The following is a 57671-nucleotide window of genomic DNA, read 5'->3' as shown; positions in this document are numbered from 1 at the left end:
ATTCTGAGTTTGTGGCGAGATTTTTGTTTAGTGGTGGAGAGCTTAGAAGGCTTAAATTTTCAGGGATTGCGTATCATCTTTATCACGCTGAAAACAGCAGAAAAATGCTAGAATCAAACCACCAAATTTACCTAAACACCATCAAAGAAAAGAGAGTCAAATGGCGATAAAAGTATTGCTAACAATAGGCGATATCACTATAAAAGGCGGTGCTGAAAGAGTTGTAACTAATCTAGCAAATGCTTATGCGGCCTCTGGGCTAGATGTGGAGATTTTAAGCTTTTATAAAGGCGGAATAAATGAAGCTTTTGAGCTTGATAGTAGAGTGAAATTAAGATATTTACACGATAAATCTTTTGACGATAAGCGTAAAAATTTCTTCTATAAAATCTTTTATAAATTTATTGAGAGCTATATCTTAAAGCGTGATTTTAAAGATAAGGATTTTGTGATTTTCAATAACTCACCGCATTTTCCGCTATTTAAAAATAAAAATACAAAACATCTAAAAATCATCCACATAAATTCAAAAGGACGCTACCTGGCTAGATATAACTATTTTGATTCTATAGTACTTATAGCCTCTAAAGAGATTGGCTTTTGGCAAAGCCATCATAAAAATATATTTTTAATCCCAAATTTCATCCCAAATATCCCAAATTTAAATACCAATTACTCTCAAAAAGTTGTGCTCTCAATGGGGCGCATAGAAAAAACCAATCAAAAGGGCTTTTTGCGCTTAATCGATATATGGAAATTAATCCAAGATAGTGGGGAATTTAATGATTGGAAGCTACACATTGTAGGCGATGGCGATCTAAAAGAGCAGATAAAAACCAAGATAGAAAATCTAAATTTATCTAACTCTATAATCTTAAAACCATTTACTAAAGATGTAGAGAGTGAGTATCTAAGTGCTAGCATATATGCTATGGCAAGCCACTTTGAAGGACTTCCTATGGTGCTTATAGAGGCTCAGTCTTATGCCTTGCCAACAATTGCCTTTGATATCGCCACAGGCCCAAGCGATATAATAGAAGATGAAAAAAGCGGATTTTTGATAGAAGATAATAATCTAGATGAATATGCTAATAAACTAAAAATATTAATGCAAGATGAGAATCTAAGAGCCAAAATGGGCGAAAAAAGCAAAGAGATAGTCAAAAATAAATTTAGCAAAGAGGTGGTAATGAAGCAGTGGATGAAGCTGTTTAAGGGATTAAAAAAATAACCTAGAGTTAGCAACTCTTCTACTAGTGATATATTATACTAAAAGTTGATTTATAATAATTAAGAAAACAAACTACACAAAAACTTGAATTTATAAAAATTTAAATCTCAAATTTAGTAAATTTTATTAGCATATTAGCTTTTTTAAGATAAAATACCAGCATTTGCATAACCAAAAAACAAGGAAAATAATGGACGAAAATAAGAAAAAAAGCCTTGATTTAGCCCTTAAACAGATTGATAAAGCCTTTGGTAAAGGTACTGTTCTTAGGCTTGGCGATAAGGAAATTGAGCCAATTGATGCTATTGGAACTGGATCAATCGGACTTGATATTGCACTTGGCATAGGTGGTATTCCTCGTGGTAGAATCATCGAAATTTACGGTCCTGAAAGTAGCGGTAAGACAACTCTGACTCTTCATCTAATTGCTGAATGTCAAAAAAATGGTGGAGTTTGTGCCTTTGTCGATGCAGAACACGCATTAGATGTTAAATATGCTAAAAATCTAGGCATAGATACTGATAATCTTTACATCTCTCAGCCAGATTTTGGTGAACAAGCGCTTGATATTGTTGAGACTCTAGCTAGAAGTGGTGCAGTAGATCTAATCATAGTAGATAGTGTCGCAGCTCTAACACCAAAAAGCGAAATAGAAGGCGATATGGGAGACCAGCATGTAGGACTTCAAGCAAGACTAATGAGTCAAGCCCTAAGAAAACTTACTGGTGTCGTCCATAAAATGGGAACCACAGTTGTCTTTATCAACCAAATTCGTATGAAAATCGGCGCTATGGGATATGGTACTCCAGAGACTACAACAGGTGGTAATGCACTTAAATTCTACGCTTCAGTCCGCTTAGATGTAAGAAAAGTCGCCACATTAAAACAAAGTGAAGAGCCAATTGGAAATAGAGTTAAGGTTAAAGTGGTTAAAAATAAGGTTGCTCCACCATTTAGAGTGACTGAATTTGATATAATGTTTGGCGAAGGAATTAGTAAAGAAGGTGAAATTATAGATTATGGTGTAAAACTTGATATAATCGATAAAAGCGGCGCCTGGTTTAGCTATGAAAGCACAAAACTAGGTCAAGGTAGAGAGAATGCAAAAGCGTTTTTAAAAGAGAATTTAAATATAGCTGATGAGATAACAGCTAAAATCCGTGAAAATATAGGTGATAGCATGATGAGTAGCGGTGATGATGAGAATGAAAGTGAGGAAGAGTAATGCCAGTAATTAAAGATGTAAGAGCAATTGAAGTTTTAGATAGTCGTGGAAATCCAACAATCAAAGCATTTGTAACGCTATGTGATGGTAGTACCGGTTCAGCAATCGTCCCAAGCGGTGCAAGCACAGGTAAAAGAGAGGCTTTAGAACTTAGAGATGGTGGTGATGCATTTGGTGGTAAAGGCGTTTTAAAAGCTATTAAAAATGTAAATTCAATGATAGCTGAAGAGTTATGTGGTAAAGATGCTTTAAATCAAAAAGCAATTGATGATGCGTTAATTGCCCTAGATGGTACTGAAAATTTTAGCAAAATCGGTGCTAACGCAGCTCTTGGTGTATCTATGGCAGTAGCTAGAGCAGCAGCAAATTCACGCAAACTTCCATTATATAGATATCTTGGTGGAGCAAATGCTACTATTTTACCAGTTCCGATGTTTAATATTATAAACGGTGGGGCGCATGCTAATAATAGCGTTGATTTTCAAGAGTTTATGATTATGCCATTTGGTTTTGATAAATTTAGCGATGCGCTTCGTGCTGCAGCTGAAATTTATCAAACACTTAAAAAACTACTAAATGATGCTGGACATAGTACTGCAGTAGGTGATGAGGGTGGATTTGCTCCAAATTTAAAAGATAATGAAGAACCACTTGAACTAATTATGCAAGCTATTATAAAAGCTGGATATAAACCAAACGAGCAGATTAAACTAGCTTTAGATGTTGCTGCTAGCGAACTTTATGATGGTAAGGTTTATAAACTTGAAGGCAAGGAATTTACAAGTGAACAAATGGTAGATAAATACGCCGCATTATGTGAAAAATATCCAATCTTCTCAATCGAAGATGGCCTAAGCGAAGATGACTGGGCTGGCTGGAAAATCCTAACTGATAAACTAGGTAGCAAGGTTCAATTAGTAGGCGATGATCTATTTGTAACAAATGAAAAAATCCTAAAAGAGGGAATTCAAAAAGGTATCGCAAACGCTGTATTAATCAAGCCAAATCAAATAGGCACAGTAAGCCAAACTATGCAAACAGTAAGACTAGCACAAAGAAATGGCTATCGCTGTATTATGAGTCATAGAAGTGGTGAAAGCGAAGATAGTTTTATTGCTGATTTTGCAGTAGCCTTAAATACTGGCGAAATTAAAACTGGCGCAACTAGTAGAAGCGAAAGAAATGCTAAATACAATCGCTTACTAGAAATCGAGTGCGAAACTAGCGAATATCTAGGCGATAAAATTTGAACCCTATCCTAGCTGAGCTAGAGAGTAAAAAATCTAGCTCCATCAGAAAAATTATCGCATATTCACTGCTAATATTTGTTACTATACTATTTGCAATATATGTAGGGAATGTATTCTTTGGGAGTCGCTCAGCTAGTGTTTTATATGATTTAAAAGAGCAAAAATCTGCCCTAAGTAACGAGGTAAAAAAATACCAAGAGTTAAATTCAGCTCTACAAAAAGAGTATTTCGAGCTAATCGGACTCGATCCAGATAGTTACAAGTGAGTAAAAAATGAAAAAGATTATTTTAATATCAAGCTGCGTTTTAGCACTCGTAGCTAGAGAAAATCCATTTACCCCAGATGATATTAATGTTACTACACTAGATTCAACTAATATTAGTGAAAACCCGCCAAAATTAAATAGAGTTGTAGCTAAATTTCCAAGCGATGCTAGAGAGATTGTCACAGCAACATTTAGTTATAAATCAGTAGATGGTAGCATAAAACAAAAAAGTATTGATATTAATGCTAGTTTTGATTGGCACGATGATATAATTATCTTATCTCAGCCACCAGTAAGTAGCGAGACTACTCCATCTTTAGATGTCTCAGTAACTACCACAAATGAACAGACTAAACAAGCAGTAGCCAAACAAGCTACACCAAAACCGCTTAGTGTCCTACCAAAAATAGAACCACCGCTAAAAAGTATAGCATTTATGGATTTTATCAAATTTGATATATTTGCTTCTAAAATTGAAATAATCACAAAAGATCAGATGTTTAGAGACTTTATCATTAATAAACCTGATAAAATAGTTATGGATTTTAAAAGAGGTAGCGAGTTTTCAACTCAAAGTATAAAGGTTCAAAAAGGCCCACTAAAAAAAGCTACAATCGGGGCTCATAAGGATTATTATAGAGTGGTTTTATCCCTAGATGGTAACTATCACTACGCTATCCGACAAAGCGGCAATGGATATACGCTAACACTTAGATAATCTAGCCCCTTTGGGGCATTTGAGTATGCGGTAAACTAAATTCAGATCTAATTTGAGATTTAAATTCTTTAATTATAACTTACTCAAAGGAGCAGTATGGGGATTATTAATATAGAAAAATTTCTAGCTAAATATCTAAAAGACGAAGAGATAGTAATTAAATCTTTAATATCAATCTTACAACATAGCAATGAAAACTACTACCTAATACCAAAAGCTAAATTTCAAAATGCCAATATAATTTACGAAATTGATATTTTACTTATTCACCCAATGCTTGGAATTTATATAATAGAGGTTAAAAACTGGAAATCTTTAGACAATATTGATAAGAATAATTCGCCATTTAATCAAGCTAGTAAATACAAAAATATAATTCTTTCTGTGCTTAATGAAAACTTTAATCATACACCAATTAATGTAGAGATGCGTGCGATTTTTCCAAATATCAGCAAAAGTGATGCTAAAGAAAATTTGAAATCTACAGCTAGTGAGTTAGCAGTTTCTAGGCTATTTTCTAAATCATGAAATACTTCTATTCATCATTTATTTTAACAATCTTAGGTCTAGTAGCAGCATATTTTTTAGGTGGATTTGTTGCTGTTTATATCTGTATTTTACTAATTATTCTTGAAGTTAGCTTAAGCTTTGATAATGCTGTGGTAAATGCTAGAATTTTACGTCATATGTCTCAAGTATGGCAAAGGCGATTTATCATCTATGGAATTCCTATTGCTGTCTTTGGAATGAGATTTTTATTTCCAATTCTTATTGTATCAATTGCTTCTGATATGGGGATGCTACAGACGCTAAATTTAGCACTAAATAATCCAGATGAGTATCATCACGCTCTACATAGTAATAAAAATCAAATTTATATCTTTGGTAGCGGATTTTTACTAATGGTATTTTTATCATTCTTTTTTGAAGAAAAAGAGACAAAATGGATTAGACTTTTAGAGGATAATCATTTAATTAAAACCCTTTCAAAATCTCAAAATATAACTCTTTTTATTGCTATTTTAGCTGGAATAATCCTAATTATGCTAACCCAAAATTCTACCTATGCCATCGCATATTTTAGTGCTATAGTGCTGCATTTAGGGCTAGGAATGTTTGATGAGATATTTAGTACAAGTGGAATTAAAAGCGGGATAATGGGTTTTTTATATCTTGAAGTTTTAGATGCTAGCTTTAGCTTTGATGGGGTTATTGGAGCTTTTGCAATGAGTCAAGATATTTTTATTATTATGATTGGGCTTGGTATTGGAGCTATGTTTGTAAGAAGTCTAACTATCTATATGGTTCGTAAAAAGATACTTGAGAGTTTTATCTATCTTGAACATGGCGCTCACTATGCGATTTTAGCTCTAGCAGTGATAATGTTTATTAAAATTTTTTACGAAGTTAGTGAGATTATAACTGGCACAGCTAGTATGCTATTTATCGCCTTAGCACTTATTCACTCAGTGTTGAAAAGGAGAAATATTGACTAAAATTTGCGGTGTTGATGAAGCTGGTAGAGGCGCTTTAGCTGGTGAGCTAGTTGTATGTGGATGTGCTTTTAATAGCGATTTAAGTAAGTTAAATTTAACCGATTCTAAAAAGCTAACCCCTAAAAAAAGAGAACAAATATATACAAGATTAATCCAACAATGTGAATTTGTAACCATATATTTTAACAATAAAATTATAGATGAAATCGGCCTTAGCAATTGTCTAAGACGAGCTTTAAGGGTGATTAAATTTCACTTTAGAGAACATCAAATCATCTATGATGGAAACTGTAATTATGGTATTGATGGGATTGAGACAATTATTAAAGCTGATGCTAAAATTCCACAAGTTAGCGCTGCTAGTATAATTGCTAAAGTTAGTAGAGATTTGCAAATGTGCCGTTTTGATAGCTTTTATCCATACTTTGGCTACTCAAAACATAAAGGCTATGGAGTTAAAGCTCATATAGAAGCACTACAAAAATATGGCCCAAATGAATTAACTAGACAAAGTTTTAAACCAAAAGCACTTGAGGCTTCGCTATTTGGGGATGAAATTTGAATATTTTAGAAAATTTATATCAAAACCCGCCAAAATCAAGAGAGTTTTTAGAGCGAAAAATACGCATAGAAGGCTCTAAAATTCTACTAAAAGGAGCCAATGGAAGTGGCAAAAGCTCATTAATTTTAAATCATTTAAGTAAATTTGATAATTTTTTATATATAGACTTAGATGATATAAGAAGTTTTGGTATAGAACTTAATAACTTAAATGAGTTTATCAAGGCCAAAAATATCAAAGCCTTAGCAATTGACAATCTAAAATCCAAAATAGAACTGCCTATTTGTGATAATATTATCATCTCTACTGATCTAAATTCTTTGCATATAGATGGATTAAATCAACTTGAAATACTCGGACTGGATTATGAAGAGTTTATACTATTTTATCGTAAAAATTATGAAGCTAGAACGCTTTTTAGCCACTTTTTGATTCGTGGGAATTTGGCTTTTAGTCCATTTTTAAGCGAATTTGAAACTACGGCATTTTTGCAAAAGCATATAAAAGCATCAAAAGGAGATCTAAATAGTAAGATATTAGCAAATATCGCAAATTTTATACATCAACCGTTAAATTCATTTAAGATTTACAAAACTCTAAAAACTCATATGAAACTTAGCAAAGACAAACTTTATAAAAATATAACCGATTTAGAAGATCAAAATCTTATAAAAACTATTTCAAATATCAACGATAATATCGCTTTAAAACGGGTATATTTTAGCAATTTTGCTCTAAAATCAGCTCTAAGTCTACACAAAGATCCCAAAGCAACAATAGCAAACATGGTATTTTGCGAACTTTTAAAGCTAAAAAAAGAGATAAAGTATAGCAATCAAATTGATTTTATCATTCCTGATATGAGTTATGGGATTTTGATTTTGCCATTTTTGCCATCTGAACTTGCAATATTAAAAGCTAAAAAACTAAGCAATCATTGTAATGATCTAGGTTTAAAAAAAGTAGATATAATCTCAAATTCACAAAGTCAAATAGCTAAATTTGAAAAAATCACATATAATGTAATGCCATTTTGGCAGTGGGCTGTAGGGCTTAATTAGTTTCACGCTTAATGTAATGTTTGATACTTTAGAAAAAGAAACAATAAAAATCACAGCAGAAAAAACAAAAATAGAAAATAAACTAAAAGACAAAATCAAAAAGAGCCATTTTATTTAGATATATCATTTGCAATATAATATAAACTAATTAACTATGTGAATAAATTTTAACTTCATTTAAAAAAAACTCATAAACTTGTTGTTGAAAATGTGCATCTATCTCATCACTATTAACCATCAAACGACGCAAATGCGCAAAATCAATCTTTTTGACATATCTTTTTATCATTTTTAATTCATAATCTATATCTTTTAGTAATATATCTAAATTCAATTTAGAGCCTTGAGTGGCCTTTTCTACATACTCTTTAACCGTTTGGACTAGGATGTGGATTCGCTTTTTATCATCACCATATATATCTTTTGCTATCTCTTCAACCTCTTGATAATCACTATCTAAAATACTATTTTTAGCAATTAACATAGCGGTAAAAATCTTGGCTCTAAACTCTAGTGATCGATAATGCGGAACAAAAAGCTCACGAAAAATAGATAAAAAATGTAATTTATAACTCATCATAATCCTATTTTAAGTAAAATATAGATATAATTTCATCCGCCTTTCCTTAGACCTGTGCAATGCTTTTAAAAAGCACCGCTTCAGGATGGGAACATAGCAGAGCACTTTTTATAGGTGTGTGCCGCAGTCATCTGGGGAGAGGTTTTCTATATCTAAATCTTTCATAAAATCTCTACAAATTTTATCAAAATCCACCCCTTCAATCTTTGGGCTTTTTTTGAATTTAGCTCTTATGTTTTGAAATCCTCTTACTAAATCCTTGCTTTTAACACCATAGCTTATAGAGAGTCCAGCCTCGACAAAAGCAGCTAATCTATCACAATATTTCAAAGCCTTGCCATCAATACTATTATACTCATCATCATTGACATTACTCATACTTCCGTGATATGGTTGTGGAGTTGTGCGACAAATTCTATTTTCAAATTCATCTTTTTTAAAGACTCCATCATCGCTTCTAACACCCAAAATATAGCTAAATTCATCTCTAAAACTTTGTGGGATATATGGCAAAATTTTATCTTCGATTAATCTCATCTCATAATCGCTAATTATCTCATTTAACCCATCAATACCATATTTAACAGGGCTTATAATATCACGAGTTAGGCTCTCAGGCAGATCATGAAATAAAGCACAATAAAAGTTATTTTCTAATCGTTTTGAATTTGCTCCAACTTTGATTGAATAAAAATAGCCAAATATCGCTACAACTAGCATATGACCTAAAACTGCTGTTTCTGGAATGCGGTTCGTCTGCGCCCAACGCTTTTGAAATCTTAATCTTCCACTTAGATCGACTATGCGAGCTAATTTTTGGTTCATAGCGATCTTTCTAACGCCGATTAATTCATAATAATCTTCTAGCTCTTCATCTACTTTTTGCTTTAATTCATCGATATCATTTAAAAATTTACTAGTTTGATATACAATGCTAAATTCCCACTTAGTAGCTAGATAACTAGCGGCTTTTAAAATCAATCTCTCTTTTTTGTGGCCTTTATCTTCTAAATAACTCTTAAATCTATCTAAAAATTTACCATCTTCGATATCTTCTATTAATGGTTCTAAATTTGTCAAAACCCAGTTATTTATCTCACTAGCTTTGGTTTTTTGGATATGGTGAAAGACATCTGGGCGAATATCAGTTACCACAACTCTACTTAAAAACTCAAAAACCCCACCTTCTATTATATAACGCATATCTACATCATTTTCAAGCTTTGCGATGAAATATGCTATTATAAATTTATGAGCTTGTTTATCTAGCTCTGATAGCTCAACCATCTTAGGATAGTCATTCCACCTTGATATATTGGCTGCTTTGAAAATATGTTCAATAAGTTTTGGATTTATCATTAGTTAAATTTCCTAGTATTTTCAAATACTATAGAGCTTGTATCGTATTTTTGCTCTTTTATCATATTGCTATCAACTTCTATAATCGTATGGACATTGCCCCTTGGATTAAAATCACCAACAACTCTTAGATATTTTGGTTTTAGCTTATTATCTAGAGTATCGTAAATTTCATTTATACTAGATTCATGACTTATATGGCGATTTAAAAAGCTATTAATATATAATTTTAGAGCCTTTAACTCTACTACAAATTTATCAGGGACATAGGTTAGATAAATTGTAGCAAAATCGGGATAGCCACTCCTTGGACAAAAGCAAGCAAACTCTGGTAGAGTGATTTTGATCGCATAATCTTTATTAGCACTATTTGGCCATATCTCAAAATCTTTATCTATATCAAATTCAGCTATAATCTTTTCACCATATTTTAAATTTTCCATATCTATCCTTAAACATCTAAGTGCTTAACATCTTTAGCGTGAGCTTGGATATACTCTCTTCTTGGCTCAACCTCATCACCCATAAATAGCTCAAATACATCACTAGCGCTTTGCATATCTTTGACATCTATCTTTAACAAACGGCGATTTTCTGGATTCATGGTAGTTTCCCATAATTGATCTGGATTCATCTCACCTAGACCTTTATAACGCTGGATATAAGCACCTTTTTTAGCATTTTTTTCTATATTTTCTAATACTTCCAATGGATCGCCATTAAGGTCAATATCACGCTCTCTCATCTTAGAATATATATGGACAGCCTCAATATATAAAGGATTAACAAATAAAGTATCATTGATAATCAACTCTTCAAGGCCATTTGGAGTTTGGACATAAATTCTAATCTCATCTTCATTGACATATGAATTTAAGATATTATAATTTTGAGTTTCAAGCTCTGTTTTTATAATCTCAAATAACTCTTTAAAATCTTTGCCGATGATATCTGGATTTTCTATCATATATCTAATTGCACTTAATAGATTAAAACGCTTTTTAAGCTCATTTAAAACACTTCTATAAGCGCTAATTAACTTTAAATAATCGATCAAATCATTATTGCCGATACCTTCAAAATCTTCATTTTCAATTCCTGTTTCTATTAAGAATTCATTTAAGGCTTTTTCATCTTTTAGATAAATTTCTTTTTTGCCTTTTTTGTATCTATAAAGTGGCGGCTGGGCTAAATAGACATTTCCATTTTCTATAATTGGCGTAAGAAATCTAAAGAAAAATGTAAGAAGTAGAGTCTGGATATGGCTTCCATCGACATCAGCATCTGTCATAATAATGATTTTATGATATCTTAATTTACTAGCATCAAACTCATCCCCAATACCACAACCAAATGCGGTTATCATATTTTTTATCTCTTCGGATTTTAAAATTTTATCAAGTCTGCTCTTTTCTACATTTAAAATTTTACCACGAAGCGGTAAAATAGCTTGAAATACTCTATCTCTGCCTTGCTTTGCTGAACCACCAGCAGAATCACCCTCAACAAGATAAATTTCACTCTCGCTTGGGTCTTTGCTTTGGCAATCGGCTAATTTACCAGGCAGTGTCCCAACGCTATTTAAATTATCTTTTTTGCGTGTTAAATCTCTAGCTTTTTTGGCTGCTTCTCTACCACGAGCTGCTAAAAGAGCTTTATTCATGATAGCTTTTGCTTCGTTTGGATTTTCTTCAAAATATTTACAAAGCACTTCAAAAGTTATCTTTTGGACTATTGGTTTGACATAGCTTGAGCCGAGTTTGCCTTTGGTTTGGCCCTCAAATTGTGGTTCTGGGACTTTGACACTTACAACAGCTATAAGTCCCTCTCTTATATCATCTCCAGTGATTTTGGTATCTTTTTCACGAGCATTAGCGTTTGCTGTTATATAATTTGTAATAGCTCTAGTAAGCCCTGCTCTAAATCCAGCTTCGTGAGTCCCACCATCAGGGGTTTTGATATTATTTACAAAGCTTAGTAAATTCTCACTATATGTCTCATTATAAAGTAGAGCAAAATCGACTATAACATCTTCTTCGCCACCGCTAAAGCTCACAGCTTTGCTTACTGGGTTGCTTTTATTCATATCAGTTACAAAGCTCTCAAGCCCACCTTCAAAGTGATAACTCTCTTTAAATCCATCTCTTTGGTCTTTGAAATTTATAGTGATTTTAGGATTTAAATAGGCTAACTCTTTAAATCTTTTAGTTAAAATTTCTCTATCAAATTTAGTTATTTCAAAGATAGTATCATCAGGCCAAAACTCTATGCTAGTTCCAGTTTTATTAGTAGTTTTGATAACTTCTAAATCACTTTGTGGTATGCCTTCGGCAAATTCTTGGCGATGAAGTTTTCCATCTCTTTTTATATTCAAAACCAATTTTTTAGATAATGCATTAACAACAGAAACACCAACCCCATGAAGTCCGCCTGATACTTTATATGTATCTTTATCGAATTTACCACCCGCATGAAGCACTGTTAAAACCACAGTCGCAGCTGAAATATTCTCAGTTGGATGGATATCTACTGGAATTCCTCTACCATTATCTGTAATTATGGCTGAACCTTCATTTGTAAGCTCAATATCGATAGTATCGCAATATCCTGCCATTGACTCATCTATGGAGTTATCTACTACTTCATAGATCATATGGTGAAGGCCATTTATATTTGTATCACCTATATACATTCCAGGGCGTGTTCTTACAGCTTCAAGACCTTTTAAAACCTTGATACTTCCAGCGGCGTATTTTTTTTGTTCTAAATTTTCCATTTTAATCCTTAAATATTTATAGGCATTATAACTGTTTTTAACTCTTCAGAGCTAAGCACAAATGGAAGTCCTACATCATTATATGATAAGGTAAATTCACTATCTTCAATGCTTGATAAGAAATCAAGAATAAATCTATTTTTCACACCTAATATAATGTTGTCTTCTATATCAAAATTTTGCTCAATTACTGTTTTTGCTTCGCTATTATCGTTATTTATACTCTCAAATGTTATGTTTTCTTTATTTATTGTGATTTTTATAATTTCAGATAGCATTGAGATTGTTTTGATACCTTCTATCATCTTTTCACGATTTAAATTTATATTGATTTTACTCTCTTTTGGGATTACTCTTTCATAGTCTGGATAGCGACCATTTATCAGTTTTGTAAAGAATTCAAAATTTTGGCTAATTGCTATAAATATATTTTCATCATAGTAAATTTCTATATTTTCATAGAATATTTTTTGGATTTCTACTATAGCTTTTTTAGGGATTATTATGCTAAATGGTTCGCTTTGTGAGTCTATATTAAGGGTATAAACGCTAAGTCTTTTGGTGTCAGTACCAACTAAATTTATATTATTGTTTTTTATATCGATTAAAGCACCTGTTAATTCTATTTTTGAATTTGTATTTTCTATTGAATTTGTGATTTTTTTAAGGCTTTTGCTTAGGTTAGCTGCGTTTATATTAAATCTTTTTTTATTTTCTATTGTTGGGAAATCTGGGAAATCATCGGCTTTTTGCATAGGTAGGCGATATTTTGAGTTATTTTGTTTTATATATAGGTGGTTTTGGATTGTTTCTAAGATAACTTCACCATCTTTAAGGCTTTTTATGATATCAAGAAGTTTTTTACCATTTGCAGTGGCTATTCCATCTTCAATTATATTTACATTTGAGGCTTTATAACTTAGACCAATTTCATTATCTGTAGCTTTAATTGTTAGAATTGAATCTTTTGCATTTATGAATATGTGAGATGTTATTGAACTAAGATCTTTTTTATCAAGATAAGGGTTTGTATTTATGATAATTGATTCTAAAATATTCTTTTTGATTAAAACTTTCATTTTTTGCCTTTATTTTTTAAATTTATTTTTTCTTTTTAGTTGGTTTGTTGATTTTGTGAATAACTACACAAAACACCGCAAAATCGGGTAAATTTTATTGAAAAACTTTTAAGGGAATTTTCACACATATTCACTATTCCTTTGATAATATTTTATTTTTTAACTCTTCTAATTTAGCTTTAAAATAGCTATCGTTTTCCATTAGATTATTAATTTTTTTAATATTGTGACTAACTGCGCTATGATCTTTTAATCCAAAGTGTGATGCAAGCTGAGGCATAGAGTTTGGAGTGAGAGTTTTGGCTAGATATATACAAATTCTACGAGCTTCTACGATATTTTTAGTACGATTTTTACTTTTTATGTCACTTGGTTTAATATTCATTTCATGTGCTACATCTTTTATTATATTTTCTAGACTTATAGCTTCTTTTTTCTCTTTTATCTGATCTTTTATCACATTTTTGGCAAATTCAAGTGTGATATCTTGACGCATAATATTTGCAAAAGCGTTAATATTTATAATTGCGCTTTCGATTTCTCTAATATTATCACCCATATTTGAAGCGATATACTCTATTATATCATCACTTAGTTCTATTTTATCAAATTCACATTTTGTTTTAATAATTCTGATTTTAGTATCAAGTTCAGGCGGCGTAATATCAGCCATTAATCCCCATTCAAATCGACTTTTTAGACGCTCTTCAAAATCTTTTAACATTTTTGGAGGTTTGTCTGAGGTCATTACTATTTGACCTTTTTTAGCGTGAATTTCATTAAAGGTGTGAAAAAATTCTTCTTGTGTTTTTTCTGATTTGTGAAAAAACTGCACATCATCAATTAGTAAAACATCACAATTACGATATTTTTCTTTAAATTTATTCATAGTTCGGTTTTCTAGATTTCGTATAAAATCACTAGTGAATTGCTCACTTGTAATACAAATAACCGTTTTGCCATGTTCTAAGCACTCATTACCAATTGATTGTAAAAGATGGGTTTTACCAAGGCCGGTTGAACCATAGATAAATAGCGGATTATATGCTTTTCCTGGATTGCTTGCAACTTGTTTTGAACTAATAAATGCAAATTGATTGGAATCACCAACAACGAAGTTATCAAATGTATAGCTAGGATTTAATAGTGAACTTTGACTTCTAATTTCTTTTACATTTACATCTTTTGATTTTATACTTAAATTTGCCTTTTGGGTTGTGATTAAAACCTCAGGCTTTATACCTGTGTGAACTTCGTAGATATTAGCTAGTTTGTTAGCATATTTTGTTTGGATAAATCTAGCTATAAGCTCATTAGGAGCGATAAAAATAACTCTTTGAGAATTTGAACCCTTTTCGCTAAATTTAATCCGTAAAATGTAATTATCCATCTCGCTTTTGGAGATCTCTTGACCCAAAATTTCAAGCGCTTTTGTGCCTAGCAATATTTTCCCTTTAAATTTATTGGCTAATATTTTACTAAAAATTTAATTAAAAATGACTTATTATGATATTATTATAAATTAAATTCACTAAAGATGTGAATAATGTGAATAACTTAAAAGGATATATGTGAAAATCTTAGGAATAGACCCTGGTACTCGCAATTGCGGCTATGCGATAATTCAGAAATTTGGCAATAGAAAATCACTGGTTGAGGCTGGACTTATTAAAATAAAACAAGACGATTTACAATTTCAAATTACTCAGCTTTGTGAAGGTTTAGATCTAATATTTAAAGCACATAAAATTGATGCAGTAGCAATCGAAGATATATTTTTTGCTTATAATCCAAAAACAGTTTTAAAGCTTGCACAATTTCGTGGAGCTTTAATGCTTAAAATTTTGCAAATTCATGGTGAATTTAGTGAATATACTCCGCTTCAAATCAAAAAAGCTGTAACAGGCAAAGGAAAAGCGACAAAAGAACAGGTTTCATTTATGGTAAAAAAGATGCTAGGAATAACTAAAGAGATAAAGCCACTTGATATTACAGATGCAATAGCAATAGCTTTAACTCATAGTTTTAATATAAAATCTTAGTAATTATAGCGTTTTATATCGGCTTGAAGTTGATCAATAGCTTTACTTTTAGTTATAAGTTTATACCCAGCCCAAATAAGCAAAAATAGCCACAATCCAATATAGCTAGTAAGAAGTGTGACAAAATCTCTACTTTATATTAAGGCTTCATAATTTTGCCCAATTATTACAATTATACACATTATAAGTGCTAAAATTGGCTCAAGTTTGAGCAAATTTGGATCTGTAAAAGGTAAAAGCGTACCAATGATAAAAATAACAAATATATAAAATAGCAAAATTCTCAAAAATATTGCATTTATAGCTTTTGGAATACTCCTGTTTGGATCTTTAGCCTCTCCAGCAGTAACTGTAATATCCCAGTTAAACCAGTAATTCCATCCAATAGCAAATCCAAAAGATGAACTAATAAATCTACTTCCATACTCATGAAAACTTCCAGCTACAGGCATATATGTAGCTAATTTTCCTAGACTTTGCATTAATAAATAGATCATAAAGCCTATTAACGCATAAGCTAAAAGCGCTCCACCAGATCCAGCTGTAGCAAAATAGTATTGCCACTAGTAACAAAAAGTCCTGTTCCAATAGCACCGCCAATTACAATCATATTTAAATGGCGTGAGTGCATTGCTCGTTTTAATGTATTTTGATTTGATAAGATAATTCTTATTAAATAGAATTAAAAAGATTCATAGCTAGAATAGATCTTAGCTATGAATTAAATTTATTGACACCCTTCGCACTCTATGCTACGATCAACTGGTTTATTATCCAAGTGGCTTGAGTCTGGGCTTTCGCTTCTTAGATAGTATGTAGATTTCACACCTAAGCTCCAAGCAAGTATATATATATCGCTAAGATATTTTCCACTAGCTTTATCTAAACTCATAAATATATTTAGACTTTGACCTTGATCTATCCATTTTTGGCGGATTGCTCCTGCTTTGATAAGGACTCTTTGGTCTAGCTCATAAGCTGGAGTGTAGTATTGCCAAGTTTCAGGGCTCAAATTTGGGACTACGCAAGGGGTCATACCGCTTAGATTTTGCTCAAACCATTTTCGTTTATATACTGGCTCGATTGTTTGAGTTGTCCCTACTAATATGCTTATACTAGAAGTTGGTGCTATGGCCATTAAATAGCCATTTCTTATACCATCTTTTTTGACTTTTTCTCTTAATTTAGCCCAATCGCAACTACCTTCATCAAATAGACTTCCGCCACGATTGACAAGGGCTTTGGCGTTTGGATTTGCTAGGTCTATTGGGAAGATTCCCTTACTCCAGTTTGAGCCAGGAAAATCTGGATAAACGCCCTTTTCTACGGCTAAATTTGATGAAGCATAAATGGCATTGTAGCTGATATTTTCCATTATTTCATCTATTTTTTCAAGGTGTTCGTAGCTACCCCATTTTATCTGCTTTGTAGCTAGCATTTCAGCCTCTCCCATCACACCTAAGCCTATTGAGCGACTAGCTAAATTTGTGTGTTTAACCTTAGCGTGTGGGTAGAAATTTAGATCTATAACATTATCTAGCATTCTAATGGCTATTGGCGTAACTCTTGCTATATCTTCAGGGGTGTTGATTTTGCTTAAATTTATACTTGCTAGGTTACAAACGGCGGTTTTGCCCTCTTTTAAGCCTTTTTCTACTATAAATACATCTTTGTTATTTAATCTATCTAAAGCGGTAATTTTTTTAGCCTTTTTAGTGTATCCGCCATCAACTGTTACTTCTAGATTTTCATCAAATAGATCATAGCTACCATCTGTGTAAATTACCTTAGTTTGATAATAGTTTGGCTCAGTATTTTGGAAGATTTCAGTGCATAAATTTGAACTTCTAATTATGCCTTTGTGTGAATTTGGATTTAGCTTATTTGCGCTATCTTTAAAGCATAAAAACGGCATACCACTCTCAAAATAGCTTGTAAGAATTTTCTTCCATAACTCTTTGGCTTGGATTACGCTTTTAGCGATATCTTGGTTATTTTCATACTCTAGATATCTTTTTTCAAATTTATCGCCATATAGATCACAAAGATCAGGCGTATCAGCTGGATCAAATAGAGTCCATCTCTCATTATTCTCCACTCTTTTCATAAAAAGATCATTTATCCACAAAGCCGGAAATAATTCATGAGCTCTGCGACGCTCTTCGCCAGAGTTTTTACGAAGATCCAAAAAGTCGCTTACATCCATATGCCAAGGCTCGATATAAACTGCTATTGCGCCTTTTCTAGTGCCTAGCTGATCGACTGCAACTGCGATATCGTTTGTAACTTTTAAAAATGGTATTATCCCACCAGCTGCGTTTTTATGCCCATCAATGCTACCGCCCATAGCACGCACTTTACACCAATCCCAGCCGATACCACCACCAAATTTAGAGAGCAAAGCCATCTCTTTATAACTATCAAAAATTCCTTCGATATTATCAGGAGTACTCCCAACATAGCAGCTTGATAGTTGGTGCCTTGTGGTTCTAGCATTTGAGAGAGTTGGAGTTGCTAGCATTACTTCAAATTTGCTTATGATATCGTAAAATTTTTTTGCCCAACCTTGAGAATCTAGCTCATTTTGAGCCAAAAACATAGCGATCGCCATAAACATCTGCTGAGGTAGCTCTATAGGTTTTCCATTTTTGTCTTTTATAAGATATCTATCATATAGAGTTTTAATCCCAAGATATGTAAATTGCATATCTCGCTCTGGTTTTATATAGTTGTTTAGATCATCAAGATCATATTTTTCTTTTAAACCAAGCAAGATTCTACCCTCTTTTTCACCTTTGATTAGATAATCTTCAAGGCTATTATATCCGCTAAATCCAGTTGCTTTGTGATACAAATCATACAAAAATAGCCTAGCTGCGACAAAGGTCCAATTAGGGCGATCTATATCTATCTTATCAACTGCGGTTTTGATGAGAGTTTGCTGGATCTCTTCAGTTGTGATATTATCACGAAATTGAATTTTCGCATCAACTTCAAGCTCGCTTAAACTGACATTATCTAGTCCGGCTACTGCTTCGCTTGTGTATTTTTTGATTTTAGATATATCTAACTCTTCAGTTCTGCCATTTCTTTTTATAACTTTCATATTATTTTTTTGTGCCTTTATATTAAATTTCAAATACTCTTTTAAATATTCTATCTACATTTTTTGTATAGTAAGTGTAGTCAAAACACTCTTTTATCGCATTTTCATTGAGTTTTTCTCTAAGCTCATTATCATTTAGTAAATTTTGTAAAAATAGACTCTCGCCATTTTCATTAAGAGCTTTTTTGCCCTCTTGTAAGTCAGCCCAAACTTTCATAGCATTTCTTTGGACGATTTTGTATGCGTCTTCTCTGCTTACGCCTTGTTTTGGTAGCTCTAAAAGGACTCTTTGAGAAAAGACCAATCCGCCGGTTAAATTTAAATTTTTCATCATATTTTCTGGATATACAACCAAATTTGCTAGTAGGCCATTTAATCTATTTAGCATAAAATCACTCGTTATAAAGGCATCAGGCAAGATAAATCTCTCTACACTTGAGTGGCTGATATCTCTTTCGTGCCAAAGGGCGACATTTTCCATAGCTGGGATAGCGTAGCTACGAATCATTCTACAAAGACCAGTTACATTTTCACTTAGTACCGGATTTCTCTTGTGTGGCATAGCGCTTGAGCCCTTTTGTCCTGGGCTAAAATACTCCTCAGCTTCATAAACCTCTGTCCTTTGATAGTGTCTTATCGCTACTGCTATCTTCTCACAACTACTAGCTAGTATGGCTAGAGCCGATATCACTTGAGCGTAGCGATCTCTTTGGATTACTTGATTGCTTGCTGGGGCTGGATTTAGGCCTAAGTTTTGACATACTAGCTCTTCTAATTCAAGTGGAGAGTGAGCGAAATTACCCATCGCACCGCTTATCATACCAGTGCTAATAACGCTTTTAGCGTGGTTTAATAGCTCATAGGCTCTTTTGATCTCATCATGCCAAATAGCAAGAACTAAACCAAATGTTATAGGCTCTCCGTGAATTCCATGGCTTCTGCCGACCATTAGAGTGTTTTTATGCTCGTAAGCTCTTTTTTTGATAGTGTCCATTAAAATTTTAATATCATCTAAGATTAACTCCATACTATCTTTTATCTGCAAAGCCACAGCTGTATCGATACAATCACTACTTGTCATACCAAAATGAACAAATCTACTCTCTTCGCCTAAGCTCTCGCTAACACTTGTTAAAAATGCTATAACATCATGTTTTGTAGTTTTTTCTATCTCATCTATGCGAGCAATATCAAATTTAGCATTTTCGCATATTTTTTTACAATCACTATCTGGAATAAATCCTAGCTTATTCCATGCTTTGACTGCTGCTAGCTCAACTCTTAGCCACGCATCATATTTGGCTTGTAAGCTCCATTTATCACTCATAACTTTTCTAGCGTATCTCTCTACCATTTCAGAACCTTTTTTGCTAAATTTTTATATAATTTTAATCTGATATTATATAAAAAATGTTCTAAAAATTAGGTTAATAAATGGCATATGTTAAGATGAAAATTGGTGAATTTATCGGGCAGAAAACTTATCAAATTTTGTTATCAAGTGGCTATACAATGAGCCAAGCTCAAAAGCTTTGCGATAAGGGTAGATTAATTGATAAAAATGGTGTGACATTAGATAAAAATAGTACTGTAAATGGTGAATTATTTTTTATAGATTATGAGTGTAAGCCAGTTGGATTAGAGCCAATTTTTGAATCTGATGAATTTGGAGTTTTTGATAAACCAAGTGGAGTTTTGACCCATCCAAATGGTAGGAATTGTAACTATAGCCTATGTGATGAGATTTGGAGCCTATGGGGAAAAAATGCATCTGTAGCACATAGATTAGATAAAGAGACAAGTGGAGTTATTGTAGTTGGCAAAAGTATAGAAACTACTAAAAAACTTAAGGCGATGTTTGAGAGTAGATGTATTTTTAAAAGCTATTTAGCATTGGTGAGTGGTAAAGTTCAAGAGAGTAAATTTAAGAGATTCATAGCAGCAAATTATATGGATTTTGTAGATAAATTTAGTTTTATTAACGATGAGAATTGGCTTGTGATAGATAGAGCGATGGATATTACAAGAGATTATGATGATATTAAAATTCGAATGCAAATTTGTGATAATGGCAAGCGTGCTATAACACTATTTAGGCCGATTGAATTTGACGAGAAAATAAATGCAACTTTAGTTGAATGTATTCCATTAACTGGACGCCAGCATCAGCTTAGGCTTCACTTGTTTTATGTGAAACATAAAATTTTAGGTGATCCAATTTATGGGCTTGAACGACGTGATATAGAGAGAATTTTAGATGGCAAAATGAGCAAAAACGAGCGTATCCAAAAGAGTGGGGCTAATAGACTTATGCTTCACTCAAATCGGCTCAAATTTAACTATAATGGAACTGAATTTGATATCAGTTCCAAGATGAAATTTGGATTAAGTCCATTTGCGCAAATGGATTAAAAACCTGGGTCAAATGGCAAATTTTGTCTATAGAAATCATCAGTACCTAGACTTCTCATTTGAGCATCTCTTTTGCGATTTCTATTTTCTCTTTCTAGTTCATCAACTCTATCAGATAATCCTTGGTATTCATAACTAGATGAACCATAGGATAAATCATATGCATTAGCAAAGATAGCACTTGCAACTAGGGCGATGAATAGGATAAATTTTTTCATAATTACTCCTTTTTTTGGTCTAAAAAGAGTATTCTACCCCCCCCCCTAACTTAAAATATGATTAAAATTACTATAAAAAATAGTTAAATTTTTAAAGATGAGTTAGGGATAGATCAATTAGTATTAAAATTCATTTATCAGATTTAATCACATAAATCATACCAATTAATCCGATAATCACAACAATTGAGATAAAAATTAATTGTATTATATCAAGCAGTGGCACTATTTTCCCCTTTACTTCGCTCTTTTAATTGTCCGCATGCAGCACTTATATCAAGCCCTTTACTTTGACGAATTGTGCATGTGATGCCACGAGATTGAAGGTAATCTCTGAATTTTTCTACATTTTCTTGCGATGGTCTTTGATATGGGCTACCTTCATGTGGATTGAAAAGGATTAAATTCACCTTTGCTTTAATCCCGTGAAGTAGCTTTACAAGGGCTTTTGCGTCGCTAAGATTGTCATTTATCTTATCCATTATTAGGTATTCGAACATAACTCTTTTTCTCATATCTATAGGGAATTGACGCACAGCATCCATCACACTAGCGATATTATAAGCCTTATTTACCGGCATCAATTTCTCTCTTAATTCATCTGTAACAGCGTGTAAAGATATAGCCAAAAGCACGCCCAAATCCATTTCGCCAAGCTTTTTAATCTGTGTAGCTAATCCACTTGTGCTAATAGTTTGTCGCCTTGCTCCTATAGCTAGACCATCATTATCTTTTAAAATATTTATAGCCTTTGATACATTATCTAGATTATCAAGAGGCTCGCCCATACCCATATATACGATATTTACTCTTCTTTCATAAGGTATGTTATTTTCTCTTTTTATCCATAGAATTTGCCCTACGATCTCTCCAGCAGTTAAATTGCGTATAAAGCCTCCTTTGGCTGTTAAACAAAAGCTACAACCCATCTTACAACCCACTTGAGAGCTGACACAGATAGTGTATCTAGCGTGTTTTTCTACTTTGCCATTTTGATCCAAAATTTCATCTTTCATAGGCAAAAGAACGCTTTCAATTGTTTTGCCATCTTTAAGTTTAAAAAGATATTTTATACTTCCATCGCTGCTAATCTCATTTTTGATCATCTCTAGTGGTTCGATATAAAATTCATTTTTTAATCTTTCTCTAATATCTTTTGGTAGATTGCTCATCTCATCAAATGATCTTGCATTTTTTTTATATATCCACTCGTAAATTTGCTTTGTTCTAAATTTTGGCTGGATAAATTCAGACAGCTCCGCCTGAGTATAATCAAGCAAATTTTTCATATAATTCCTTTTGATTTTAGATATTTTGTAATTATTTCTTTGGCTTGTGGATAATTTTTAATAAAATCATCATGTGCATTTTCATTGCAGTAGTTTGTGGAGCATAGAATGCATTCAAAATCTATTTTGAATAAATTTGCTACACATCGTACACTGTAAGCTTCCATATTTTCAGCTGTGAAACCTAAATTTTTAAATTTTTTTGAAATTTCAGCTGAATTTGTAATGAAGTTTGATGAATTTATTAAAATTGTTTTTTGTGAAACATTAGGCAAATTTATATTGATAGGAGTGTAGCTAAGCCCTATAATTCCACTAATTTCATAGTTAAATGCTAAAGAACTTTGGTAAATTTTAAGCAAATTTTCATTGCCATAAATTCCGCAACTTCCAATAAATATAATCTTTTTTGGTAGTTGTTTTAAATTAAGTAAAATTTTAGTTAAATTTATTGCTGGTTCAACTATTCCAATTCCAATTGTTGTAGCAAATTGAAAACTCTCCATTTCTCCGGCACAAACTATCAAAGTATTGCTATTAAGCTTATTTTGACTCAAATTCTAACCCCAATTCCATTATCTTTTAAAAATTCTTTTAATTTCATAATTTCAATCTCTTTATAATGAAATATGCTAGCTGCAAGCGCTGCATCAGCTCCATTTTGAAAAGCTTGCAAAATGTGCTGCATTGTGCCTGCTCCTCCACTAGCAATGACTGGAATTTGGATTGAGTTTGATATGGCCGATGTTATATTTAAGTCATATCCAGCCTTGGTTCCATCGCTATCCATAGAGGTTAAAAGTATCTCTCCAGCACCTAAATCATAGACTCTTTTAGCCCATTGTATCGCATCTAGTCCGGTATCTTTTCGTCCTCCATGAACAAATACATTATAACTACCATTGCTATTTTTTTTGACATCTATAGCAACTACAATGCATTGAGAACCAAATTTATTAGCAGCTTCATAAATTAAATTTGGATTATCAACAGCTGATGAATTTAGGCTGACCTTATCACAGCCAACATTTAATAGCCTTGATATATCATCTATTTTACGAATTCCACCACCTACAGTAAGAGGGATAAATAGTTGTTTTGCGACCTCTTCTACTACATGAACGATAGTATCTCTACCATCGCTACTAGCAGTAATATCTAAAAAGCATAGCTCATCAGCACCTTCATCATTATATCTTTTGGCTACTTCGATCGGGTCACCAGCATCTTTTAACCCTACAAAATTAACACCTTTGACAACTCTTCCATTATTTACATCTAAGCAAGGTATGATTCTTTTAGCGAAATTTTCCATTTTTAAAACTTTTTATTTTTATTTTACTATAAATTCAGTCAAATTTAGCTAAAATAGCTACCTATGATACGTGCAAAAAAGAAATTTGGTCAGAATTTTTTAACCGATGAGAGCATAAAGCGTCAAATCATCCAAGCGATTCCCAATGATTTAGAAAGGATCGTAGAGATTGGGCCTGGCTTAGGTGATTTAACACAAAAGCTTGTACAACTGAGTGGAAAAATCGAGTGTTTTGAGATAGACAGCGAGCTTTATGAGATTTTGCTAGATAAATTTGCTAGTGAGATCTTGGAGCAAAAACTAAAAATAACTAACGCCGACGCTCTTGAATCCTGGGATGAGATAGCAAGACATGATTATTTTTTAGTAGCGAATTTGCCATACTATGTAGCGACAAATATGATATTAAAAGCACTTAGCGATAGCAGATGCAAGGGGCTTGTTGTTATGATTCAAAAAGAGGTAGCCTTGAAATTTAGCGCACAACCAGGCGATAGCGAGTTTAGTGCTTTGGCTATTTTAGCTGGAGTTAGGGGTGATGTAGAGTTGCTCTTTGATGTGCCTGCAACTGCGTTTAATCCAGAGCCAAAGGTTGTCTCAGCGGTGATTAGAATTATTAAAGATAGAAATTTAGTAGATGATTTTGAGCTTGGTGAATTTGAGCAGTTTTTAAGGTCTGCGTTTGTTGCTCCACGTAAAACTTTACTTAAAAATTTAGCTTGTTTTTGCTCAAAGTCTATTGTAGAGAGCTTTTTGGCTAAACATAATTTACCGCTTACTACTCGTCCTCATGAGCTTTGTGTCGCCTTATATTTAAAACTATTTAAAGAGGCTAAAAATGAACGAAGAGAATACACAAACTCTAGGTGAAAAACCTAGCAAAAAAAGAAGATATCGCAATCATAAAGATAATCTAAAAAAAGAGGCGAAACACGCAGCTAAGGATCAAAATTCGCAAATTAATGAAGCTACCAAAACTGATGAGTCAAAAGAGCAAGCCAAAAAAGCTAAAAAGCGTCGCAAAAATAGCAATCCAACAGTAAAAATCAGTGGCAACGAAGAGTGGCAAAAAGATATGAAAGCCGCCATAGAAGCAAATAAGGCTAGTCATGAGTTGCGTCTTGAACCGCTCAAATACCTAAATTCAACCGAACACAAAATCAATATAACTCCGCTTGGCGGTCTTGGCGAGATCGGCGGAAATATGACTATTTTCGAGACAAATAACGATGCGATTATCATTGATATTGGTATGAGTTTTCCTACTGAGAGTATGCATGGCGTGGATATTTTGGTGCCAGATTTTGACTATGTCAGAAAGATCAAAAACAAAATCAGAGGCATTATTATCACTCACGCACACGAAGATCATATCGGTGCGGTGCCATATTTTTTCAAAGAATTTCAATTCCCGATTTATGCTACGCCACTTCCACTGGGGATGATAAGCAATAAATTTGAAGAGCATGGGCTAAAGTCTTATAGAAGCTACTTTCGCCCGATTGAAAAACGCAAGGTCTATGAGCTTGGGGAATTTGAATTTGAGCTTATACATATCACTCACTCTATAATCGACGCAAGTGCTCTTGCTATCACCACAAAGGCTGGAACTATAATCCACACAGGCGATTTCAAGATCGATCACACCCCAATCGATGGCTATCCAACAGATTTAAATCGCTTAGCATATTATGGCGAAAGGGGCGTTTTGTGCTTATTAAGCGACTCTACAAACAGCTACAAAGATGGAATTACAAAGAGTGAAAGTAGCGTTGGAAAGACCTTTGATTCTATATTTGCTACCGCTAAGGGCAGGGTGATAATGAGTACATTTAGCTCAAATATCCATAGAGTTTATCAAGCTATCGAGCGCGGTATAAAATATGGCCGTAAAGTCTGCGTGATAGGCAGAAGTATGGAGAGAAATCTATGGACGGCTATCGAGCTTGGATATGTGAATTTAGATCGCAAGATTTTTATCGATGCAAATGAAGTTATCAAATATCCAGATAATGAGGTTTTAATAGTCACAACAGGCAGTCAAGGCGAGACAATGAGCGCTCTATATAGGATGGCAACTGATGAGCATAAATATATCAAAATCAAGCCAAGTGATCAAGTAATCATTAGCTCCAAAGCAATTCCTGGCAATGAAACTAGCGTATCAACGATTTTGAATTTTTTATTAAAAAGTGGAGCAAGTGTGGCTCATCAAGATTTTAGCGAAATTCATGTAAGCGGACACGCAGCCCAAGAGGAGCAAAAGCTCATGCTAAGGCTTATTAAACCTAAATTTTTCCTTCCAGTTCATGGCGAGTATAATCACATAGTCAAGCACAAAGAGACAGCGATGAGCTGTGGAATTGATGAGAGAAATATATATTTGATGAGCGATGGAGATCAAGTTGAGGTTTGCCAACGCCATATCAAAAGAGTAAAAACAGTTAAAACTGGTAAGGTATTTATAGATAATCAGATAAACAAACAGATCGCTGATGATGTAGTAATTGATCGTCAAAAGTTAGCTGAGGCTGGAGTTGTTACTATCATTTCACAAATTGATAAAAATGCTAAAACTCTAATTCATAATAGAGTAATTAGCTATGGATTAGTAAGCGAAAGACATGCAAGAAGTCTAAGTAAAGAGCTTGAAGAGATATTGCTGCAATTTTTAACTAATGTCAAAGATGATATGCTAAATGACCAAAGGGCGTTAGAAAATCAAATTCGCCAAGTTATTAGAAAGCATATATTTAGAAAGCTTAAAAAATATCCGACAATTGTACCAGTTGTCTATCTGATGTAACGGAGTTAAAAATGGATATAGCTAAAATTGCAAGTGAAGTTTTAAATTTAGAAGCTGATGAGTTAAGGCGTCAGGCTGGTTTAGTTGGTAGCGAATTTCAAAAAGCTGTAAATTTAATTTATAGCTGCAAAGGCAAGCTAATAGTAACTGGCGTTGGCAAAAGCGGCCATATTGGAGCTAAGATTGCTGCTACTTTAGCAAGTACTGGAACGCCTAGCTTTTTTATCCATCCAACAGAGGCTATGCATGGTGATTTGGGAATGATTGGGAGTGATGATGCAGTTTTGGCTATTAGTTATAGTGGCGAAAGTAGCGAGCTATTAGCTATTCTTCCGCATATTAAAAGAAGAGATATAAAAATCATAGGCATCTCTAAATCAGGTTCAAGCTTAGCCAATTTAAGTGATGTAAATTTAAATATAGATATAGAGCGTGAAGCTTGTCCAATAGGTGCAGCACCTACAGTATCAACTACGCTAACCTTAGCGCTTGGTGATGCGTTAGCTGTTTGCCTTATGAAGCTTAGAGATTTTAAAAGCGAGGATTTTGCAGCATTTCATCCAGGTGGAAGCCTTGGCAAAAGGCTATATCTAAAGGTAAAAGATACTATGAGAAAATCAAATTTACCAATTGCCAAAGATGATATATCGTTAAAATCAGCCATTACAGCAATGAGCGAAGGTAGATTAGGTAGTGTGATTTTAGTAGATAATGATGGCAAGCTTAGTGGAATTTTAAGCGATGGAGATTTAAGAAGAGCATTAGAGCAAGATGGCTTTGATATTAACTCTAAGGCTATAGAATTTGCAACCAAAAATCCAAAAACTCTAGATAATCCAGATATGTTAGCATATGATGCATTTAGATTAATAGAAGAGTATAAGATTCAAATTCTCATAATACAAAAAGATCAAAAACCAATAGGTCTTTTACATATTCATGATTTAACGAGCTTAGGGCTATAAAATGCGTATCAATAAATTTATCTCACACAATACAAACTACTCACGCCGTGAGGCTGATGAGCTTATCAAGGCTGGTAAGGTCAGTATAAATGGGCGAATTATAAGCGACTTATCAACTGATATCAAAGATGGCGATAAGGTAAGAATCGGCTCAAGGCTAGTTAAGCTCAAAAAAGAATTTAGCGTCATAGTCTATAACAAGCCAAAAGGCGAGCTAGTAACCAAAAGAGACGATCGTGGCAGAAGGACGATTTATGATAGTTTGCCACGGGGATTTTCTAAATTTATTAGTATCGGTAGGCTAGATTTTGCTAGTGAGGGGCTTTTGCTTTTGACTGACGCTCCTGCGATTGCTCAGGCTCTTATGGATAGCGATATAGAGCGTGAATACTACCTAAAAATTAAAGGCAATATCACAGAACAAGTGATAAATGCGATGCGTGAAGGCTTTTTCGCTAAGGATGCTACCAAAGGAGCTCATGCTAAAACAAAGCAAATTTCAATGGAATTTAAGCCATTTTTAGCCTATAGAATCATAAGCCAAAGTGGTGGCTACACAAGGCTAAAAGTCATCATAAATGAGGGGCAAAATAGAGAGTTAAGAAGGTTTTTTGGCTATTTTGATTTAGAGGTTATGGATCTAAAGCGAGTTAGCTTTGGTAGGGTTAGCTTAGATCAATTAAGCGAGGGGAAATGGCGGTATTTTACTAATTCTGAATATGATGATTTAAGGGATTTTTTAAAGCAAAATAAAGTGAGATATTGATATGGCAAAATCTATTATAGAGGTGGCAAAGGAGATATTAGAGCGTAAAAAAGAGGCGTTAAATCCAATTAAAATGTATCATATAGCAAATGAAATGGGGCTTACTAAAGAGCTAAATTTAAATGGCAAAACGCCGTGGCAGAGTTTTGGAGCTGCTATTTATATGAATGTTAAAGAAGCAGATAGCATTTTTGAAGTAGTGGCTACAAAACCTATACTTATAAAGCTAAAAAATCAAGTTATAAATTTAGAAGCTCAAATGGAGAAAAATAGCGAGATAAAAGAGCCAAAAACTTCTTATAGCGAAAGGGATTTGCATCCGCTTTTAAGTAGATTTGTCTCTTTTAATGAGAATTTTAAAGTCTATACAAAGACGATTTATCACGAAAGTAGCAAAAAATCCCAAAAAGGCGCAGACAAATGGCTATATCCAGATATAGTTGGTGTGAGTTTTGAGTATAGGGATTATCAAAAAGAGTTAAATAGATTTATAGGAAAATTTGACTCTTTGCCGATTAAAATTTACGCTTTTGAGATGAAAAAGCATCTTAGTGTTGGTAATTTTAGAGAGTATTACTTTCAAGCTGTGAGTAACTCAAGCTGGGCAAATGAGGGCTATCTTGTCGCACTTGATATCGATGAGAGCGATGAGGAGCTTATGGATTTAATCAAGCGCCTTAGCTATTCATTTGGTATAGGTATTGTAAGTTTAAGCTCTCAAAATGTCGATGAGAGTGTGATTTTGGCTAGGGCGAGATTTAGGGAGAGATTAGATTATTCTGTGATGAGTGAGTTAAGCGATAAAAATCCTGATTTTAAAAAATTTCTTGAGAGCGTAGAAGAGTTTAATATAGAAAAAGATTATAGAAGCAAAAGTGAATTTGATGATGTTTTAGATGATGAGAGATTAGAAAGTTATCTAAAAGAGAAGAAAATCAAAGTATAAAAATAAATTTAATAGCAATACGATGTTTCGCAGATGCTAAATAAATTTAAAAGATTTTTAAAATAAGTGGAGCAAAATATCGATGGTTAAATCAATTTTATTTGTATGTCTTGGCAATATTTGTCGCTCGCCTTTGGTTGAAGGTATCGCAAGAAAGGCGCTCAATTTTTTTTAAGTTAAAATTAGGGAATTCTAGAATTCAACTAAAACGACAATAAATAGTCTGTAATTCTAGCTAGAATTATGCTATAATTGCCAAAATGCAAAAAATGTATCGGCAGAAAGGATAATAAATGAATACAAATCTTACAAACTACTTGGAATTCTTAGAAAATTCTAGCAAATTCAAAGCGATGGATAAAGCTGCAAAGGCGCAAATGCTAAGCCAAATAAATGAACTTATTAAGAGCGAGGCTCTTTGGGTGCGAAACTCACACAAAGATGAGATTAAAAGGCGCATTTCAAAGGCTCTTTTTGCTAGGCTTTATAGTGACAAAAAAGATGAAATCATCGCAAAAATCAAAGAAGAGAAAATTGCGATTTTTAGCGTGTTTAGCAAGGAACCAAATCAAAAATACCCAAAAGAGCTAAAAGAGCTTAGAAAGCGTGGAGATATAGAATTTGCCGTGGCTTTTGGTCGTGGCAAGGATGAAAATGGTGAGAATATTTTTGCCACTACTTTTATCGCATTTGCCAAATCAGCAAGCCTGCCTATCTCGCCTATCGCCCAAAGGGTAGTTCGCAAGTATGAGTGCGGTGGCAAGTATATTTGCGGGATAAATAGATTTAAAATTTATGATGCTTTTGATGAGAGTAGCGAGTTTTATGTCATTGCCAAAAAGTGCGATATAATCAATTTTGATAAGCAATGTGAGATAAATTTGGCTTTGCTTAAAGAGCTGATTTATTTGCCTTGGTGGATAAAGGACTTTGCTTTTACTCACGCTAAGGCGCTGTTTTATGAGCGGCTCTGCAATGAGATAATAAGCGCAAATAGGCAAGTAATCGGCTCTGTCACCGGACAAACTGCTCGCTCGCTGTGGAGTGATAACTACGATGTAAGCTCGTATTTTAAAACCCCAGAGCCAAGCAATACCACGCTAAGCGATGTATTTAAAGTGATAGCAGACAAAATGGAAGAAGATAGGAATTTTAAGTGGTTTATACAATGAGAGCTAGAAAAAGATTTCAAATAGTCTGCTAAATTTGTCATGATTTTGTAAAGACAAAAAATAATTAAAAGCACAAAAATTTTAGATATAATTCAAAAATCTAAATATTCAAAAAAGAGGTATCAAATGTCAATTAACATGACAAAAATAATAGAAAAATTACAAGACAAGCGTCAAATTTTTTGTTCTGAGGCTGATTTTCAGTTAGAAATGGCTTGGGTTATAAAAGAAATGTATCTTAATGCGGAAGTAAGATTAGAGTATGTGCCTACATTTGATGATAAAATGCACATTGATATTCTTGTATTTATTAGCAATAAATGGATACCGATAGAGCTAAAATACAAAACTAAAAATAGCGGAGAAGGAGCATTGGAATATAAAAAAACTCAAGAGGTTTTCAATCTAAAAAACCAAGGGGCAAAAAATATAAACTGTTATTTGTATCTAAAAGACATTGAGCGAATAGAACGCATAAAACAAGAAGTAAAGAATAATTTTAAAGAGGGCTATGCTGTTTTTCTCACAAATGATGAAACATATCTTAACCCACCGCAAAAAAATAATTGTGTTTACAAGGATTTTTCACTTGAAGATGGAGCTATAAAAAAAGGTAAGCTAGAATGGGCAGAACATACTGGCGCTGGGACGAAAAAAGGCATTGAAGACCCCATAACACTAAAAGGTATTTATAAAATGGAATGGAATGAATTTTCAAATGTAGATGAAGAAAGAAGTGATGGAACTTTTTATTATTTAGTCACAAAAATTATATAAATTTTTTCAAAATTCTATTATAGTCTGGAATTTTGGCTAGAGTTATTAGTATTTTTAAGGAGTAAAGATGAAAAAAGTGCTTATTTTAAGTGGTGCTGGATTATCAGCTGAGAGTGGGCTAAGGACTTTTAGAGACAGCGGCGGACTTTGGGAAGAGTATGATATAGAAGAGGTCTGCTCGGCTCGTGGGTTTAGAGCAAATAGGCAAAAAGTGCTAGATTTCTACGACAAGCGTAGGGCTCAGCTAGCAGAGTGTGAGCCAAACGAAGCTCACAAAATGATAGCTCGTATAAAGGCAAAATACCCTGAGCAAATCGCAGTACTAACGCAAAATGTAGATGATTTGCTAGAGCGAGCTGGATGTCAAAAGGTAGTTCATTTACACGGATTTTTGCCTGAGATTTACTGCCAAAATTGTAAAAAAGTAGAGTATATCGGCTACGAGGCTATAAATGCTAGAGAGCATATTTGTAAATGTGGGTGTAAGAAGTTTCGCCACAATATCGTTATGTTTGGCGAAGCAGCACCTTTTTATGCTACTTTATACCACGAGCTAGAAGATTTACGATATGCTGAGGACTCACTATTTGTATGCATAGGCACGAGTGGTCAAGTGCTAAATGTGGCAAGCTTTGCTAAATACGCTAAAAAGAGTATTTTAAACAACCTTGATAAAAGCGATATAGACCACGCATTTAACAAATGCTACATAGAAAAAGCCACAACTGCTGCGCCAAAAATAGAAGCTGATATAGAGAAGTTTTTTAGCTAGAATTTTAGCAAAATAGCTATATAGAGCTTAAGAGATACGCTTGTTTTAATATCTCTATTGGATACTGGGTTGTAAGTAGTTAGAAAACACAGAAAGCATGTTTAATGGAGCTAGGGCTTTTAATCAGCCCTTAGATAAGCCAGCAAATCTTAAAATTTAATGTCGCATGTTTCATAATTGTAAAGGTTTTACCTACTTACTAAACGATAAGAAAATGCGAATAGATTATTTGCCGCACTATTTTTTATCTATGAAGCGATAAATAGTAATTACTCACGCTCTTTATTTGCTAACAATGTGTATAATTTGCAAACTATACACCTGCTAAAATTTTTATAATAAAATATAAGAAACCGTGCTTTTCACTTAGAAAATCTATTAAAAATACAGAAAAATGGTTTACCAAGGCTAAGCGCAAAGGTTGATTTTGAAAATAATGATTTTGCTATTAAGCGTATAAATCCAAACAAACTCATAACCTTTTTAGATGATATTTTAAAAGGATTTGAAATTAACTTAGTGGAGTAAAAGTGGGGAGGCGTCTCCCCATAAATCATTTTAATTATAGCGCAATTTTAGCCAAAAAGCAAGAGTTTTGCGATAAAATTTTGCGCTATTTTCTTTGTTTTATTCCGCCTAGCATGATACCACAAGTGATTGTATCGCTTGTTTGCTCTTGGCTTGTGTTTGTGCCGATATAGACATCATCAATCTTGTTGCCTAAGCACTCATTTATCGTTTCTATGGTGTTTTGCGCTATCTCAAATGGTAAATCAGGGCGAGTGCTAATGTGGATAAATGCTATTTTTGCGCTTTTTAGATTGTAAAGTTCGCTCTCTATATCAAAAAGCTCTTTGATTTTTAAGACTATGCTTTGCTCATTTGCTTTGATTTCTTTGATATAAGAAAGTCCGCCGATATCTAAAAAGTCCTTTAAATCGTTATGGTCAAAATAGATATCGTCTTGCTCATGTGCTTTGAAAAATGATTTTAGTAGTTGCATTGTTGTTCCTTTTTTAATATAAAATTATAGCAAAACAAAGCGACAATGTGTGTCGGTTTTTAGGCTTTTTAGATATATCTTGGGTTTATAAAAAAGCTACAAAATTAGCTATAATCACAAAAACTAAAAAGGGGAGAAAATGAGTGAAGTTAAATTAAAAGAGCTTTTAACAAAAGAGTCTTTGCTAGAAAAAGGAGTTAATGGGTTAGAAGAAAAATTTGATGAAATTGCCAAAATTCTACTAACAAAAACAAAAATAGTAAAAGGCATAAGAGAATACTATATTACGGATATAGAATTCTACCTTTATTGTGATAGACACGAGGATATTATTACTTATCCACGAAATTGTGAGGCAGGCGATTGGTTTTTTCACGATAGTGGCGTAGATATAAGTTTTGGTAGCAATTTAAGTTTTGAAGACGATAAGGCGATTTTGGAAAATAATTCCTTTTTTGGCGGAATTTTACTGCGTGGAATAAAGCCAGTGGGTGGATATTCAAGCAGCAAAAACCTAACGGATGCCCCTAAAAATATTGTTGACGAACTTTTTGATAAATTTAGTGCTTTTGAAGAATCGGAGCATTTTTTAGTAAATTTTCCTCTTTTAAAAGAAGAGTCAGGTCATGACCTAAAAGATCGAAAACTGAACGATATTGCTACAAGAACTTATCGTCATCATATTTTACGGAAATGCGAAAACAATAAAATAATAAAAGGTTTTATAGGAAAAGAAGAAATTGATAGAATAAAAAGCAGCATAGAAGAAATAAAAAAATATTCAACTCCAAGAGCTGAGTTGATTCTATCAGATAGGTATGTAATTAACAATGATAAAGAAAAAGAGAATATAATAAATGCTTTTGCTGACAGTGCTCTAAAACCTTACCGCTACACAGTAGATCAAACTAAATAGATTACTAGAATTCTGGAATTCCCTTTAAGAATTCTAGAATTCCTGCCTAAGAAATTCCTAAGAAATTTTTCAGTTTTACTACATTTTTGCGCCGTTATAATCTCACAAAAAAAAGGCGCAAAAATGAATGATTTTGATACAAACTTTGTGTATATCTCAAGGCTTTTGCGAAGTGATTTTAAGCCCTTTTGCGATGAGCTAACTGGGCTTTTTAGCAAGCTTGGCATTGCATGGGATTTTTTAGATGGCACGAGAGATATCTGGGTGCGTGATTTCATGCCAGTTCAGCTGAGCAAAGATAGCTTTTGGGGCTACAAATATAGCCCTGATTATCTGCTGGGCAAAGAGCAGTATATCAGCGACCAAAGCAAAATCGCAAAGAATATCAATCTAGAATTAGATATTAGCGATATAGTCTTTGATGGTGGAAATATCGTCTTTGCTGGCGAGTATGCGCTGGTCTGCGATAAGGTTTTTGCTGAGAATTCTAGAAGCAAAAATGACAAAGAGTTTATAGCTCGCTTAGAAAAAGAGCTTGGCAAAAAGCTGATTTTCTTGCCTTGGAGAGCGCACCCTAGCGATAAAAATGGCGATATTTACGGACATAGTGATGGCTTTGTCAAATACTGCGGAAAGAACAAAATTCTAATGTCAAGCCACGCTGATAGCTATCCTAGCGAAGCGCAAGATATAAAGCTAATTCTAGAATTCCATGGATTTAGCGTGGAGCAGATGAGCTTTGCTAAGCCTTGTTATGAATACGACTGGGCATATATAAACTTCTTACAAATAGGCTCGCATATCATCATGCCTAGCTTTGGCAGTGCTAATGATGAAATAGCAAAGGAATTTATAGCTAGAGCTTTTGTGGGAGCAAAAATATCTAGCATAAACTGCCAAAAAATCGCTAGTTTAGGCGGTGCCTTACACTGCGTAGCGTGGAATATTTTTAAAAAATCTAATGCTACAAACGACAAATTTATGTCTGCTTAGTCTTGTATAATACTATAAAAATTCAAAGGAGCTAAAATGAAAGTTTACACGCCAACTGGACTAAGAGATAAAATCAAGCTATGGGCACTTCGTGCGATATTTAAATGCGATGGGGTTTATGACCTTGTGATTAGAAGTGATGATAGCTGTAATCTTTTTGGTATTCCTTGTGATTTAGAGAAAAAGGACACCCCGAAGGTAAGCAAAATGCTAAAAGACGAGCTAAGACGCCTTGAAGAGCTAAATGAGGCTGGTAAAATAGGCTCTAATGCTAACCTAAACGCAAACTTAGAGCTAGTAAAAAACACTCTTGGTCTAAGTCAAACTGAGCGTGATTTGCTAGAGTTTTTTGCTGCATCAAAGTCTATAGGAGTGTTAAAAGAGCTGATGAGAGATATTAAGGTGGATACTTCCCAGTTAAGCTTTTTCATCTCAAAGGTGCTTGGAGTAAGGCTAAATCTAGTAAAATCTGCGCTAAAGGCTAACTCGGCTCTGCTTTCTTGTAAAATAATTAAGCTTAATAAAAATCGTTATAGACCTGATTTTGACGATTTGATAGAGTTTTGCGATGATGATTTTCCTTTTAATTTAATAGAGCTTAAAAAGCCTAGTATTGATATGCTTTTTGCTGGTATTTTGCGCAAGTGTTCTAGCTCAAAGCTTGAAATAAGTGATTATGAGCATTTAAGTATAAAGACTGATGACATCTTAGAGTATTTAAAAAACTGCCAAAAAGGCGCAAATATCTTGCTTCATGGTTTGCCTGGCACTGGCAAAACCGAGTTTTGTAAGGCTATTGCCAGCAGGCTTAAAAAAGAGCTTTTTGAGGTGGCATTTTGCGATGATGATGGGGATAGTCTAAACTCACTTGAGAGATTTTCTAGCTTAATTTGCGCAAATGCTCTGTTGGAAGCGAAAAATAGCGTTATTTTGTTTGATGAAGTGGAGGATATTTTTAGAGATAGGCATATTTCAAAGGCTCTCATAAACCGCACGCTTGAAGAAAATATAGTGCCTACATTTTGGCTTACAAATGATGTTTATAGCATGGATAATGCGTATATTAGGCGATTTGATATGGTAATAGAGTTTAAAATTCCGCCAAAAACTAAGCGCAAAGAGCTAATAAAAAATTACACAAAAGGGGCTGTGTGCGAAAAAACTATAAATAAACTAGCCAAAAACAAAGATATCGCCCCAGCTCTAATAAGTAGCGCAAGCAAGGTGCTAAATACCCTAAAAGTAGCAGATGAAAAAGAGCGAAATAAGCTCTTTACTACGCTAATAAATGCTAATCTAAACGCCCAAGGCAAACTACGCATAGAGAGCAAAAAGTCTAAAAAAAGCAAGGGCACAGAACTTCCGCAAAGCTACGATACTAGCTATATAAATACTAGCGTAGACCCGCAAGCTATGGTAGCAGGGATAAAAGAAAGACCAAATGCTAGAATCTGCCTATATGGCGTAGCTGGCACTGGCAAAAGTGCCTATGCTAAGTTTGTAGCTAGCGAGCTAGGCTGCGAAATAATCATCAAAAAAGCTAGTGAAATCCTAGGTATGTATGTGGGGCAAACTGAAAAAAACATAGCAAATGCCTTTAAAGAGGCTAAAAATAAAAAGGCGGTGCTTGTTTTTGACGAGGTTGATAGCTTTTTGCAAGATAGAAGCAGCGCAAATCGCTCGTGGGAGATAAGTCAAGTAAATGAAATGCTTGTTCAAATGGAAAGCTTTAATGGTGTTTTTATAGCTACAACCAACCTTTGTGAAAGCCTTGATAAAGCGAGTTTAAGGCGCTTTGATATGAAAATTGAGTTTGGGTATTTAAAGCCTGAGCAAGCTAGCGCATTATTTAAAAAAGAATGCGAGCTTTTGGGGCTTGAAATAAGTGCTGGTGCTTTAGAGTGTGTAAGCTCTCTAAGAGCCTTAGCCCCTGGCGACTTTGCAGCGGTTAAAAGAGCAAATGCCTTTTATCCTATAAAAGATAGCGATGACTTTGCTAAACGCTTGGCTGATGAAGTAAAGATAAAAAACACTGAGAGTGGCAGCAAACTAGGCTTTGTGAGATAGGGAATTCTAGAATTAGCTGAGGATAAAGGTAAAATTTTACAATTTTACCTTTATTTTTAAAATATTTTGCTATAACATGGCTTAAAGCGTTAATGCGCTAATGTAGTCAAGGCGGACTGCAAACATAGCTTGTCGGAGATATAGGCTAAACTCCCGCTTAGTGCTTTACTTTTTTACTCTTGGCTACTTTTCTTGTTTTTGTTATCTTAAAGGTTTGAAAAATATCATTATTATGTTAGAATTTTGAAAATTAAAAAAGGCAAAGCATGAAAGAAATACAAAAAGAACCAAATGAGCGTTTTTGGCGTATAAATGAAATCTGTAAGCTAATCGCAAAAACTCCACTTAGCACCAGCCAAATCGCAGACAAGCTAGGAGTGAGCGAGCGCACCATCCAGCGTGATTTAAATGGCGTCCTAGTCAAATACGGAGCTGTGCGAAATGGTAGGCTGTGGAGCATAGATGAGAGCAAAATTGACCCAAAAGACGAAAATCAAATCATCCTAGCCGTACTTGATAAAATGGCAAAAAATGTAGGGGCTGAGTTCTACTCAAAGGCTCATGGCTTGCTAAAAGGCATAAGCGAAGCGCTAAACCATCCGATTTTTGTAAGTCTAAGTGCTGAGAAGCTAGGGAAAAAAGACATTGAGCTAATAGAAAACCTAGAGAGTGTCATCGCAAGTTGCAATGAAATAGAACTACTGTATTTTAGTAAAACTCACAGACTCTCGCCTATTAAAATTGCGCTATTTGATGGCTTTTGGTATCTGCTTGCAATGGCTGGTGAAAAGCTCAAGAAATTTCACCTAAAAAGTATAAAAGAGATAAAAATTCTACCTAGTAAATTTAAGATAGATGAGAGCCTAGAAAACCGCATTAAAAGTGCTAATTCGGCTTGGTTTGACCCTGAGAAAAGCTTTATCGTAAGGCTATGGATAGATAAAGTGGTCAAAAAATACTTTGAGCGAAAACCACTGCCAAATCAACAAATAATGTGTGAGAACGAAGATGGCAGTATAGAAATAGAAGTTCAAGTCACACATATAATGGAGATAAAACCGCTTGTTTTTTATTACCTGCCGCATATCAAAGTTATAGAGCCTAGCAGCCTAGCCGATGATATACTAGCGGAGATGGAGAGGTATATAAAAGAAATAAGGGGTTAGTTTTGTTTGTTATAATTACTAAAGTGCTTAGAAAAGGTAAAAAATGAGAGATAAAAAACAAAAGTATTTATCACTTATAGAACGAGCAAGACAAAATTACGAATATAAAAAACACGCAAATTTCAATTGGTGTGATGAGTGTAAAAAAAGCAATAAACCTATGGACTTATTGGCAAGGTCTAGGCTATGAAATAGATACTCAAAAAATAAGAATCTTGCTTGTGGGGCAAGACTGGGGCAATACAGATTTTGACAGTGGAAAAACACTAGAAAACATTTCTAAGATAAATTCACTAAGTCCAAATGAATATGAAAAGATACAATATTTAGATGGTTTAAAACCTTTTGTAACTGATAAAAATTTAGTAGAATTATTTGCCAGCATCGGCTATCCTAATATAGACAAAAAACGATATAGCGATTTATTTTTTACAAACATTTCGCTAGGATATCGCAAAATAAATACTTCAGCACACATTACAAAAGCCGAAATTTCTACAGATAAAGAGATTTTTAAAGAGCTTGTAGAAATTCTAGAGCCCAAATATATCATAGCTCTTGGTAAGATGACTTATGAGATTATTTTAGAAGCATTAGAGCTTGAAATACCAAAAATCGCATCATTTAATTATTTTATTGTAACACAAAATGAGTTTGAATATGGTAAAAGTAAAATCTATGTCACGGCACACGCAGGTGGGATGGGCAGTGCTAATAGAAAAAAGGGTGATAAAAGCAATAAAACTAGCATTGAGCTACAAAAAGAAGATTGGATAAAAATATTTTTTAATATGACATAAAAGTGTCTGTTTTAATATATATAATTCCTTTCAAATCCTATTGTCTGATGAAAGCGAATGCTATGGTGTATTAGTTGATGAAAGGGTAAAAAAGGCGACTATGAATACGAGCTTTGCGGATATAAGCTTGTTGATGACGTATGTGATGAGTTTAGGTTTTGCGGAGCTTTTATTTGTAAAATGATGACTTTTGAAGTGTCAGTAAAATATATCTCTCGTATTGAAAAAGTGATGATTGAAGAATCAAGCATTTATAAAGAAGGTGAGATTGCTTTATCAAAAGCTATTTTAATGTTTTAAATGATTTTTAAAACAGATAATAAATAGTCTGCAATTCTAGCTAGAATTGTAATGTTAGTTTTGTTATAATTCACAAAATAATTTTAATTATAAACTAAGGAAATATTTTGGTTTTATAAACTTTTTGGCTAGAAATGGTGGTAGAATTCTAGAATTCCTAAGATAATTAAAATTAAAAGGCAAGAAAATGTATAAATGGAAAGATGGCTATCCGCCACATCCATCACGCAAAAGCAACAAAATCAAAATAATTGATTTTAAAATAAAATATAAGGCGTCTTAATGGTTAAATCAATTTTGTTTGTATGTCTTGGCAATATTTGTCGCTCGCCTTTGGCTGAAGGTATCGCAAGAAAGGCAGCCAAAGAGCGTGGTTTGGATATTTTGATAGATTCAGCAGGGACTAGCAATTATCATATATCAGAGCCACCAGATAGTCGCTCTATAAGGATCGGGCGGCAAAATGGAGTTGATATCTCTATGCTAAAAGGTAGGCAAATTGATAGGAGTGATTCTAAATTTGATTTGATTATAGCGATGGATAAGCAAAATTATGATAATATTTTGCGTTTAAAGCTTGGCAATAAGGTAGCTTTGATGGGGGATTTTGGGCTTGATGGGGCTGAAATTCCAGATCCGTATTATGGTGATATGAGTGATTTTCAAAGCGTTTATAATATGCTTAAAAATACGATAAATACGATGTTTGATGAGGTTTGTAAATGAGTTTGGATTGTAGATTAGTTGATGTAAATAGCGATATTTTTATAGATATTTTAAGGCTAAATTCAGAAGTTTTCCCTTCAAATGAGCTATTAGCACCAATAAATTTATCTAATAACATATATGCAAATGATGAAAATCTATCTATTTTCTCTTTTTATAATGATAATGAGTTTGTAGGTTATGCTGCTATATATAGCTATGAAAATATATCTTATTTAGCATTTTTAGCAGTTTGTGTTAAGTATCAAGGGCGTGGTTTTGGTGGTTTAATTTTAGAGATTTTAAAATCAAATTTTAGCCAAATCGTCTTAGAGATTGAGAGTTTAGATCCAAAAGCTACTGATTACTTACAAAGAGTCAAACGCAGTAAATTTTATAGCAATCACGGATTTAAAGATTCTGGTTATAAAATATCATATTGCAAAATGACTTATAGTATTTATAGTAATTTTGAGTTTGATTCTAAGCAATTTATAGATATGTTTAATCTATTTAAGAGCAAAAATTATTTTGATTTTAAATTTGAATAGCAGATAATATTTAGCTATATCCAGCCAAATTTGGCTGGATATTAATTATGAGTATAAAACTGATTTAAATCTATTTGCGATCATTTGAGCGCGCATTAAGATCATATCAGCAATTTCAGGCTCATAAATGCTATCTAAGCTCTCTTTAAACAAATTTAGCCAATTATCAAAATATTCAGGCGGAAATGGATCAAGATTCATATGAGCTTGCATAGGATTACCTTTAAATTCGCTCTGACCTATGAGCATCCCTTTCCAAAATTCACCAATCTTAGCCTTATGAGCGTCCCACGCCTCTTCGCTTGTGCCGATTTTGTTATTAAATATCTCGCCAAGACCGCTCTCATCTTCTCTAATAGCTTCATAAAAGCTCTCCATAAGCTTAGCAATGCTCTCGTTTGTGATCTCTTTGTATTTCATTTTTTATCCTTTCAAATTTGATTAATGACAGCCAGACCTACTCATATCAGGCTGAATAGCTGAGTTATCAGCACCGCCGTTTGCGTTGATATCTTCTATAATCTCCCATAGCTTTGTAGCGGCCTCTTCATATCTTTTAGCGCTAATTGAATTTGGCTCATAAAAGCTAACTGGCCTTCCGCTATCGCCACCTATTCTAACAGATGGTTCTATAGGGATTTGAGCTAGTATCGCAGTATCATACTCACTAGCCAGCGCGTCAGCTCCACCCTTGCCAAATATATCATACTCTTTGCCATTATCAGGGCAGATAAATCCACTCATATTCTCTATCACGCCAGCCACTGGAATATGGAGCTTTTCAAACATATCAAGACTTCTAGCGGAGTCATCTAGAGCGACTGTTTGCGGAGTTGTAACGCAAATTCCAGCTGTTACTGGCACACTTTGGGCTAGGGTGATTTGCGCATCGCCTGTGCCTGGAGGCATATCAAGAAGTAAGATATCTAGCTCTCCCCACTCAACTTCATTTAAAAGCTGAGTTATAGCCTTCATAATCATAGCGCCACGCCACATTAATCCTTGACCCTCTTCTATCAAAAGCCCCATGCTCATCATCTCGATTCCGTGAGTTTGAAGTGGCTTTAATTTTTGTCCGATGACCTCTGGTTGTTTGCCTTGAACTCCTAGCATTCTTGGGATATTTGGACCATAAATATCAGCGTCTAATAGCCCTACTTTTTTGCCTTGTTTGGCTAGGCTAATGGCTAAATTTAAAGTAGTTGTGGATTTGCCTACGCCACCTTTGCCGCTGCTTACCATTACGAAGTTTTTAATCTGTGGGGCGATATTTTTGCCACTTTGTGAATTTGATTGCTGGGTTTGAGGTTGTGGGGCGATGATCTCTATCTCTTTGTTTAAATTTAGCTTTTCTATCTCATTTTTGATAGTTTGAGCGACTTCAGGTTTGGCTGAGGTGATCTCTACTATGATCTTTGGATCTGTGGATTTGACAAAGCCAAATTCTACAATGCTCTTTTTAAAGCCTGGGTAAATCACGCTTTTTAGTCTGTCTAGAATTTTTTCATCCATTTTTAGTCCTTTTTAAAATTTAGGTATATTAGCTAAAAATTATAAATCTTTGGCTAAAATTTTTTAAATTAAAATAGAGAATTATATGAGTGAATTTAGCATTTTTGGTAAATATTTATATCGTGATTTAAAAAGCGAATTTATCTGCTTTAATAAAGATGAGCTTAATCAAGCTTTAAAAACTATACAAAAGATAAAAAATTTATATTTTGTAGGTTATATAGTTTATGATATTAGCAAAACAGCGTCAAATTACCCTATAGCGCACTTCAAAGGTTATAAAAATAAAGAGATTTTTAAAGCCCAAAAGAGTTTTGAATTCTCTATATTTAAGCCATATTTTTATCCGCAAATTGTAAAAAATTTATCCAAAAAAGAGTATGAAAAAGCATTTAATCAAATAAAAGATGAATTAGCCAGTGGCAATAGCTATCAAATAAATTTCACAAATGAACTACAAATATCCACCAAAGCTAGTAGCAAGGAGATTATAACCTCACTTTTAAGTAGGCAAAAGAGTAGATATTTTGGCTATTTTAAGAGTGAATTTTGTGAGATAATATCATTTTCGCCAGAGCTGTTTTTTAAACTAAAAGGCAAGAAAATCACCTTTGCGCCTATGAAAGGCACTATAAAACGGGGTCAAAATAAAGATGAAGATAGGGTTTTAAAAAATAAGCTTAAAAACGACCCAAAAAATAGAAGTGAAAATTTGATGATAGTTGATTTGCTCCGTAATGATATGAGTAAGATTATTAAAATTGGCTCATTAAAGCTAAAAGAGCCGATGAAAATCATTAAGCTAAAAACGCTATTTCAAGCGATTTCGCCGCTTAAAGCAAGGCTTAAGAGCAGAAATTTAAATAAGATTTTTGAAGCTGTTTATCCTTGTGGGTCGATTACTGGTGCGCCAAAACTTGCCACAATGCGTATTATAGAGCGTTTAGAAGCTAGAGATCGTGGGGTTTATTGCGGTGCGATGGGGGTTATCAGCGATAAAAGGGCGGAATTTAGCGTGCCGATTAGAACGCTTCAGAAATGGACTAAAGATGAATATTATAGATATGGCGTTGGAAGTGGCGTGGTATGGGGCTCAAAGTGCGATGATGAATTTGCTGAATTGGAGCTAAAAAGTAGCTTTTTAAGACCAAAAATTGAATTTAATCTTTTTGAGACTATGCTATTGCGTGAAGATAAGATATTTTTGTTACAAAATCACTTAAAAAGATTGATAAATAGCGCTAGGTTGCTAGGATTTAAATTGCCTATGGGATTTGAGCTTTGCGAGATGGATGAAGAGAGATTGAAATTTAGCGATATAGTTGGTGGGATTAATGGCGGATTTGAGAGTATAGATAAATTTAGAGAGATTTTTGCTAATTTAAGGGCTGATAATGTGGATTTAAGAGTGAATTTAATCCTTAATAAAAGTGGCGAATATCAGATAACCCAAACTCAAATTCCCCCACTTAAATCCCATAAAATCGCAATTAGCCAAAACCGCCTAAACTCTTGTAATGATCTATTGTATCACAAAACCACGCTAAGAGATGAGAGGATTATAGATGATGGGCTTTTTGATATTTTTTATCTTAATGAAAGAGATGAGCTATGCGAGGGGAGTCGCTCAAATATCGTCTTAAATATCGGCGGTGAGCTATTAACGCCAAAATTAGATTGTGGTATGCTAGATGGGACTTTGCGCAAAAGGCTACTAAAATTTGGCGAGATAAAAGAGGCGATTTTGGGTTTAGATGATTTAAAAAATGCTAAAGAAATTTACGCTATTAACTCACTTCGTGGCGCTATCAAGGTGGAGTTATGAGAGTTTTACTAATAGATAATTACGACTCATTTACCTATAATATAGTCTATTATTTGAAGGAGTTAGGCGCTAAAGTCAAGGTAGTCAAAAATGATTTTGCTAAAGCCAAAAAAGCTATAAAATATGCTAATAAATTTGATAAAATCATTATTTCACCAGGGTTTGGCACACCTGATGATTCTGGAGTTTGTATGGATATTATTAAGGCTCTTGGGGCTAAAAAGCAGATTTTAGGTATATGCTTAGGTCATCAATGTTTGGCTAAGGCTTTTGGCGCAGAAGTGGTGCGGATGCCACGCCCTTTTCATGGAGTGAGCGTGGAGTGTGAATTTAAAAAATCCACGCTTTTTAAAGGGGTGAAAAAGCCATTAAAAATCGCTTTGTACAACTCATTGTGCGTGGAGAATACGGCTGAATTTGATATCTTAGCAGATATAAAAGTGGAGAATAAAAGCATTATAATGGCTATCAAGCATAAAAAATATAGTTGCTATGGGGTGCAGTTTCACCCTGAGTCTATATTGCAAGCTCAAGGTAAAAAGATATTAAAAAATTTCTTAAATTTAAAATAGCAAATTTGCTAAGACAAAAGCCAAAACAATAAGCCACAAAAATATCAAACTAGAAGCGATAAATACCTTTAAATTCGCATTTTTCAAAGCTTTTTTGGTGATTGTAAGCCCTAGAGCGCTCATCGCAACACTAAGCAAGAAATTATCAACCAAAGATATAAACTCTCTAACTTGCGGATTTATAAATCCAGAGCAGAGTAATGCTACAAAAAACCATAGAGCAAAATATGGGAAATTCGCCCTAATGCTTGATTTTTCGCCGATGAAAAATCCACTAGCAAGGCTTAGAATTATCAAAAATGGCGCTAGCATTAGAACTCTTAACATTTTTATTATAATTGCGTTATTGGCTACTACTTCATTATAGGCACTAGCACCAGCTACATGCGCTACTTCGTGTAAGCTAGCACCGATTATAAATCCAGCTTTGAGATTTTGGATTTCACTAAGGACAAATGGATATACAAACATCCCTAAACTACCAAATACCACAACCGAGCAAAGTGCGATGGCCACGGCATTTGGTGAAGCTTTGACAATACTTTGAGTAGCCATCAAAGCAGCCGCACCACAGATGCTAGACCCAGAGATTATCAAGACTGAAAGTTTCTTATCAATACCAAAAACACGACAGATAAAATATCCAAAAATAAAGCTACTAAAAACAATGATAAAAGCGCTTAAAATCCCAGCATAGCCGATACTAAGTGCATCATCAAGGCTGATTTTAAATCCATATAAGACAATGCCTAGTCTTAGAATTTGCTTTGTAGATATAGCCAAAATCCCACTTCTAGCTATCAAATTCGCACTTTTTTGGCTACTATTGGCTAAAATAGCACCCAAAATCACAGCAATTATCAAAGCACTAATCCCAAAAGCACTTAAAAAATTCGCTGCTAAAATAGATATCGCCGCTAAAATTATCAAGATAGTAGCGGCGTAAATTTTCCTTGTTTTATATATCTTTGCTCTCATTTGTAGGGTAGCTTTCACAGCTAGTTTTGGCTATCTCTTGACTAATTTTATAAGCGCAAAATTTCGGCCCACACATAGAGCAAAACTCAGCTTCTTTAAAGACATCTTGAGGCAAGCTCTCATCATGAAGCTCTCTAGCCTTATCAGGATCTAGGGCTAATTCAAATTGTTTATTCCACTCAAATTTATATCTAGCGTCGCTCATAGCGTGATCTCTATCGATCGCTCCTGGTCTATTAAGGGCGATATCAGCAGAGTGGGCAGCGATTTTGTGCGCTATTATCCCATCTCTTACATCTTTTGCGTTTGGTAGGCCTAAATGCTCTTTTGGCGTTACATAGCATAGCATACTAGCACCATGATATGCAGCCATAGTCCCACCAATAGCACTTGTGATATGATCATATCCAGCGCCTATATCAGTTGGAAGTGGCCCAAGGATATAAAATGGCGCGTCATCACAAAGTCTTTGCTCCTCTTTCATATTAAATTCAATCTGATTAAATGGCACATGGCCAGGGCCTTCTACCATTACTTGGACATTTTTAGCCCAGGCTCTTCTAGTTAGATTGCCAAGCTCTTTAAGCTCAGCCATTTGAGCCGCGTCACTCGCATCAGCCAAGCAGCCAGGACGCAAGCTATCACCCAAAGATAGAGCCACATCATATTTAGCACAGATATCGCATATATCATCAAAGGCTGTGTGGAATGGATTTTCTTTGTGATGTTTCATCATCCAACTAGCCATCAAGCTACCGCCACGGCTGACAATTCCCATTTTGCGTTTAGCCACTAATGGCATAAACTCAAGCAAAAATCCAGCGTGGATAGTAAAGTAGCTAACGCCTTGTTTAGCCTGTTTTTCGATACAATCTAGCATAATTTGTGGTGTGAGATTATCTAAATCTTTGATATCGTGGATGATTTGATATATAGGCACGGTGCCAATCGGGACGGTTGAGTTGGCTATTATAGCCTTTCTAATAGCATCTAAATCTCCACCAGTGCTTAGATCCATCACGGTATCGGCTCCATATTTTAAGCATACATTTAGCTTTTCTATCTCTTCATTTATATTGCTGATTATCGCACTTGATCCGATATTTGCGTTGATTTTACAAGTTACGGCTCTGCCTATTGCCATCGGAATTAGATGATGATGATTGATATTTGATGGGATTATGAGCTTTCCACTTGCGATTAGGTCTCGAATTTGGGTTGCTTGAAGCTTTTCTATCTTGGCTACATACTCCATCTCTTCAGTGATTATGCCCTTTTTGGCGTAATACATTTGAGTTGGGGTAGCGTCGTTTTGGCGTTTTTGACACCACTCTTTTCTCATTTATTATCCTTTTTTAAGCGTTTAAAAAGTGAATTTTACAATATTTAATTAAATACAAAACAACTCTTAAATAATTTGTTGATTTAAATTTGATTTATATAATTTGTTCATTAAATTTAGACTATTTTGAGCTATTTGTGTTACAAATTTAGCTGTTATAATATTATTGAGTAGAGATTACACATTAAAAAGCTTAAATTTAATATATCTTAAATATAGTTTTTAAGTGGCTTTTGTAAGTAAATTTGGTTTATATTTGATTAAAATATCTATAATTTGGTGATTAACTAGCCAAATTTGGATTAAAATTTATGTTAATTTCAGTCAAATGAAATTTAAAACTATGTATAATTTCGTAACATGATTTTAAATTTAGGATCTATTTTGATTGATATATCTTTAATAATGCTAGGTGCGGGAAGCTCTACAAGGTTTGGATTGCCTGTTAAAAAGCAGTGGCTACGCACTGGCGATACCCCATTGTGGCTAAAAGCGACTAGAAATATAAGCTCAAATTATAATTTTAAAGAGATTATTGTAGTTAGTAATGAGTGCGAATATATGTCCAAATTCGCTACTAATATAAAATTCGTCCAAGGTGGCGCCACTAGACAAGAGAGCCTTAAAAACGCTCTTAATCATATAAATAGCGATTATGTTATGGTAAGTGATATAGCTAGAGTGGATATAAGCCAAGCTTTGATAAAGCGGTTGATAGATGATGCGAATTTGGCTGATTGTATCGTGCCAGTTCTAAAAGTCAGCGACACAGTTGCTTATGGTAGTGAGTATATAAATAGAGATGAGTTAAAGCGAATTCAAACCCCGCAACTCTCCAAAACTGCGGTATTAAAAAAGGCTTTAAATAGCGATAAAATTTACACAGATGATAGCTCGGCTATCGCTGCTACCTGTGGTAAGGTATGGTATATTGCTGGTGATGAGAGAGCTAGGAAGCTTACATATAAAGATGATTTGAAACTTATAAATCTTGATCCGCCTTCATCTGATATATTTTGCGGTAATGGCTTTGATGTCCATGCCTTTTGCGATGGGGATCATCTGAATTTAGGCGGTGTGAAGATAGAATTTGATAGAGCTTTTAAGGCTCATAGCGATGGCGATGTAGCTATACACGCACTTTGTGATGCGATCTTAGGAGCAGCTAGTGCGCCTGATATCGGGCAGTTATTTCCAGATAATGATATGAAATTTAAAGGCATTGACTCTAAAATTTTGCTTGAAAGGAGTGTGGATTTCATCCGTTCTATTGGATTTGAGATTGTAAATGTGGATTTGACTATCATTTGTGAAAAGCCTAAAATCTCTCCATATAAAGATGAGATGGCTCAAACCTTAGCAAGTGTGATGGGCATAAGTAGATTTAGAGTAAATATCAAAGCCACAACAAGCGAGAAATTAGGCTTTACAGGGCGTAGCGAGGGCGTAGCTGTGATAGCAAATGCGAATTTAAAATATTTTGATTGGGCTAGGATATGAGAGTTTTAATAGTAGAAAACGAAATTTACCTAGCTCAAAGTATCGCTAGCAAGTTATCTGAATTTGGCTATAGCTGTGAGATTGCTACTCATACATTTGAGGCTTTAAGGGATGATAAATATGATGTAGTTTTGCTCTCTACTAGCTTTGGGGCTAATGAATTTTATAAGGTTATAGAAAATCACAAAAATTCAATTATAATTTTATTAATTAGCTACATTAGCTCTGATACCGTGCTAAATCCCATTAAAGCTGGGGTGAGTGATTATATCCAAAAGCCATTTATGATAGAAGAGCTTGTTAGAAAGATTAAATTTTTTGAGTCTTTTAAGCGATATGAGACTTTAAATGAAACTTACCGCATTATGCTAGAATCGGCTATGATAGTTAATAAACCAGCTAGCTTAGACCATAAAAAGATTAAGCTACCATTGATTATTAGCTCTAGTAAAATTCAAATTAGCGATGGTTTTGTTTTTAGTTATGCTAAAGAGAGCGGATTAAATTGTAAAATTGTAGATGCTAAGCTTGGCTTTGATATTAAGGCTTTATTGCCAAATAGCTTTATATATATTAGAAATATTGATGAGCTTAGCTTAGAAGCAAGGGCTAATATGCTTGATTCTTTGCGAGGTACGCCAACTATCGTTCATAGCGCAAGTGATCATATAGGATTTAATTTTATGATGCTAGGTGAGCCGCGTGCTGCTATGATGAGTGATATATTATCAATTGATGAGTATGTTAAGCAGATGATTTTATTGTATCAAGATATCTTGCCAGATACTGAGATATCAAAAAAACTTGGAATATCACGCAAATCAATATGGGAAAGAAGAAAAAGGCATGATATCTACAGACAGAAGTAATATTATAAATATCAATCAAGATACATATGGCACCTTAGGTCTTATCAAAAATCAAATTTTAGGTAAATTTAAAAGGCTTATGGATGCTAATGAGGCAAAAAGCGTTTATCAAACTGGATATTTTAGAGGTGAGCCTATGCCATATGCTTATACCTTTGCTCCATTTGGTAGGCGAAATCAAGCTGTGATTAGAGCTATAAAGCAGGGTCAAAAACTTGAATTTGCACTAAATGGAAATATAGTTGGTCATATGGTTGTCTCATCAGTTTATAAGCTTGAAAATCCTTATAATAGTATTTTTGCTGCTAGAGAGATTGAACTTGATGAAGATAATAAAACAGGTAAGTACGCAGTTAGCGGCGAATTTGAAATTTATGATAATAATTTAGCTAAGATTAAAGAAAATGTTCTAAATAGAATAAAGGAAAATAATTATCAAAAAGTAACCGCTCTAATGCTCACAGCTGATCCATTCCACAGACTTCATGAAAGGCTAGTGAGAATGACTATTGATAAGGCTGATATCACTATAATTTTCTTGATTTGTACCCTTGAAAATAGGCGAAATTTGGATTTTAAATTGAGATTAAAAACCTTAGAATATTTCGTAAGCAATTTCTTGCCTAATGAGCGTGTGGTTATAGTGCCTTTTGAAAATACCTATCTATTTAGCAATCATATAAATCCGGTTTTGGAGTGCTTAGCCGCTTATAACTTTGGTGCGACAAAGCTAGTAGTAGGGCAAAATCACGGCGGTATCGGAATGTTTTACGATCATAATCAACCAAATACAATCTTAGATAGCGTAACAAAAAATTTGGATATAGAGCTTATAGTTATGCCTGAATTGGTCTATTGTAATCAGTGTAGAACGATTGTGAGTATCAAGACTTGTCCGCATGGTCAGCACCATCATATCAAGTATAAATCCGATACCCTAAAAGAGCTTTTATTTAGTGGGATTTTGCCGCCTGCGATTTTAATGCGAAAGGAGATTTCAGCTATGATATTAAGCACTCTATTTCCAAATAGATTTGAAAATTTCCAAAAAATTTGTAATGATCTATTCCCTAATGTTGGGTTATTAGAAGATCGCACTCAAAATGATTTTTATCTAGATTTAATGAGTTTATATCAGACTACTTCACTTACATAAGGATGAAAATGCAAAAGTTATTTGTAACATTTTTTTACTCTGGCTTACTAAGACCAGCACCTGGGACTTGGGGTAGCTTGGCTGGAAGTATAGCGGGCGTGGCGATATATTATTATATCGGGCTTGAGACGCTATTTATGGGCAGTATATTGCTATTTTTGGCTAGTATTAGCGTGATTGACTCTTATGAGGCTAAGAGTGGCACACACGATGATAGCTCTATAGTCATTGATGAGGTTGCTGGTGTGTGGGTGGCAATATCTATAGCTTTATCTAGCTGGGAGCAGTTTGGGGTGGATAAATTTGGCTGGATTAGTGTGATTTTGGCTTTTGTCTTTTTTCGAATTTTAGATATTACTAAGCCTAGTATCATTGGTAGGCTAGATCGCAATCTCAAAGGCGGTCTTGGCGTAATGAGCGATGATATGGTAGCTGGCGGATTTGCTGGGCTTATCACCGCTGCAGTTGTGGCTATTTTGGTTAAATTTGGTTTAATTATTTAGTGAATTTGTGGCTGATTATGCCCAAAATTCAAATTAAATTTGATAAAATACAAGCCAAATTTTACAAAAGAGGCAGATATGAATCCAATACTAAATACCGATAGTTACAAAATTTCACACTATTTGCAATACCCAAAAGATATTAAATTTATAAGCTCATATATTGAGTCTCGTGGTGGGCGGTGGAATCGCTTGTTATTTTATGGATTACAGATATTTTTGATGGAGTATCTAAGCCAAAAGATAAGCTACGATGATATAGATGAGGCTGATGAGTTTATCAAAGCACATGGGATGAAATGTAATAAAGATGGCTGGAAATATATAGTAGAGCATCATGGTGGGGTTTTGCCTTTAGAGATAGAGGCGGTGGCCGAAGGTAGCATTATACAAACTGAAAATGTCCTTTTACAGATTAAAAATACAGATCCGAATTTAGCGTGGCTTGTAGGGTATTTTGAGACGGCGATTTTGCGTTCAATTTGGTATCCTGTGGCCGTAGCGACTAATAGCTACTTTTGTAAGCAAAATATCTTACACTTTTTAAAAGAGAGCGGAACACCTGAAAATATCGATTTTGCCTTACATGATTTTGGTGCTAGGGGGGTTAGTAGCTTTGAGAGTGCCGGTATTGGTGGGAGTGCTCATATGGTGAATTTCAAAGGCTCTGATACCATCACAGGAGCGTTATTTGCCAAAAAATATTATGGTGCGGATATGGCGGCATTTAGCATACCAGCTAGCGAGCATAGCACGATGACTTCATGGGGCAAGGATGGGGAATTTCAAGCTTATGAGAATATGGTACAAAGCTACGGCGATGGGATTTTTGCTTGTGTGATTGATAGCTATGATACCTTAAATGCTATTGATTTGTGGGGCAAACTCTTTGATAAGGTTAAAAAGCTAGGTGGCAAGGTGGTGCTTCGTCCAGATAGTGGCAATCCTGTAACAATGGCTAGTGAGTGTATAGAGAAGATGATGAGCCTAGCAGGTTATAGTATAAATTCCAAAGGTTATAAGGTCTTGCCAGATCATATAAGGCTTATATATGGCGATGGGATAAATCCGCAAAGTATAGAAGATATCTTAAATGAGCTTAAATTTAGAAAAATTAGTAGCGATAATATTGTCTTTGGTATGGGTGGGGCGTTGCTTCAACACTTAAATAGAGATACTCTAAGGTTTGCTATGAAGGTAAATGCCGTAAGTAGCGATGGGATAAAGTGGAGAGATGTATATAAAGATCCAGTTACAGATCCTAAAAAACGCTCAAAATCAGGTCGCTTAGCACTCATTAAAGAGAATGACCTATATAAAACTATAAGATTTGATGAGCTAAATGGTAGGCAAAATTGGCTAACTAAGGTATTTAAAGATGGTGAAATTTTACGCAAATTTAGCTTTGATGATATCAGGGCTAGAGCTAAGGAGTATGATTAATTTATAAATTTAGATAAAGGATAGAAAATGCATAGAAAAAAGATATATAATCCAGCATCAAATGAGACGCTAAGTGAGCGTAAAATTTTTAATGGTAATCCGCATGGAATTTTGAATTTCACAAAGGCTAAATATACTTGGGCGCTTAAACTTTGGGATCTTATGGAGGCAAATACTTGGTTTCCAAAAGAGGTTGATACTACTGATGATGTGCGTGACTATGCTTGTAATCTCACAGCGGCTGAAAAGCGTATGTATGATCTAGTGTGGAGTCAGCTTATATCTATGGATAGTTTTCAGACAAACAATCTAGCCGATAATATAAACCCATATATAACTGCTCCTGAGATAAATGCTGTTCTAGCCCGTCAAGCTTATGAAGAGGCAAATCACTCTAAAAGCTACGCAGTAATGGTAGAAGCGATCTGTGATAATACAGATCTCATCTATGAGATGGAGAAGCATGATGAGGTTTTAAGGCGTAAAAATGATTATATCTCAAGTGTTTATGAAGAGTTAGCCGGAGAGGTAACTGATGAGAAACTACTTCTAGCTATGGTAGCAAATCAAATTCTAGAAGGGGTATATTTCTATAGCGGATTTACAGCGATTTATGCCTTAGCAAGGGCTGGAAAGATGCTTGGAAGCGCTCAAATGATAAGATTTATCCAAAGAGATGAGATAACTCATTTGTTATTATTTCAAAATATGATAAACTCAGTTCGCAAGGAGCGCCCAGATCTATTTACTCCACAAATTGAGGCTAAAATTTATGATATGTTTAAAAAGGCTGGAGCTTTAGAGATTGAATGGGGTAAATATATTACTCAAAATCAAATAATGGGCTTTACAGATGATATAATCGAGCAATATATAAAGTATTTAGTAGATGATAGACTTACATCAATTGGGCTTAAAAAGCTATATAATGTAACTCATCCGATAAAATGGGTTGATGATTTTGCTAAATTTAATGACCAAAAATCAAATTTCTTTGAAAGCAAGGTGACAAATTATAGCAAAGGTAGCTTAAGTTTTGATGATTTCTAATCTTAAAACGCAAGTTTTAAGCTCTTTAGGAGCAGTTCGTAGAGCTAGCGAGCTTTGCGAATTTGCTAGTTCGCTTAAAAGTGGGGATTTAGCGCTTTGTGGCGAGCTGTGTTAGCGGCTATGAGAGACTTGATAGGATGTTTTGGCTGGATTTGGATGAAAATTTAGCCAATTTTTTAAAAAGTGGTGCATATCTAGGATATAGCTGCGAGTTTGATGGGTATAATGAGTTTAGGCTTTTAGGTTCAAATGGGCTTGAGTTTAAACAAAGAAAATATAAATTATTTAAGCCAAATGGTGAGGATAAAATTTTTAAATTTGGAAATTTAGATGAGATTTCCATACGAGAAATAGCAGGGATAAAAGTTGGCGTTTTGATCTGTTTTGAGATTAGATTTATAGATCTTTGGAGTAGATTGCGTGGCGCTGATGTTATACTAGTACCAGCAATGTGGGGGCAAAGCAGGCGTGAGCATTATGAGACTTTATGCAAGGCTTTGGCTCTGCAAAATCGTTGTTACACTTTAGCGTGTAGCGATGTGGATTTGAAATTTAGTGCAGTTTTTGCCCCTGATGGTAGCAAGGCAGATGTGGCTAAATTTGGTATTAATTTGATTAAAAAATTTAGAAAATGGATAGATGATGAGTAGTTTAGAAGCAGCAAAATGTCAAAAAATGAGCGATGAGATAGCAAATTTCGTAGAACTTAGCCCCTTGGTTTATAAGGCCTTTAGCAGTACGCCTAGGACGCCTTTTGTGCCGGTATCTATCAATGCTTTTAAGCTTGATGCGCATCCAATTGGTTCAAATCAGTGGATTAGTTCACCGCTAACTGTAGCTAAGATGACAATGGCACTAGAGGCCGAAAATTGCGATAATATACTAGAGATTGGTTGCGGTAGCGGATATCAAGCGGCGATTTTGGCTAAGATAGCAAGGCGTGTTTTTAGTGTGGAGAGGATTGAGGCGTTGGCAAATTCGGCTAAATCTTTGATGAAAAATTTAGGGATAAATAATGTATTTATACGATTTGATGATGGGAATTTAGGTTGGCGAAGCTATGCGCCTTATGATAGGATTATACTTAGTTGCTTTTGCCAAAGTGTGCCTGATAGGTTATTTAGCCAGCTTAAAGATGATGGAATTTTGGTCGCACCAGTAGCTAAGGATAATAAACAATATATCACACAATACAAAAAATCAAATGGCCAAATCATTAGCCAAATTTTAGATGAGTGTGTATTTGTCCCATTGCTTGATGGAACAGAGCAGAGATAAAAAAGGAGTAATATGCCATCTTTAAATTGGATAGGAAAAGATGAGGTTTTAAGATACAATGCACCTTATCATACGCTAGAGAAAAATATACTTTTAATGCTAAAAATAGCGATAATATGATAATCAAAAGGGGATAATCTACTCTAAAAGCCCTTCTTTTGATTTCATTGTCTATTTCTTTGTTTAGGAGATTTTTAAGTGAGAATTACAGAAAGAATATCTTTTAAATCATCTTTTGATATGTAATCTTCGGCAATCTTAACAACTACATGTTCCATTTTGGTATAATATCGATTTGGACAATCTAAGCCATTTACTTTAGCAAAATGACAACCAAGATAAATTGCAGTTCTTTTGTTACCATCTAAAAAAGGATGAAATTTTACACAAGAAAAAATTATATGAGCCATTTTATCAAAAAAAGTTGGATAATAATCATCATTTTGTATCTGATCTAATGCTGAATTTAGGTATCCTATTTGAGTTTTATTGTATCCTTCTAAACCACCTATTTCACGAATTATATCATCGTGAAAATCAATAGCACATCGCAAATCAAAATAATACATTATTTATCTTTTAAACGCATAAATACGGCTCTAATTTCTGGGTCTTTTAGTTTTTCTAATCCATATTGTCTAGTTTTTTCAAACTCTTCACGAGTAATCATACGAGATGTTTCTTTACTTTTTTTCTCCACATTTTTTTGGGTATTATTTACATTATTCATTTTATCTCCTTATTAGTTTGATTATTATATATTTTTAATATTTTAAAATTACTTATATGGAAAATTATATTATGGATATTTGAGCTATAGTGGTTTAAAAATTTATAATTTTTAATGTAATTTAAATGAATTTAAGCGAATTTAAAGTGATAAAAAGTGATAATTTTAATTATTAGGCAAAATTATTTATCATATTTTTAAGGAAAATTCGTGAAAAAAATCTCAAAAATCACGCTATCATTGGTTTGCGCTTCTGTTTTATTATCAGCTACAAATTCCCTAGCGCAGGCCAATGATAAGGTTTATAGCGTTATAAATCTCCATAATGCCAAACAAGAAAATCCAAATATAAATGGCGCTGGCGTGGTAATTGGCGTTGTAGATAGCGTATTTAATACTAAAAATCCAATAATCCAAAACAAATTGATAAATTCGATAAATAACAGCATAGACCCAGATCGCTTCGCTGGTGGTGATAAGATCACTATGCTTCATGGCACTCAAGTATCATCTCTCATAGTGGGTAATAGCAGTGATCTAATGGGCGTGGCAAATGGTGCGACATTTTATGGCCTAGCATATCTAAATCCAAGCCCATTATACACAGGCGATATAAAAGCCGATATCCAAAAGATGATAGATAGTGACGTAAAGGTGATAAATCATAGCTATGTTAGCAATGGATTTGCTCTTATAAATCGCAAATGGGGCAATGGTCTAGAGGCTATAGCCCCAAATAGCCAAAATAGCAGCGCTATAAGCTATGATGAATTCCAAAAACTCACACAAAGTGATATAAGTTTGCAAAGGGCTCAAGCCTTAGCCGAGCTATCCAAAGAGCAAGGGATATTAAATATCGTTGGCGTAGGAAATGATGGTTTTAGCTCACCTAGGGCGAATTCTGTTTTGCCAAGTTATGATGAGAGCTATCGTGGGCTTTTGGCTGTTGGGGGCTTGAACGCTGATAAAATCACTATCCAAAATGATAAGATAACAATCGGTGGAATCACTGATGATGAGTGGAAAGCTGCAGCCGATAAGTGGAGCGCCGGCACAGGCAATAAAAAAAGCGGAATAATCCTAAATGAGCTAATTAATAAGCAAGGGATCTATACTTATAGCAATTTTTTTGCTGGATCAGCCTCGCTTTATGGTATTATGGCGCCGGCTCAAAACATAGTAACAGCTAATGGTAGATATGGCTATACATATTATGATACTGATAGCAAGAAGATAAAAACAGACCTAACCACCACTATCACAGATTCTGGGACTAGCTTTGCTGCTCCACTTGTTAGTGGGGTGGCAGCTTTGGTAGAGCAGAAATTTCCATTTTTAAATGGCTCACAAATCGGCGATATCTTGCTAACTACGGCTAATAAAAATGTAGAGACTCCAAATTTAGTAGTAACCAAAAATGTCGGCAAAACTGGCTCGTCTGAATTTTATAGCATTTTTTATATTGGTCATGAAGTGCCAACAAATGGTAGCGGTATAGACTGGGAACAAGTCAAAAAAGATTTAGTAGCAGCTGGATTTAAATCAAGCCAAAATGATGAAAGCATAGCAAACTATATACTAGAACATTTGTTAAGAAGCGATGCCGATGTGAGTAGCGGTCTTAAAGCAAATTCGGTAGCAGTGATGAAACTAAGCAAAGAAGATTTCATAGGTAGTGGTATCTTGGATGCTAGTAAGGCTCTAAATGGCTTAGCAGCACTAAATATAAATCGCCTAAATCCTAGTGATATACAGAATTTTGAAAATCAATATTATGGATTTTACACTATCGATACAAATGGACTAAATGGCACATTCACAAATAATATAGATGAGATAAAATGGGATGATAAATACCATCTAAGTGACGCTATAAACTCCCTTAAAAGCGATGATAGAGTAAATGCGAATTTATCTACTCTACAAGCTGGATTTATAAAAACTGGCGATGGGACTTTGAAATTTAGCCAAAATACTCTAAATTATTCTGGCCCTACGATAGCTCGTGGCGGGATTTTGGAATTTGATAGAGTAACAGCGGAGAATTCAGCTCTCTATGCTGATAATGGCGGTCAAATCCTAATATCAGGCGAAACTAACGCTAAGCAAAATCTATATGCTATCAATGGCGGTGAGGCTAGAATAATTGGCATGCTCACTGGTGGCGATGTTTATGCTAGAAATCGTGGTTTGATAAGCGGAACTGGAACCATAGCCAAAAAT

The 57671-nt window shown here is 34.2% G+C and carries 58 protein-coding genes, 1 other RNA gene and 2 pseudogenes (2 of these 61 running past the window's edge); 41 read left to right on the top strand and 20 right to left on the bottom strand.

Going from position 1 to position 57671, the window contains the following annotated elements; all coding sequences use genetic code 11:
• The 10 genes from CIGNP91_RS05440 to CIGNP91_RS05395 all read left to right on the top strand — a co-directional run.
• Positions 1–170: the 3' portion of a glycosyltransferase family 2 protein gene (locus tag CIGNP91_RS05440; protein WP_086253599.1), read on the top strand. The gene continues 1369 nt to the left of window position 1, outside the view; only the last 170 of its 1539 coding nucleotides appear in the window; its start codon lies beyond the left edge, outside the window; its stop codon occupies positions 168–170.
• Complete coding sequence (locus tag CIGNP91_RS05435) at positions 167–1231, top strand: glycosyltransferase family 4 protein (protein ID WP_086253636.1); 1065 nt, start codon at positions 167–169, stop codon at positions 1229–1231. Before CIGNP91_RS05440 ends, CIGNP91_RS05435 begins: the two co-directional genes overlap by 4 nt.
• A 190-nt stretch (positions 1232–1421) precedes the next feature.
• A complete protein-coding gene (gene recA / locus CIGNP91_RS05430) occupies positions 1422–2456 on the top strand; it encodes a recombinase RecA (protein ID WP_086225985.1) in 1035 nt (344 codons plus the stop codon).
• Positions 2456–3706 (top strand): phosphopyruvate hydratase, encoded by a 1251-nt coding sequence (gene eno, locus CIGNP91_RS05425; RefSeq protein WP_086235503.1) that lies wholly within the window; start codon positions 2456–2458, stop codon positions 3704–3706. Before recA ends, eno begins: the two co-directional genes overlap by 1 nt.
• Entirely contained in the window at positions 3703–3972 is a 270-nt protein-coding gene (locus CIGNP91_RS05420) for a hypothetical protein (protein ID WP_086243300.1), read from the top strand. Before eno ends, CIGNP91_RS05420 begins: the two co-directional genes overlap by 4 nt.
• Positions 3973–3979: 7 nt before the next feature.
• Positions 3980–4690 (top strand): AMIN domain-containing protein, encoded by a 711-nt coding sequence (locus tag CIGNP91_RS05415; RefSeq protein WP_086225235.1) that lies wholly within the window; start codon positions 3980–3982, stop codon positions 4688–4690.
• A gap of 96 nt (positions 4691–4786) precedes the next feature.
• The gene (locus CIGNP91_RS05410; protein WP_086253598.1) at positions 4787–5218 is read left to right on the top strand and encodes a nuclease-related domain-containing protein; all 432 of its coding nucleotides are present in this window, start codon (positions 4787–4789) and stop codon (positions 5216–5218) included.
• Complete coding sequence (locus CIGNP91_RS05405; protein ID WP_086253597.1) at positions 5215–6186, top strand: DUF475 domain-containing protein; 972 nt, start codon at positions 5215–5217, stop codon at positions 6184–6186. The genes CIGNP91_RS05410 and CIGNP91_RS05405 overlap by 4 nt, the downstream gene beginning before the upstream one ends.
• Positions 6179–6748, top strand: coding sequence for a ribonuclease HII (locus tag CIGNP91_RS05400; protein ID WP_086253596.1), 570 nt, complete (start codon positions 6179–6181; stop codon positions 6746–6748). Before CIGNP91_RS05405 ends, CIGNP91_RS05400 begins: the two co-directional genes overlap by 8 nt.
• A complete protein-coding gene (locus tag CIGNP91_RS05395; protein ID WP_086253595.1) occupies positions 6745–7809 on the top strand; it encodes an ATP-binding protein in 1065 nt (354 codons plus the stop codon). Before CIGNP91_RS05400 ends, CIGNP91_RS05395 begins: the two co-directional genes overlap by 4 nt.
• A gap of 148 nt (positions 7810–7957) precedes the next feature.
• Here CIGNP91_RS05395 and CIGNP91_RS05390 read toward each other — a convergent pair whose 3' ends face one another.
• A complete protein-coding gene (locus CIGNP91_RS05390) occupies positions 7958–8386 on the bottom strand; it encodes a hypothetical protein (protein ID WP_086225240.1) in 429 nt (142 codons plus the stop codon).
• Positions 8387–8432: 46 nt separating this feature from the next.
• On the opposite strand from CIGNP91_RS05390, the gene ffs reads away from it, so the two are divergent.
• Positions 8433–8530, top strand: an RNA gene (gene ffs, locus CIGNP91_RS05385) — signal recognition particle sRNA small type.
• An 18-nt stretch (positions 8531–8548) separates the two neighbouring features.
• On the opposite strand, the pseudogene CIGNP91_RS05380 reads toward ffs, so the two are convergent.
• From CIGNP91_RS05380 to dnaA, 5 genes and pseudogenes are all read right to left on the bottom strand, one after another.
• Positions 8549–9748: pseudogene (locus tag CIGNP91_RS05380) on the bottom strand (HD domain-containing protein); the annotation flags it as partial.
• Complete coding sequence (gene queF, locus CIGNP91_RS05375; RefSeq protein WP_086225241.1) at positions 9748–10191, bottom strand: preQ(1) synthase; 444 nt, start codon at positions 10189–10191, stop codon at positions 9748–9750. The pseudogene CIGNP91_RS05380 and the gene queF, both read right to left, overlap by 1 nt.
• An 8-nt stretch (positions 10192–10199) precedes the next feature.
• Complete coding sequence (gene gyrB, locus CIGNP91_RS05370) at positions 10200–12524, bottom strand: DNA topoisomerase (ATP-hydrolyzing) subunit B (protein WP_086253594.1); 2325 nt, start codon at positions 12522–12524, stop codon at positions 10200–10202.
• A gap of 8 nt (positions 12525–12532) precedes the next feature.
• Entirely contained in the window at positions 12533–13603 is a 1071-nt protein-coding gene (gene dnaN / locus CIGNP91_RS05365) for a DNA polymerase III subunit beta (RefSeq protein ID WP_086232619.1), read from the bottom strand.
• Positions 13604–13736: 133 nt separating this feature from the next.
• A complete protein-coding gene (gene dnaA / locus CIGNP91_RS05360; protein ID WP_086253593.1) occupies positions 13737–15047 on the bottom strand; it encodes a chromosomal replication initiator protein DnaA in 1311 nt (436 codons plus the stop codon).
• 121 nt (positions 15048–15168) lie between these two features.
• Here dnaA and ruvC point away from each other — a divergent pair, with 121 nt between their 5' ends.
• A complete protein-coding gene (gene ruvC / locus CIGNP91_RS05355; protein WP_086225245.1) occupies positions 15169–15645 on the top strand; it encodes a crossover junction endodeoxyribonuclease RuvC in 477 nt (158 codons plus the stop codon).
• A gap of 134 nt (positions 15646–15779) precedes the next feature.
• Here the strand turns inward: ruvC and CIGNP91_RS08830 are convergent, their stop codons facing one another.
• The 3 genes from CIGNP91_RS08830 to purB form a co-directional block, all read right to left on the bottom strand.
• Positions 15780–16142, bottom strand: a complete 363-nt coding sequence (locus tag CIGNP91_RS08830) for a hypothetical protein (protein ID WP_272889779.1) — start codon at positions 16140–16142, stop codon at positions 15780–15782.
• Between the two features lie 230 nt (positions 16143–16372).
• Positions 16373–18751 carry a ribonucleoside-diphosphate reductase subunit alpha gene (locus tag CIGNP91_RS05345; RefSeq protein WP_086253635.1) on the bottom strand — a complete coding sequence of 793 codons (2379 nt, stop codon included), beginning with the start codon at positions 18749–18751 and terminating at the stop codon, positions 16373–16375.
• Between the two features lie 22 nt (positions 18752–18773).
• Positions 18774–20105, bottom strand: coding sequence for an adenylosuccinate lyase (purB, locus tag CIGNP91_RS05340; RefSeq protein ID WP_086253592.1), 1332 nt, complete (start codon positions 20103–20105; stop codon positions 18774–18776).
• Positions 20106–20185: 80 nt separating this feature from the next.
• Here purB and CIGNP91_RS05335 point away from each other — a divergent pair, with 80 nt between their 5' ends.
• Positions 20186–21163 carry a pseudouridine synthase family protein gene (locus tag CIGNP91_RS05335; RefSeq protein WP_086253591.1) on the top strand — a complete coding sequence of 326 codons (978 nt, stop codon included), beginning with the start codon at positions 20186–20188 and terminating at the stop codon, positions 21161–21163.
• Here CIGNP91_RS05335 and CIGNP91_RS05330 read toward each other — a convergent pair.
• The 4 genes from CIGNP91_RS05330 to hisF form a co-directional block, all read right to left on the bottom strand.
• A complete protein-coding gene (locus CIGNP91_RS05330; protein WP_086252288.1) occupies positions 21160–21381 on the bottom strand; it encodes a hypothetical protein in 222 nt (73 codons plus the stop codon). The genes CIGNP91_RS05335 and CIGNP91_RS05330 overlap by 4 nt on opposite strands.
• A gap of 212 nt (positions 21382–21593) precedes the next feature.
• Positions 21594–22670, bottom strand: a complete 1077-nt coding sequence (rlmN, locus tag CIGNP91_RS05320) for a 23S rRNA (adenine(2503)-C(2))-methyltransferase RlmN (RefSeq protein WP_086253590.1) — start codon at positions 22668–22670, stop codon at positions 21594–21596.
• Positions 22667–23197 carry a phosphorylase family protein gene (locus CIGNP91_RS05315; RefSeq protein WP_086253634.1) on the bottom strand — a complete coding sequence of 177 codons (531 nt, stop codon included), beginning with the start codon at positions 23195–23197 and terminating at the stop codon, positions 22667–22669. The genes rlmN and CIGNP91_RS05315 overlap by 4 nt, the downstream gene beginning before the upstream one ends.
• Positions 23198–23223: 26 nt before the next feature.
• On the bottom strand, positions 23224–23985 hold the full coding sequence (hisF, locus tag CIGNP91_RS05310; RefSeq protein WP_086228617.1) for an imidazole glycerol phosphate synthase subunit HisF: 762 nt from the start codon (positions 23983–23985) through the stop codon (positions 23224–23226).
• A gap of 63 nt (positions 23986–24048) precedes the next feature.
• Here hisF and rsmA point away from each other — a divergent pair, with 63 nt between their 5' ends.
• From rsmA to CIGNP91_RS05265, 9 genes and pseudogenes are all read left to right on the top strand, one after another.
• A complete protein-coding gene (gene rsmA / locus CIGNP91_RS05305; protein ID WP_086253589.1) occupies positions 24049–24855 on the top strand; it encodes a 16S rRNA (adenine(1518)-N(6)/adenine(1519)-N(6))-dimethyltransferase RsmA in 807 nt (268 codons plus the stop codon).
• Positions 24824–26791, top strand: a complete 1968-nt coding sequence (locus CIGNP91_RS05300) for a ribonuclease J (RefSeq protein WP_086253588.1) — start codon at positions 24824–24826, stop codon at positions 26789–26791. The genes rsmA and CIGNP91_RS05300 overlap by 32 nt, the downstream gene beginning before the upstream one ends.
• An 11-nt stretch (positions 26792–26802) precedes the next feature.
• Positions 26803–27756: a KpsF/GutQ family sugar-phosphate isomerase gene (locus CIGNP91_RS05295; protein ID WP_086253587.1), complete on the top strand. Its 954-nt coding sequence runs from the start codon at positions 26803–26805 to the stop codon at positions 27754–27756.
• Position 27757: 1 nt separating this feature from the next.
• The gene (locus tag CIGNP91_RS05290; protein WP_086253586.1) at positions 27758–28522 is read left to right on the top strand and encodes a pseudouridine synthase; all 765 of its coding nucleotides are present in this window, start codon (positions 27758–27760) and stop codon (positions 28520–28522) included.
• 1 nt (position 28523) lies between these two features.
• Complete coding sequence (locus CIGNP91_RS05285; protein ID WP_086253585.1) at positions 28524–29468, top strand: HTH domain-containing protein; 945 nt, start codon at positions 28524–28526, stop codon at positions 29466–29468.
• A gap of 82 nt (positions 29469–29550) precedes the next feature.
• Positions 29551–29625, top strand: a pseudogene (locus CIGNP91_RS05280) (arsenate reductase/protein-tyrosine-phosphatase family protein); the annotation flags it as partial.
• A gap of 136 nt (positions 29626–29761) precedes the next feature.
• Positions 29762–30640 carry a hypothetical protein gene (locus CIGNP91_RS05275; protein WP_086253583.1) on the top strand — a complete coding sequence of 293 codons (879 nt, stop codon included), beginning with the start codon at positions 29762–29764 and terminating at the stop codon, positions 30638–30640.
• A 126-nt stretch (positions 30641–30766) separates the two neighbouring features.
• Positions 30767–31417 (top strand): hypothetical protein, encoded by a 651-nt coding sequence (locus CIGNP91_RS05270; protein WP_086253582.1) that lies wholly within the window; start codon positions 30767–30769, stop codon positions 31415–31417.
• A gap of 67 nt (positions 31418–31484) precedes the next feature.
• Positions 31485–32189 (top strand): SIR2 family NAD-dependent protein deacylase, encoded by a 705-nt coding sequence (locus tag CIGNP91_RS05265; RefSeq protein WP_086253581.1) that lies wholly within the window; start codon positions 31485–31487, stop codon positions 32187–32189.
• A gap of 613 nt (positions 32190–32802) precedes the next feature.
• On the opposite strand, the gene CIGNP91_RS05260 is transcribed toward CIGNP91_RS05265, so the two are convergent.
• Positions 32803–33192, bottom strand: a complete 390-nt coding sequence (locus CIGNP91_RS05260; RefSeq protein WP_086241565.1) for a hypothetical protein — start codon at positions 33190–33192, stop codon at positions 32803–32805.
• A gap of 139 nt (positions 33193–33331) precedes the next feature.
• Here CIGNP91_RS05260 and CIGNP91_RS05255 point away from each other — a divergent pair, with 139 nt between their 5' ends.
• The 7 genes from CIGNP91_RS05255 (at position 33332) to CIGNP91_RS05225 (ending at position 40690) form a co-directional block, all read left to right on the top strand.
• Positions 33332–34108 carry a hypothetical protein gene (locus CIGNP91_RS05255; protein ID WP_086253580.1) on the top strand — a complete coding sequence of 259 codons (777 nt, stop codon included), beginning with the start codon at positions 33332–33334 and terminating at the stop codon, positions 34106–34108.
• A 123-nt stretch (positions 34109–34231) separates the two neighbouring features.
• Positions 34232–35101 (top strand): agmatine deiminase family protein, encoded by an 870-nt coding sequence (locus CIGNP91_RS05250; RefSeq protein WP_086253579.1) that lies wholly within the window; start codon positions 34232–34234, stop codon positions 35099–35101.
• 36 nt (positions 35102–35137) lie between these two features.
• Positions 35138–37168: an AAA family ATPase gene (locus CIGNP91_RS05245; RefSeq protein ID WP_086253578.1), complete on the top strand. Its 2031-nt coding sequence runs from the start codon at positions 35138–35140 to the stop codon at positions 37166–37168.
• 266 nt (positions 37169–37434) lie between these two features.
• Positions 37435–38334, top strand: a complete 900-nt coding sequence (locus CIGNP91_RS05240) for a helix-turn-helix transcriptional regulator (protein WP_086253577.1) — start codon at positions 37435–37437, stop codon at positions 38332–38334.
• A 134-nt stretch (positions 38335–38468) separates the two neighbouring features.
• Complete coding sequence (locus tag CIGNP91_RS05235; RefSeq protein WP_086253576.1) at positions 38469–39134, top strand: hypothetical protein; 666 nt, start codon at positions 38469–38471, stop codon at positions 39132–39134.
• Positions 39135–39716: 582 nt separating this feature from the next.
• Positions 39717–40160 carry a low molecular weight protein-tyrosine-phosphatase gene (locus CIGNP91_RS05230; protein WP_086251278.1) on the top strand — a complete coding sequence of 148 codons (444 nt, stop codon included), beginning with the start codon at positions 39717–39719 and terminating at the stop codon, positions 40158–40160.
• Positions 40157–40690, top strand: a complete 534-nt coding sequence (locus CIGNP91_RS05225) for a GNAT family N-acetyltransferase (RefSeq protein WP_086253575.1) — start codon at positions 40157–40159, stop codon at positions 40688–40690. Before CIGNP91_RS05230 ends, CIGNP91_RS05225 begins: the two co-directional genes overlap by 4 nt.
• Positions 40691–40735: 45 nt before the next feature.
• Here the strand turns inward: CIGNP91_RS05225 and CIGNP91_RS05220 are convergent, their stop codons facing one another.
• Positions 40736–41110: a group III truncated hemoglobin gene (locus CIGNP91_RS05220; RefSeq protein ID WP_086253574.1), complete on the bottom strand. Its 375-nt coding sequence runs from the start codon at positions 41108–41110 to the stop codon at positions 40736–40738.
• 21 nt (positions 41111–41131) lie between these two features.
• Positions 41132–42202 (bottom strand): Mrp/NBP35 family ATP-binding protein, encoded by a 1071-nt coding sequence (locus CIGNP91_RS05215; protein WP_086253573.1) that lies wholly within the window; start codon positions 42200–42202, stop codon positions 41132–41134.
• Between the two features lie 85 nt (positions 42203–42287).
• Between CIGNP91_RS05215 and CIGNP91_RS05210 the strand changes: the two genes are divergently transcribed.
• Positions 42288–44027, top strand: coding sequence for a bifunctional chorismate-binding protein/class IV aminotransferase (locus CIGNP91_RS05210; RefSeq protein WP_086253572.1), 1740 nt, complete (start codon positions 42288–42290; stop codon positions 44025–44027).
• On the top strand, positions 44024–44599 hold the full coding sequence (locus CIGNP91_RS05205) for an anthranilate synthase component II (protein ID WP_086225271.1): 576 nt from the start codon (positions 44024–44026) through the stop codon (positions 44597–44599). Before CIGNP91_RS05210 ends, CIGNP91_RS05205 begins: the two co-directional genes overlap by 4 nt.
• On the opposite strand, the gene CIGNP91_RS05200 is transcribed toward CIGNP91_RS05205, so the two are convergent.
• A complete protein-coding gene (locus CIGNP91_RS05200; protein WP_086253571.1) occupies positions 44591–45577 on the bottom strand; it encodes a YeiH family protein in 987 nt (328 codons plus the stop codon). The two genes, CIGNP91_RS05205 and CIGNP91_RS05200, sit on opposite strands and share 9 nt — an antisense overlap.
• Positions 45558–46919 (bottom strand): phosphomethylpyrimidine synthase ThiC, encoded by a 1362-nt coding sequence (thiC, locus tag CIGNP91_RS05195; RefSeq protein WP_086253570.1) that lies wholly within the window; start codon positions 46917–46919, stop codon positions 45558–45560. The genes CIGNP91_RS05200 and thiC overlap by 20 nt, the downstream gene beginning before the upstream one ends.
• Before the next feature lie 384 nt (positions 46920–47303).
• Between thiC and CIGNP91_RS05190 the strand changes: the two genes are divergently transcribed.
• The 9 genes from CIGNP91_RS05190 to CIGNP91_RS05155 all read left to right on the top strand — a co-directional run bounded on the left by CIGNP91_RS05190 (position 47304) and on the right by CIGNP91_RS05155 (position 54718).
• Positions 47304–48419: a bifunctional 2-C-methyl-D-erythritol 4-phosphate cytidylyltransferase/2-C-methyl-D-erythritol 2,4-cyclodiphosphate synthase gene (locus tag CIGNP91_RS05190; RefSeq protein WP_086253569.1), complete on the top strand. Its 1116-nt coding sequence runs from the start codon at positions 47304–47306 to the stop codon at positions 48417–48419.
• Entirely contained in the window at positions 48416–49288 is an 873-nt protein-coding gene (locus tag CIGNP91_RS05185; protein ID WP_086253568.1) for a response regulator, read from the top strand. The genes CIGNP91_RS05190 and CIGNP91_RS05185 overlap by 4 nt, the downstream gene beginning before the upstream one ends.
• Complete coding sequence (locus CIGNP91_RS05180) at positions 49266–50444, top strand: sulfate adenylyltransferase (protein ID WP_086238486.1); 1179 nt, start codon at positions 49266–49268, stop codon at positions 50442–50444. Before CIGNP91_RS05185 ends, CIGNP91_RS05180 begins: the two co-directional genes overlap by 23 nt.
• An 8-nt stretch (positions 50445–50452) precedes the next feature.
• Positions 50453–50947 carry a phosphatidylglycerophosphatase A family protein gene (locus tag CIGNP91_RS05175; protein WP_086253567.1) on the top strand — a complete coding sequence of 165 codons (495 nt, stop codon included), beginning with the start codon at positions 50453–50455 and terminating at the stop codon, positions 50945–50947.
• Between the two features lie 78 nt (positions 50948–51025).
• A complete protein-coding gene (locus CIGNP91_RS05170; protein ID WP_086233563.1) occupies positions 51026–52390 on the top strand; it encodes a nicotinate phosphoribosyltransferase in 1365 nt (454 codons plus the stop codon).
• Positions 52391–52417: 27 nt separating this feature from the next.
• A complete protein-coding gene (locus tag CIGNP91_RS05165) occupies positions 52418–53440 on the top strand; it encodes a ribonucleotide-diphosphate reductase subunit beta (RefSeq protein WP_086253566.1) in 1023 nt (340 codons plus the stop codon).
• Positions 53430–53555 (top strand): hypothetical protein, encoded by a 126-nt coding sequence (locus tag CIGNP91_RS08825; protein WP_272889776.1) that lies wholly within the window; start codon positions 53430–53432, stop codon positions 53553–53555. The genes CIGNP91_RS05165 and CIGNP91_RS08825 overlap by 11 nt, the downstream gene beginning before the upstream one ends.
• Complete coding sequence (locus tag CIGNP91_RS05160) at positions 53539–54090, top strand: carbon-nitrogen hydrolase family protein (protein WP_180383221.1); 552 nt, start codon at positions 53539–53541, stop codon at positions 54088–54090. The genes CIGNP91_RS08825 and CIGNP91_RS05160 overlap by 17 nt, the downstream gene beginning before the upstream one ends.
• Positions 54083–54718: a protein-L-isoaspartate(D-aspartate) O-methyltransferase gene (locus CIGNP91_RS05155; RefSeq protein ID WP_086253565.1), complete on the top strand. Its 636-nt coding sequence runs from the start codon at positions 54083–54085 to the stop codon at positions 54716–54718. The genes CIGNP91_RS05160 and CIGNP91_RS05155 overlap by 8 nt, the downstream gene beginning before the upstream one ends.
• Before the next feature lie 194 nt (positions 54719–54912).
• Here CIGNP91_RS05155 and CIGNP91_RS05150 read toward each other — a convergent pair whose 3' ends face one another.
• Both CIGNP91_RS05150 and CIGNP91_RS08620 read right to left on the bottom strand, forming a co-directional pair.
• Positions 54913–55287 (bottom strand): type II toxin-antitoxin system death-on-curing family toxin, encoded by a 375-nt coding sequence (locus CIGNP91_RS05150; protein WP_086253564.1) that lies wholly within the window; start codon positions 55285–55287, stop codon positions 54913–54915.
• Complete coding sequence (locus CIGNP91_RS08620) at positions 55287–55448, bottom strand: hypothetical protein (protein WP_180383220.1); 162 nt, start codon at positions 55446–55448, stop codon at positions 55287–55289. Before CIGNP91_RS08620 ends, CIGNP91_RS05150 begins: the two co-directional genes overlap by 1 nt.
• 210 nt (positions 55449–55658) lie before the next feature.
• Here CIGNP91_RS08620 and CIGNP91_RS05145 point away from each other — a divergent pair, with 210 nt between their 5' ends.
• Positions 55659–57671: the 5' portion of a S8 family peptidase gene (locus CIGNP91_RS05145; RefSeq protein WP_086253563.1), read on the top strand. The gene runs 1734 nt beyond the window's last position; the window shows 2013 of its 3747 coding nt (coding positions 1–2013); its start codon is at positions 55659–55661; the stop codon falls past the right edge of the window.

Source organism: Campylobacter sp. P091, assembly GCF_002138935.1.
In the GTDB taxonomy this organism is placed as follows: Bacteria; Campylobacterota; Campylobacteria; order Campylobacterales; family Campylobacteraceae; genus Campylobacter; species Campylobacter devanensis.
Note: the sequence above shows the minus strand (reverse complement) of the source record. Positions and strands in the feature narration are given on the sequence as shown.

Coding starts and splice junctions, on each gene's coding strand:
- CIGNP91_RS05330 (WP_086252288.1), bottom strand. CDS start 21,381: ATGAAAAAATTTATCCTATTCATCGCCCTAGTTGCAAGTGCTATCTTT.
- rlmN (WP_086253590.1), bottom strand. CDS start 22,670: ATGAAAAATTTGCTTGATTATACTCAGGCGGAGCTGTCTGAATTTATC.
- CIGNP91_RS05180 (WP_086238486.1), top strand. CDS start 49,266: ATGATATCTACAGACAGAAGTAATATTATAAATATCAATCAAGATACA.
- CIGNP91_RS05405 (WP_086253597.1), top strand. CDS start 5,215: ATGAAATACTTCTATTCATCATTTATTTTAACAATCTTAGGTCTAGTA.
- CIGNP91_RS05165 (WP_086253566.1), top strand. CDS start 52,418: ATGCATAGAAAAAAGATATATAATCCAGCATCAAATGAGACGCTAAGT.
- CIGNP91_RS05185 (WP_086253568.1), top strand. CDS start 48,416: ATGAGAGTTTTAATAGTAGAAAACGAAATTTACCTAGCTCAAAGTATC.
- CIGNP91_RS05410 (WP_086253598.1), top strand. CDS start 4,787: ATGGGGATTATTAATATAGAAAAATTTCTAGCTAAATATCTAAAAGAC.
- CIGNP91_RS05220 (WP_086253574.1), bottom strand. CDS start 41,110: ATGAAATACAAAGAGATCACAAACGAGAGCATTGCTAAGCTTATGGAG.
- CIGNP91_RS05290 (WP_086253586.1), top strand. CDS start 27,758: ATGCGTATCAATAAATTTATCTCACACAATACAAACTACTCACGCCGT.
- CIGNP91_RS05205 (WP_086225271.1), top strand. CDS start 44,024: ATGAGAGTTTTACTAATAGATAATTACGACTCATTTACCTATAATATA.
- CIGNP91_RS05255 (WP_086253580.1), top strand. CDS start 33,332: ATGAGTGAAGTTAAATTAAAAGAGCTTTTAACAAAAGAGTCTTTGCTA.
- CIGNP91_RS05150 (WP_086253564.1), bottom strand. CDS start 55,287: ATGTATTATTTTGATTTGCGATGTGCTATTGATTTTCACGATGATATA.
- CIGNP91_RS05215 (WP_086253573.1), bottom strand. CDS start 42,202: ATGGATGAAAAAATTCTAGACAGACTAAAAAGCGTGATTTACCCAGGC.
- CIGNP91_RS05275 (WP_086253583.1), top strand. CDS start 29,762: ATGAATACAAATCTTACAAACTACTTGGAATTCTTAGAAAATTCTAGC.
- CIGNP91_RS05230 (WP_086251278.1), top strand. CDS start 39,717: ATGGTTAAATCAATTTTGTTTGTATGTCTTGGCAATATTTGTCGCTCG.
- CIGNP91_RS08830 (WP_272889779.1), bottom strand. CDS start 16,142: ATGATCTATTTATTAATGCAAAGTCTAGGAAAATTAGCTACATATATG.
- queF (WP_086225241.1), bottom strand. CDS start 10,191: ATGGAAAATTTAAAATATGGTGAAAAGATTATAGCTGAATTTGATATA.
- CIGNP91_RS05265 (WP_086253581.1), top strand. CDS start 31,485: ATGAAAAAAGTGCTTATTTTAAGTGGTGCTGGATTATCAGCTGAGAGT.
- CIGNP91_RS05245 (WP_086253578.1), top strand. CDS start 35,138: ATGAAAGTTTACACGCCAACTGGACTAAGAGATAAAATCAAGCTATGG.
- gyrB (WP_086253594.1), bottom strand. CDS start 12,524: ATGGAAAATTTAGAACAAAAAAAATACGCCGCTGGAAGTATCAAGGTT.
- CIGNP91_RS05175 (WP_086253567.1), top strand. CDS start 50,453: ATGCAAAAGTTATTTGTAACATTTTTTTACTCTGGCTTACTAAGACCA.
- thiC (WP_086253570.1), bottom strand. CDS start 46,919: ATGAGAAAAGAGTGGTGTCAAAAACGCCAAAACGACGCTACCCCAACT.
- CIGNP91_RS05335 (WP_086253591.1), top strand. CDS start 20,186: ATGGCATATGTTAAGATGAAAATTGGTGAATTTATCGGGCAGAAAACT.
- CIGNP91_RS05235 (WP_086253576.1), top strand. CDS start 38,469: ATGAGTGTAAAAAAAGCAATAAACCTATGGACTTATTGGCAAGGTCTA.
- CIGNP91_RS05390 (WP_086225240.1), bottom strand. CDS start 8,386: ATGAGTTATAAATTACATTTTTTATCTATTTTTCGTGAGCTTTTTGTT.
- CIGNP91_RS05260 (WP_086241565.1), bottom strand. CDS start 33,192: ATGCAACTACTAAAATCATTTTTCAAAGCACATGAGCAAGACGATATC.
- CIGNP91_RS08825 (WP_272889776.1), top strand. CDS start 53,430: ATGATTTCTAATCTTAAAACGCAAGTTTTAAGCTCTTTAGGAGCAGTT.
- CIGNP91_RS05345 (WP_086253635.1), bottom strand. CDS start 18,751: ATGAAAGTTATAAAAAGAAATGGCAGAACTGAAGAGTTAGATATATCT.
- hisF (WP_086228617.1), bottom strand. CDS start 23,985: ATGGAAAATTTCGCTAAAAGAATCATACCTTGCTTAGATGTAAATAAT.
- CIGNP91_RS05270 (WP_086253582.1), top strand. CDS start 30,767: ATGTCAATTAACATGACAAAAATAATAGAAAAATTACAAGACAAGCGT.
- CIGNP91_RS05170 (WP_086233563.1), top strand. CDS start 51,026: ATGAATCCAATACTAAATACCGATAGTTACAAAATTTCACACTATTTG.
- recA (WP_086225985.1), top strand. CDS start 1,422: ATGGACGAAAATAAGAAAAAAAGCCTTGATTTAGCCCTTAAACAGATT.
- rsmA (WP_086253589.1), top strand. CDS start 24,049: ATGATACGTGCAAAAAAGAAATTTGGTCAGAATTTTTTAACCGATGAG.
- CIGNP91_RS05300 (WP_086253588.1), top strand. CDS start 24,824: ATGAACGAAGAGAATACACAAACTCTAGGTGAAAAACCTAGCAAAAAA.
- CIGNP91_RS05240 (WP_086253577.1), top strand. CDS start 37,435: ATGAAAGAAATACAAAAAGAACCAAATGAGCGTTTTTGGCGTATAAAT.
- CIGNP91_RS05225 (WP_086253575.1), top strand. CDS start 40,157: ATGAGTTTGGATTGTAGATTAGTTGATGTAAATAGCGATATTTTTATA.
- CIGNP91_RS05155 (WP_086253565.1), top strand. CDS start 54,083: ATGAGTAGTTTAGAAGCAGCAAAATGTCAAAAAATGAGCGATGAGATA.
- CIGNP91_RS05250 (WP_086253579.1), top strand. CDS start 34,232: ATGAATGATTTTGATACAAACTTTGTGTATATCTCAAGGCTTTTGCGA.
- CIGNP91_RS05285 (WP_086253585.1), top strand. CDS start 28,524: ATGGCAAAATCTATTATAGAGGTGGCAAAGGAGATATTAGAGCGTAAA.
- dnaN (WP_086232619.1), bottom strand. CDS start 13,603: ATGAAAGTTTTAATCAAAAAGAATATTTTAGAATCAATTATCATAAAT.
- purB (WP_086253592.1), bottom strand. CDS start 20,105: ATGGTAGAGAGATACGCTAGAAAAGTTATGAGTGATAAATGGAGCTTA.
- CIGNP91_RS05415 (WP_086225235.1), top strand. CDS start 3,980: ATGAAAAAGATTATTTTAATATCAAGCTGCGTTTTAGCACTCGTAGCT.
- CIGNP91_RS08620 (WP_180383220.1), bottom strand. CDS start 55,448: ATGAATAATGTAAATAATACCCAAAAAAATGTGGAGAAAAAAAGTAAA.
- CIGNP91_RS05295 (WP_086253587.1), top strand. CDS start 26,803: ATGGATATAGCTAAAATTGCAAGTGAAGTTTTAAATTTAGAAGCTGAT.
- eno (WP_086235503.1), top strand. CDS start 2,456: ATGCCAGTAATTAAAGATGTAAGAGCAATTGAAGTTTTAGATAGTCGT.
- CIGNP91_RS05210 (WP_086253572.1), top strand. CDS start 42,288: ATGAGTGAATTTAGCATTTTTGGTAAATATTTATATCGTGATTTAAAA.
- CIGNP91_RS05200 (WP_086253571.1), bottom strand. CDS start 45,577: ATGAGAGCAAAGATATATAAAACAAGGAAAATTTACGCCGCTACTATC.